We start from the raw sequence: 57671 nt of genomic DNA on the forward strand, positions 1-57671 counted from the left end.
GGTTCCACGGGAACCATTCGCTTGAAGTGTCAGCAAGGAAGAAGCTGAACTCGGCTCTGGTTGAGACGTATGAGAAGGACAACGGCCGCAAGGATACGATTGAATACCAGATGCTTAGCTGAGATAAGTTAATACCGGTCACACGCCGCTGGAGAAGTTCTCCAGCGGCTTTTATGTTAAATATAAGAAAGTTCAAGGCAGAGCCTTATCCTATGGCTATATAATCAGCGCGAGACGAGCTTAGTCCGCCTGAGGACTGGCATAAGTCGTTTGCGCTAGTACAGCCTCTTTACAACGCCATGGATCTTGGGCACAATAAGGACTAGCTTACAGCAGAGACGAAGACAAGTCTCGCTCATCATTGGAGGATTATGATTATGCGTCTAAGAGGTCGTAAGGGAATTAGAGAGAGTCTGGAGGCACAGCCGGAGCTTGTGGTGCTGGATGCTTCTGAGCATAAGGGGCGCTGGCATGAGTTCTTCGGCAATGACCGCCCCATCTACGTAGAGCTGGGAATGGGGAAGGGCCGCTTCATCAGCGAGATGAGCGCCCGCAATCCCGAGATTAACTTCATCGGCGTCGATATGTACGACGAGCTCATTCGCCGCGCCAGCGAGAAGGCCAGGCTGGCCTGGCAGGAGAGAGGGTTCGAGGAGCCGCAGAACCTAGCGCTCTTGCGCGCTAATATTGAAGGAATTGAGACGATGTTCGCCCCGGGCGAGCTTACCCGTATTCACCTCAACTTCAGTGACCCTTGGCCCAAAAGCAAACACGCCCGCCGCAGGCTCACCCATCCGCGATTCCTCGCGAAGTATATGGAGCTGCTGAACGAGCGTGGAGAAATTCACTTCAAGACGGATTCACAGTCCTTGTTCGAGTTCTCCCTGAACAGCTTCGCAGAGATGGAGCTCGTCATGCGCAATATCTCGCTGCATCTGCATAAGGACGGTCCGCGTGAGGATCTCGTGTTCACCGAATATGAGACGAAGTTCATGGAGAAGGGCCAGAACATCTATCGGCTGGAGGCGGTCATCGGCGCAGCTGCGCTTGCTGATCATCGAGCCAGCAAGAAGGAAGCGGCTGCTAAGGAAGAAGCGGAATCTGCCCTTCAGATCGACGAGGACAGCCAAGAGTAGTTCACGATAAGCGCGGTTAGCGAGCCGAGAACGGCTCCTGCCGCAACATCGGAAGGATAATGCAATCCAAGGTACATTCTGGACCAACCGACAGATACCCCCGCTATAACCGCGGCAGGAACAACCACTGCGTACCAGAGCCCATCCGTGAGCAAGATGGGGGTTAGCCAGGCGAAGATTGCTGTCGTGTGGCCAGACGGGAAGGAAGAGTCCTGGAGCGGCCGGAGGCAGGTATTCACCTCAGGGAACGCTTGATAAGGACGCAGCCGCTTGAACTTGCGCTTGACAATCGCCACAGGTATATGAGATATAGCTACAGCCGCAACACATTGCCAGCCCGTCGTATGCCAAGGCGCTGGCGCCAGCAGAGCAGCTAACAAGGCAGTTGCCAGCGTGAAGGTGGCACCGCCCATATGGGTAATGGTACTGAGCCATCTCCCAAGCCACTTGTGAGTTCTCCTATGAACTGGTCTCCGATTCGCCCAGAACAATACCTCGTTGTCTCTCGTTCTTAGCCAACCAATCATTCGATCCATCGTCATCCCCCATTTACGTAAGATGCCTGACCAGCGTGTTATGCTCTGCTAGTGTATCATTCGATTGTTCGGCATATGTAAAGGGATTGCTAAGCTTATATGAAAAATATAGGGAAGTATAAGCCTGAACCTTATACTACGCCTATATTTCACAGCGAATCTTTTCATGCTTCCTGAGGACAGCAGTGAGAAGTTTCGCTTTGCGATCTATTTATATGTAGTTGATTTACACCTAACATACATACAATAGACTATAAGCCATAATCCTATCCGGAGCGCGGGAGCAGCGTGAGGTGTATGAGATTCTGCCGCCGAGCTGCCGGAAGACGGAGGGGACAGCGATGAGATTGGCGCTATTTACCGACACGTATGGGCCGGATGTGAACGGAGTCGCCCGAACATTAGGACGCTGGACGGACTATCTTAAGCGTAGAGGCATTGAATGCATGGTATTCGCGCCTGACTCTGCTGCGCGAGACTCTGCGCCCGGAGGGTCAGCAACCGTCGAGCGGTTCGTCAGTCTGCCGTTCTTCCTGTATCCGGAATGCCGATTGGCACTTCCTAATCCGATTCATATTCGGCGTGCGCTTCATGCGTTCAAGCCGACCCTGGTCCATGTAGCAACTCCGTTCAATCTTGGGCTGTGCGGCATTCATTATGCCCGCAAGTATGAGCTTCCTCTCGTTGCTTCTTACCACACTCATTTTGACCGCTATTTGCCGTTTTACAATCTGCAATGGATGGTTAAGATGTTATGGAGATATATGGATTGGTTCCATCAGGATTGCCGGTCAATCTTCGTACCATCCAAGTCGACCTATCAGGATCTGATCCAGCGAGGCTGGGATGCCAGACGGCTTGCCGTATGGAGCCGGGGAATTGATCCCCAGGTCTTCCACCCTCAGGTGGATCGCAGCAAGCTGCTTGCAGAGCATGGGATCGAAGAGAATCCATTCATCGTACTATATGTCGGAAGATTGGCGCCGGAGAAGAATGTGGACGTTGCCTTAGAGGCTTACGCCTCATTCCAGCGCAACATATGTCCCGATTCCATTCTTGTGCTCGCAGGTGATGGACCGTCGGCGGATACCTTGAAGGAGCGCTGTGCGAAGGAAGGCATTCCAGCCCGGTTCCTCGGGTTCACAGGCACGGAGGCGCTGCAGCAGTGGTATGCTGCTGCTGACGTCTTCCTATTCCCTTCGCCAACGGAGACCTTCGGCAATGTCGTGCTTGAAGCGATGGCCTGCGGTACGCCTGTATTATGCGCAGATTCAGGAGGAGTGACGGATTCGGTCACTCATGGCGTTACTGGACTGCGCTGTGTTCCAGGCTCGGCGAGCTCCTTCGCTGACGGGCTGGAGCTGCTCTATCGCAATGAAGACCTCAGGGGCCAGTTGTCTGTTCGAGGCAGAGCTCATAGCGCCAGACAGTCTTGGGATGCCATCTTCGATGACTTGCTGGCGCGCTGCCATGAAGCAAGCCTGGGGCAGTCACATCCGATTCGTCCGATTAGCGGAGACAATTTCTGAGAATTTTTTTAGAAACATTTTCGCTGAATTTGACGTATGTAAGTGCGGTGGTTGTTTTTTTCTTTCTTTAGAACTAAAAAACCCGCATTTGGATGAAAATAAGGGTTAGCGTGTGCAAAAGCTGGAGAGTTGACTGTCTTACAAGAGGCAAGAGCTTTACAGGCGAGATTAGGCCGCAGAGAGCCTCATACCGCTTTTGACAAAGCTTAGCAATCAGTGGAAAATCATTATGGTCGCAGGGCGCTTACAGAAAAGCGTCGTCTATTACAGAGAAGAGTATATGATAAAAAGCCTGTCAGATGCATACACATGCAAGAGTCACTGAAGCAGGCACATTAAAAAGGGGTCTTAAGGGGGCAAAACTGAATATGCTAGGAATTGTATTTATTACACTGCAAATTATTCTGGCGCTAATTGGGGTCTACCAGTTCGGTCTATCGTTATTCGGACTGGCCAAGAACAAGAGCCGTAAGCAGCAAAAACCGGAGAAAACATTCGCCGTCCTTGTCGCAGCCCATAACGAAGAGAAAGTGGTTGGGGCATTAATCGAGAACTTAAAGAACATGGACTACCCTAAGGAACTGTATGAAATCTTCGTCATCTGTGACAACTGCACGGATGGTACGGCTGATATCGCAAGAAGCATGGGCGTTCATGCCAGCGTTCGTAACAATGCCCGCTTGCGCGGCAAGGGGTATGCGATTGAGTGGATGCTCAAGGAGCTGTGGGGCATGCCGCGCCAATTCGATGCCATCGTTATGTTCGATGCGGACAACCTGGTCAATACCGACTTCCTGCGTCTCATGAACGATGACCTGTGCGCAGGCCATCAAGTCATTCAGGGCTACCTCGATACGAAGAACCCGGATGACTCTTGGATTACAGCAGCCTACGGCGCAACCTACTGGTACTGCAACCGTCTATGGCAGCTGTCCCGTACGAATCTGAAGATGAGCAACTTCCTTGGAGGCACGGGGATGTGCTTCGACTCCGCGTTGCTGAAGGACATGGGGTGGGGGGCTACAAGCCTTGTCGAGGATCTTGAATTCTCGATGCGCTGCGTGCAGCGCAACGTCTATCCGATCTTGAACTATGATGCCAAGGTGTTCGATGAGAAGCCAGTCAGCTTCAAGGCATCAGCTAGACAGCGGCTGCGCTGGATGCAAGGTCACTTCAACGTGGCTCGCAACTACTTCTTCCCGCTAATCTGGGCCAGTGTCAAGGAGCGCAACTTCGTGAAGTTCGACTCCGCGATCTATTCCATATCCGTCTATAATACATTGCTCAGCTTCGTGCTGACGCTGGCATTCTGGATTGATACGATTATGCCTTCGGTGCATCTGTTCGATTCCGTATACAGCTATCTGCCTTGGTGGCTAGTGGCTGGTTATGTCACGCTGTCGGTCCTTCAATTCCCGCTTGCGCTTGCGCTCGAAGGGGTAAGGTCTTGGAAGATGTACGCTTATCTGCTCACCCTGCCGATCTTCATGATATCCTGGTGGCCGATTACGCTGTATGCCTTCTTCACGCAGAACAACAAGACCTGGAGCCATACCGAGCATAGCCGCGTAATTCGTCTGGAGGAAGTGCAGAGCAAGCAAGTATAATTCATTCCTATCCGGATAGAATGAGCAGCATGGGTTGACACCTGCAATTGTGTTGTGATATATTATCTCGGTAGCATTTTTCGAATAATTGATTTACGCACAAGCAGAAGCACCCGCTTCTCACCTTTTGGCAATGGCCGACTGGTACGCGTTAATTAGAACTGCGGTTTCAACTCCACACGGAATTGATACGCCACACACTAATGAACGTTTATGGAATGCGGGTTCCGATGGAGCCCGCATTTTTTATTATGCAGGATATAAACTTTGGAGGTGGCAGGTTATTAGCAGAGATCATCAGATTAACGACGAGATCAGGGCTAGAGAAGTTCGTCTTGTAGGTGCAGAAGGTGAGCAGATTGGAATCAAGCCTATTCGCGAAGCTATGCAGATGGCAATCGATCTTAGCTTGGATCTTGTGAACGTCGCTCCGACGGCTAAGCCGCCGGTATGCCGAATCATGGATTACGGCAAGTTCCGTTACGAGCAGCAGAAGAAGGAGAAGGAAGCACGCAAGAATCAGAAGATTGTTGATCTGAAGGAAGTGTGGTTCCGCGCCAACATCGAGGAGAATGACTACCAAGTGAAGTTCCGCAACGTAGTGAAGTTCCTCGGCGAAGGTGACAAGGTGAAGGCTTCCGTTCGATTCCGCGGCCGTGAGATTACTCATGCTGCAATCGGACAGAGAATTCTGGATCGTCTCCAGAAGGAAGTTGCCGATATCTGTACAGTCGAGCGCGCTCCGAAGCTTGAAGGACGCAGCATGATTATGATACTGGCTCCGAAGTCCACTACTTAGTACAACATCATTATAATTTTAAGGAGGATCATCCACATGCCTAAGATGAAAACACACAGCAGTCTTAAAGACCGCTTCAAGATTACAGGTACAGGTAAGGTTAAACGCTACAAAGCGTTCAGAAACCACCTGCTGTCCGGCAAATCCGGTCGTCAGAAGCGCGTGCTTGCTGGCCAGCCGCTTATGGCTTCCGGCGACGTGAAGCGTCTGCAACAAGGCCTTAACAACCTGAAATAGTCGTCAGTTCATCATAAAATTCAACCTAATGGAGGTTTCAACAAATGGCTAGAGTCAAAGGCGGATTTGTCCGTACTCGTCGTCGTAAAAGAATTCTAAAACTAGCAAGAGGTTACTTCGGTTCAAAGCATAGATTGTTCAAAACTGCAAAAGAGCAAGTGTTCAAATCACTTCTCTATGCATACCGTGACCGTCGCAAGCGCAAGCGCGACTTCCGCAGACTGTGGATCGTTCGTATTAACGCAGCAGCTCGTCTGAACGGCTTGTCTTACAACAAGTTCATGCATGGCCTGAAGCTTGCGGGCGTTGAAGTGAACCGCAAGATGCTTGCTGACATGGCAGTGAATGACCTGAGCGCATTCAACTCCCTTGCCGGCGTTGCCAAAGAAAAAATCAACGCGTAATAGCATTCTATTACCGTTATAATAGAGAACGGAGCAGATCGTCTGCTCCGTTCTTTTTATTTCAACGAGACTCTATGAAAGCGGACAAACATACAAGCCGCAACCCCTCCCTGTGAATACACTGTAGGACAACGGGAAAGGAGGGATTGTGCATGCGCAAGGTTACTACAGAGGAAGTTCGGAAGCTCCTCGGCAAATCCATCTATGCAGTTCGCAAAGACGGCTCCGTCGTAACAGGTAAGCTCGTCCGCATCAGTCAGAATAAGCTGGCAGTTGTGCCGTTGAAAAAAGACAAAGGCAAGCTTGTTCAGACGAAGGCGATTATACCTCTTGTTCTATTCGATCTGCTGGCCATTGGCTTGTTCGCAGGAGGTGGCTACGGCTACGGAGGCGGCTATGGCCCGGGCTATGGCGGAGGCTGCTGTGAGCCTAACTACGGCTGTCAGAATTATAATAACGGCGGCTACTACGGCGGGTATTACTAGAAGCTAGTTGGTGTGCAGCGGGGTTAACGGCTTATGCATCTCATAGCAGCGCAGCTCAGGATAGTAGCGAACGGTCTGATAACCTAGGCGAGCATATAGACGCATTGCCTTGCTGTTGATCTGATCGACGAACAATCTGGCTAAGCTGCATTGTTGAGACTGAGCGTAAGCTTCGCTGTGCGCTATCAGCTTCCTACCCCATTGGCGGTTACGATGATCGGGATGAACGACAAGCATATCGAACATGAGGATGGAGCCTATAATCTCGAAGTGGATGAACCCATAGGGAGTGCTGCTCTTGCTGCCAGCTGCTACATAAGTTACCCCTCTGCGAAGCCGCTTAGGAAGCTCACGGATCGTCTGTGCATCTCCATTATGAATGGTGTGGGATAGCGGGATGAGTTCTCTCTTAATTAATCGCATAATCTCATCATCATCCGTCCGCGGATTGCGCGATCTGATCATCGTGAGGTTCATTCCTTTCTAACTGGCTGAATAGATATGTCTCCTGTCGGCTAATCTATTTTATGTGGATGGTTCTACATTTGCGCCAAGGGAAGTAAGATTTACAGTAGCAGATTGCTGGAATGGTTCTTGACGGATGTCTGGCAAGGGCATATAATAAGTGAAAGTATTAACAATACGTTATCGGCAATGATGAGGACGAAGTGTTAAGGGCAATTACTGTTCAGAGAGCGTGCGGATTAGCTGCAACCGTCGCCAGAATCCCTTTTCTACGAGCTCACCTCGGAGCTGTTCCCTTGAAAAGCAACACAGGTTGCGCATTAGGGGGAATCGCAGGGCAAGCGTTACAGTGCCACAGGTTAAGAACGACGTTATGTGCACACGTTCTTACCTATGGAGGTTATGCACCGAGAGATGCATAACGAATTTGGGTGGTACCACGGAAGCTAAACCTTTCGTCCCTCGATGCTAGATCTAGCGTCAGGGATGGAAGGTTTTTTTTGTTGAATGAAGAGGGGTAGAGGGTTGTTCAGCTTGTGAGAGGAGGATGACTTATGGTCACGCAAAGTGCAACACTAAGGTCAAAAGAAGAAATCATAGAAAAAGCGAAGAAGCCAGAAATCATTACAGGTTCTGAGATTCTGCTCCGCAGCTTGGTGCTTGAGGGCGTCGATTGCGTCTTCGGCTATCCAGGCGGTGCTGTGTTATATATCTATGATGCGATGCACGGATACTCGGACTTCAACCACGTGCTTACCCGCCATGAGCAAGGTGCGATTCATGCAGCAGACGGTTATGCTCGCGCAAGCGGCAAGGTTGGGGTATGTATCGCTACGTCAGGTCCAGGGGCAACCAACCTCGTAACGGGCATTGCAACTGCGTATATGGATTCGGTGCCGATGGTAGTCATTACAGGCAACGTAGCGACAAGCTTCATCGGCACAGATGCCTTCCAGGAAGCGGACATTACTGGTATAACGATGCCGATCACGAAGCATAGCTACCTCGTTCGGAATGTTGAGGATCTGCCGCGCATTATTCATGAGGCCTTCCACATTGCGAATACAGGGCGCAAGGGTCCGGTCTTGATTGACATTCCGAAGGATGTATCCGCGAAGACAGCAATGTTCAAGCCTGTGACGGAAGTGAGCATTCGAGGCTATAACCCTACCGTTAATCCGAAGAAATCGCAAGTGGAGAAGATGATCAAGGCCATTGCAGAATCCAGCCGTCCGCTCATTCTAGCAGGCGGAGGCGTCGTATACTCCGGCGGACATGAGGAGCTCTATAAGTTCGTAACGAAGACCGATATTCCTGTCACAACGACGCTTCTAGGACTAGGCGCCTTCCCGAGCGGGAACGACCTGTGGCTCGGAATGCCAGGCATGCATGGTACCTACACTTCGAACAAAGCGCTTCAGAATGCTGACCTGATTATTAACATCGGAGCACGCTTCGATGACCGGGTAACGATGAAGCTGGACGGCTTCGCGCCATTTGCGAAGATTGTCCATATTGATATTGATCCAGCTGAGATCGGCAAGAACGTTCCAACGGAGATTCCTATTGTCGGTGACGTGAAGAGTGTTCTTGAGATTGCGAACGAGCTGGCGGTTCGGGCTGATGGTGCGGATGAATGGCGCGCCCAGCTGCAGACTTGGAAGATCGAGCAGCCTCTCCGGTACAACGACTCCGAGGTGGAGCTGAAGCCGCAATGGGTAGTAGAGCTGCTTCATGAGACGACGAACGGTGATGCAATCGTAACGACTGATGTAGGTCAGCACCAGATGTGGGCTGCCCAGTACTACAAGTTCAACAAGCCTCGCTCATGGGTGACTTCAGGCGGACTTGGCACGATGGGCTTCGGCTTCCCGTCAGCGATCGGCGCTCAGATGGCGAACCCGGATCGTACGGTCGTATCCATCAACGGCGACGGCGGCATGCAGATGTGCGCTCAGGAATTAGCGATCTGCGCGATTAACAACATTCCAGTCAAGGTTGCCATTATTAACAATCAGGTGCTGGGCATGGTTCGTCAATGGCAGGAGATTATCTACGATAATCGGTACAGCCATATCGATCTAGCCGGCAGTCCAGACTTCGTCAAGCTTGCAGATGCCTATGGCGTGAAGGGCTTCCGCGCGACGAACAAGGAAGAAGCAAGAGCAGCATGGGAAGCGGCACTCGCTCACCCTGGTCCTGCAGTCGTTGAATTCGTTGTTCGCAAGGGCGAGAATGTATACCCAATGGTCATAGCAGGCAGCACAATTGATGAGATGGTCATGGGGGATGCAGAATGAGAAAATACACTCTAGCGGTACTTGTGAATGATCAGCCGGGCGTTCTGCAACGTGTATCAGGACTGTTCGGACGCCGCGGCTTCAACATTGAGAGCATCACGGTTGGAACCTGCGAGGAGCCTGGCCTGTCTCGTATGGTTATCGTAACAAGCGGTGACGATCATACCCTTGAACAGATTACGAAGCAGCTATATAAGCTGATTGATGTCATCAAGGTTATCGATCTGAGCTCCAATCCGATGGTAGCCCGCGAGCTCGCGCTGATCAAGGTCAGCGCAGAGCCAGCGGCTCGGCCGGAGATTCTCGGCGTCGTTGAGACCTTCCGTGCAGCTGTAGTCGATATTGGGACAAGCTCACTGATGGTCCAAGTGGTTGGCGATTCAGAGAAGATCGATGCGATGGTTGAGCTGCTGAAGCCTTATGGCATTCGTGAGCTTTCCCGCACTGGAGTAACAGCGCTAGTACGCGGTAATGCTGTAAAGTAAATTGTACAATACAATAATAATCATTAAGTTCCTATCATAAGCTACCCCCGCATTGAGCGGGAGTTTAAGTGGAGAACCGCACTATCATCTAGAGCGACATCTCAGCTTAAACACCCGCTCAATAGGGTTAAATTCAAAGGAGGCAATACTATCATGGCAGTTACTATGTACTATGAAAAAGACGCAGACTTCGGTATTCTTCAAGGAAAAACAATCGCAGTAATCGGTTACGGCAGCCAAGGTCACGCGCAAGCGCAAAACCTTCGCGACAGCGGTCTGAAAGTAGTCATCGGTCTTCGCGCTGGTAAATCTGCAGACGTAGCCAAAAAAGACGGCTTCGAGGTATTGACCGTTGCTGAAGCTACAAAAGTAGCAGACGTCGTTCAAATCCTGTTGCCGGATGAGACGCAAGCAAGCGTCTATGCGGAAGAGATTGCTCCTAACCTGAAGAAGGGCGCAGCTCTGATGTTCTCACACGGCTTCAACATTCACTACGGACAGATCGTACCTAGCAAGGATACGGACGTTTTCCTGGTTGCTCCTAAGTCCCCAGGTCACATGGTTCGCCGTACGTACCAAGAAGGCTTCGGCGTTCCTGGTCTAATCGCAATCGAGCAGGATGCTACTGGCAATGCGAAGGCAATCGGCCTTGCTTATGCGAAGGGTATCGGCTGTACCCGTGCAGGCGTCATCGAGACTTCCTTCAAGGAAGAGACCGAGACGGATCTGTTCGGTGAGCAAGCTGTACTATGCGGCGGTGCTTCCGCACTAGTTAAGGCAGGCTTCGAGACTCTTGTTGAAGCAGGCTATGCTCCAGAGATGGCTTACTTCGAGTGCTTGCACGAGCTGAAGCTGATCGTTGACCTGATGTATGAAGGCGGACTTGCGACTATGCGTGATTCCATCTCCAACACAGCAGAATACGGCGATTATGTAACGGGTCCTCGTATCGTAACCGAAGAGACGAAGAAGGAGATGAAGCGTGTGCTTGAGGATATCCAATCCGGCCGCTTCGCTCGTGACTTCATCCTTGAGAACCAATCGAACCGTGCGATGCTGACAGCAACTCGCCGTAACGAGGCTGCACACCCAATCGAGCAGACAGGCAAGCAGCTGCGCGAATTGATGCACTGGATCAAGAAGTAATCTCTTAGAGCCAAGTATATAGAACTTATAATCAGCGTATAGTAGAACGATAAGATCCCGGTATACACGGCGATTCCTACCCTAGCACTCTATGGAGTCCAGTGGTTGACGATTGTCCGTGTGCGCCGGGATATTCTGTTCGTGGAGGTTAACAGTCATGCGCAAAATTTATATTTTTGATACTACGCTGCGGGACGGAGAGCAATCTCCCGGCGTCAACCTGAACACGAAGGAGAAGGTTGAGATCGGCCTTCAGCTGGAGAAGCTTGGCGTAGACCGAATTGAAGCTGGCTTCCCTGCAGCCTCCCCAGGTGACTTGGCAGCGGTTGATGCTGTTGCACGTGCCGTGAAGAATGCGACTATCATTGGTCTAGCAAGGTCCAGGGAGCAGGATATCGATGCGGTTCGCGAAGCGCTGAAGGGCGCTCAGGATCCATGCATTCACTTGTTCCTGGCTACGAGCCCCATTCATCGCAAGCATAAGCTGCGGATGGAGAAGGAGCAGGTATTGGAGGCGGCTGAACGCGCGATTCGCTATGCGAAGAAGTACTTCTCCAAGATTGAATTCTCGCCGGAGGACGCAGGCCGCACGGAGCTGGATTTCCTCTGTCAGGTGACTGATATGGCGATTCGCGCTGGCGCTACGGTCGTGAACATTCCGGATACGGTGGGGTATATGACCCCTCATGAATTCGGTAATATTTTCAAGACGCTTAAGGAGAATGTTCCTAATATTGAGACGATTCAACTAAGCGCACATTGTCATGATGATCTGGGGATGGCGACCGCTAATGCGCTGTCGGCGATCCTGAACGGTGCAGATCAAGTGGAAGGCACGATTAATGGAATCGGCGAGCGCGCTGGTAATACAGCGATCGAAGAGATTGCGCTGACGCTTGCGACTCGTCCGGATCTATTCGGCGCGCAGACGACGCTGAACCTGAAGGAGATTGCGAAGACGAGCCGTCTTGTCAGCAAGCTGACGGGTATGGTCGTGCCTGGTAACAAGGCGATCGTCGGTGCCAATGCCTTCGCTCATGAGTCTGGCATTCACCAAGACGGCATGCTGAAGGAGAAGACGACCTACGAGATCATCTCTCCGGATACGATTGGCCTGAAGGAATCGAAGCTGGTGCTGGGCAAGCACTCCGGTCGTCACGCGTTCCGCGAGAAGCTGATTGATCTGGGCTATGAGCTGGAGGATGAGGCGGTTAACATTGCCTTCGCTAAGTTCAAGGATCTCGCTGACAAGAAGAAGCATGTCATGGATGAAGATATCCGTGCGATGCTGGAAGAGAAGCTCATCGATACGCCTGAAGTGTTCACTCTGGAGACCATTCAGGTGAACTACGGGAATAAGTCCGTGCCAAGCGCTTCCGTTCGACTGCGTTCAGCCGAAGGGGCCATCCTGGAGGAAGTAGCGGTAGGGAACGGATCCGTTGATGCTCTGTATAATGCAATTGACAAGGTGACTGGAGAGAGCGTGGAGCTTGAGGATTATTCCATCAAGTCCGTCTCCCAGGGCAAGGATGCACTCGGCGAGGTGCATGTGGTGCTGAAGCAGGACGGCATCTCCGCGCAAGGCCGCGGCCTGAGCACCGACATTCTGGAAGCAAGCGCAAGAGGTTATATTGATGCTCTGAATCGACTAATCGAGAAGCGCAAGCAGCCGGGACGACGGGATAGTATGAGCTTGATTTAGTGTTGTTTTAGGACCACTGTGCTAGGGTAATCCTAGTTACAGTGGTTTTTTTTATTGTTGGCGTGTTGGGTGGACGCTGTTGAATATTGTGTGCTGGGTGACGAGTGTTGTGTGTTCAGAATTCCGTGTATTGACAGTGTTAACTGTATATAATATAATTACAGTAACAATAGAAGTTACAGTTAATTAGACGAGTTAAGTGAATCAATTGAATTAGACTATGGATAGGTGGTGTAGGAGAATGGCATTAGACATTAGCGATTGGGTACAGGCGAGAACACTGAATGGGGAATTGGTTCATGGTTACATTGAATCGGTTGATGCGCTGCAGCGAATTGCTACCATTCATGTGGTGCGCTCGGATAACGAGGACAGCGTCGGCAAGCTGATTGCGGTACGAGATCAGTGGCTGAAGAAGCTGCCGGATGCGCAGCTGGATGAGCAGTCACTTCGCGAGCTCATTAATCTGGCTCTGGCAACGGATGATGAACCGTGGTTCATGGAGCTGACTGAGCAGCTCGGACAGGTGCAGACCTCAGCTGGAATAACGGCTAGGCGCAGCAAGGCGCGTGCCTCATTCCCGAACCGCCTTGGCCTGTCGGGGCATATATAAGCAAGGCTTAGAGCTAAGATTTCACCTTACCCCTGCGAGCTATCTCGCAGGGGTATATATAATTAATTTAATTCATACTTGACAGGTAGGAAAAGAGTGAATAAAATGAAAGTTATCGAGTGGTTGTGTGGTTAAAAGTGAAACATTATTTCTTTTAATCATATTTTCCAAGAAATATTGTTACTTAACTCCCCACTCTCAAGCTGACCGGACAACTGGAAGCTCTCGTGCATTCAATATCACTATTGGAGGAATACATTGTGAGAAAAGTCATGTTCGTTCTGGTGTCCATTCTAATCCTAAGTCTATTAACAGCAGCTTGCTCCGCCGGTAATAAAGAAGCAAACAATCCCCCAGCAGCTACGAATGGTAATGCGAAGCAGGGTGCTTCGGAAGAAGCTAATAAGCCAAAAGAGAACATTACGCTGAACATCGCGGTGTGGGACGATAAGCTGAAGCAAACGCTAGACCAAGTCATTGAGATCTACAAAAAGGATCACAGCCATGTGGATGTTCAAGTGACTATAACCCCTAACAAGGACTACTTCACCAAAGTGCAGACAAGCCTGGTAGGAGGCAGTGGGCCAGATCTCTTCATGATGAACGGTCCTAACTTCAACAAGTTCGCTTCACTCGGTCTGCTTACGAACCTGGAAGAGAACATTGGCAAGGACAAGCTGGACTTATCCGTGTACCCGCAAGGGATTAACGAGCTGTATCAGATTGATAAGCAATCCTATGGTATCCCGTTCTTCCTAGGCTCTATCGGATTGTTCTATAACAAAGAGTTGTTCGATCAAGCTAACATTCCTTATCCTGACGCAACATGGAACTGGGATACGCTGAAGGAGAATGCAGCTAAGCTTACGAACAAGGAGAAGAAGGTATTCGGATATGTCGCCGTTAACTCCGATCAAGTCGGCTATTACCCGCTTGTCTATCAGGCAGGAGGACAGATCATCTCAGCTGACAAGAAGAGCTCGGGGTTAGCACTCCCTGAGACTAAGCAAGCGATTCAGTTCATGAAGGACCTGATGGATGAAGGGATATCCCCTTCCGCACAGCAGCAGCTGGAGACGGATCCCTTGCAGCTATTCGGCTCTGGCGGTGCAGCGATGTATCCCGGAGGGTCATTCGATGCATCTAATCTAACCAAGCTGCTAGGCGATAAGCTAGGCGTAGCCGCACTGCCTCAAGGCAAGCAGCAAGGCTTCTACGTACACGGCTCAAGCTGGGTTATTAATAAGGCTTCCAAGCATCAGCAGGAAGCATGGGAACTGCTTCGCTTGTTAACTGGCAAGGAAGGGCAAGAGCTTCTGGCTAAGAACGCAGTCAACTTCCCGGCTTATACGGATTATGTCAAGGTATGGGCCGAGTCAATCCCATCGCTGGACATGAGCCCGTTCATTACATCTCTGGACCATACTGCACCTTATCCGGTATCGATCAACACAGCAGAGTGGGCTAAGGTTCTGAAGGAGGCCGTAACGGAAGCGCTGCTAGGCAGCAAGCCTGTAGGTGAAGCTCTAGATCAAGCTGCTGAGCAGATGAATCAGATTCTGAGCAAGGAATAACATCTAGTAAGAAGCTACAAGAATAAGGAGAGGGCATGAGCAGGCTCATGTCCTCCCTCTCAGCAGGTGATAACGAATATGGGAAGACGATCTTGGAAGCCGGAACTGCGCAAGCGTACTTCAGAGCGACTGTGGGCATATGTATTCATCGCCCCTGCACTGTTCATCTTGGCTGCTTTTCATCTTGTGCCTGCCTTAACTTCTGTATATTTTGCCTTTACAGAATGGAATGGCCTTACTGCACCTAAGTTTATTGGGCTGGACAATTATCGCGAGCTTGCAGAGGATAAGGAATTCATTCAATCCATCCGTAATACGCTGTACTTTGCAAGTCTAGCTATCCCCATCTCGATCACGCTTGCTGCCATGCTGGCCATTGCTCTCAATCGTAAGATTCAGGGGCTTGCTGTCTACCGAACGATGTATTTCATCCCGGTCGTTACGATGACAACAGCAATAGGAATGATATGGAAGTGGCTGCTGCACTCCGAATATGGCCCAGTCAATCAAGTATTAGGATGGCTTGGCCTGCCGGAGCCCGGTTGGCTTAGCGATCCTTCCTATGCGATGCTCTCGATTATTATCGTGTCGGTATGGTCTACAATCGGCTATTATGCCATTATTCTGCTCGCTGGTCTTCAAGGAATCTCTCCGACCTATTATGAGGCAGCAGATATGGATGGAGCTTCGAAGTCATATCAGCTCTTTCGCATTACGCTGCCGTTACTGACCCCTAGCTTGTTTTTTGTCGTTATGATTGCGCTCATCCACGCGCTTCAGATGTTCGAGCTTGTATTCGTCATGACTGGAGGCAGTGCATCAGAGCTCAATCCGGTGCTGCTGGGGTCTACTAGAACGGTTGTATTCCAGGTGTATGAAGAAGGATTCACCATGTTCCATATGGGATATGCTTCCGCACAAGCGGTCGTGCTGTTCCTCGCCATTCTTCTCTTAACTCTCGTTCAGTTCAAGCTGCAGAACAAGTGGGTTCATTATCAATAACAGAGGAGGCTATGAATGAAGCTGCACAGACTCATCCTTCACTTGTTCTTCCTTCTAGGTGCTCTGGTCATGGTATTCCCTTTCCTCTGGATGCTGGACACCTCTGTGAAAACCTTCGCGGAATCGATGCAGACTCCGCCTAAGCTGCTGCCTGAGCAATGGCAGTGGGGCAATTATGCAGACGTATTCGAGCAGACGAACTATATTCGCTATTACTTGAACACGCTCTTCGTTACGCTAGTCAAGACAGGGGGTCAGCTGCTCCTCTGCTCCTTGGCCGCATTTGCCTTCGCGACGATGACCTTTCCAGGCAAGCGATCGCTGTTCATCTTGATTCTATCCAAGATGATGATTCCGCAGCAGATTATTCTTATTCCAACCTTCGTGCTCATGAAGCATCTAGGCTGGCTGGATACGTATTATGCGCTAATCGTTCCAGGACTTGCCAGCGCATTCGGAATATTTCTACTGCGTCAATTCTTTCTCTCCTTGCCTAAGGAGCTCGGTGAAGCGGCTCAGATTGATGGAAGCTCCTACTTTAGAATCTATTGGGAGATGTACTTGCCGTTGTCCAGACCGGGCTTAACTGCCCTGGCTATTTTTGTCATTCTAGCCTCGTGGAATGACTTCATGTGGCCGCTGATCTTCACTAGCTCGGACGGAATGAGGGTGCTCTCTCTTGCTGTGGCCAGCTTCGTTGGCGAGTTCAGTACGGAATATCCGCTTATGATGGCTGCTGCTTGTATGGCCATTGCTCCGTTGATCCTTTTATTTACCCTGTTTCAGCGGTATTTCGTAGCAGGTATTGCCTTAAGCGGGATGAAGAGTTAGGTCCATGCATGTCATTCCGATGAATAGGAGGGTGATTGAATGTTAAAAGGGATTCTAGTCAGTATGGAAGGCGCCTATGACTCGCTGTCTCATATGGAGCAGCGTGTGGCCCGTTACATTCTCGACCATCCCCAAGATGTGATGGAGATGTCGGTGCAGACGCTCGCCGAGCTGTCTGGAGTAAGCCAGGCAACGATTGTCCGGCTGTCACAATCACTTCGATGTAAAGGCTTCAAGGAACTGAAGCTGCGCATTGCAGCAGATCTGGCTTCGCCATCTGACAGCAGTGATGAGTATCAGCTATTCCGCGTCGGCAGTACGACGGAGGAATTGATTGAATCCGTCACTCATAACAACACGAAGTCGATTCGAGATTCGCTATCGGTCTTGTCGTCTGAGATGGTCGATCAGGCGATTGCCCGGCTAAGCAGCGCAAGGAAGATAGGTGTCTTCGGCATTGGTGCCTCTGCTGTCGTAGCAGAGGACTTCAAGATTAAGGTGATGCGGATTAACAAATGGTGCGAAGCAGGTTATAACCGGGACATGCAGGCGATCATCGCTTCGAACCTTACCTCTCAGGATGTTGTCCTTGCCATCTCCTATACCGGACATAATCCTGATGTATGGCATGGCATACGCATAGCCAAGGAGAGTGGGGCAGCCGTCATCTCCCTAACTCAATTCGGGAGCAGCCCGATTGCTGATCTAGCTGATATCCAGCTGTTCACCAGCAATCTGGAGCAGCATTACCGGATAGGAGCCATGGCTTCTCGAATCGCCCAGCTTAATGTGGTGGATATGCTGTACGTTGGGATGGTAACCCAAGATTACGAAGCCAGTATTCACTCTCTGGAGAAGACGAAGCAGGCGGTTCGTCCATCTAAGTCGTAAGACTGGCTAGAGAGGTGGATTCCCAAGCTGAGGAAGACGGCTGGCTTGTCAGCAGTGCTTCTGCAAGATTATGGAATGAAGGTGAGGGAGGAATTCGCATGAGCGACAGCCTCAGCAGATTAACGACCGAAGAGAGCAGCAGCCATCACATGGAGCTGGATCTCATGTCGGTAAGAGAGATTATTGAAGCGATGAATGAGGAGGATCAGACCGTAGCCTTGTCTGTCCGGAAGGAGCTTCCGCGAATTGAGGAAGCGATTGAAGCTGTCGTCCGTTGCTTACAGAGTGGTGGAAGGCTAGTGTATGCAGGGGCAGGGAGCAGCGGGCGGATGGGTCTGCTTGATGCTGCAGAATGTCCGCCTACCTTCGGAGTTGAGCCTGCTCTTGTTACCGCGCTGCTCGCGGGGGGGCAAGAGGCCATGCTGCGGGCCGTAGAGGATGCAGAGGATGATGCGGATGCCGGGAAGCGTGCGGTCCACGATACCTTGACGAATAAGGATGTACTGGTTGGAATTGCGGCAAGCGGCAGAACCCCATATGTGCTGGGGGCGATTGAAGCGGCAAGCCAGCTCGGAGCGGTTACTGTAGGATTAGCGTGTAATAAGGATACGCCTCTGGGCAGAGCGGCCGATTACCCGATTGAGATCGCATTAGGTCCAGAAGTATTGGCAGGCTCTACACGGCTGAAGGGCGGTACTGCTCAGAAGATGACCCTCAATATGATCTCTACGGCTGCGATGATTCGATTAGGCAAGGTATATGGCAATCTGATGGTGAATGTACAGGCAACGAACGACAAGCTCCGTCATCGTGTCGTCCGAATCATTAGAGAAGCAACGGGTGCCGATGAAGAGACAGCAGAGCGCTGCAGCAGACAAGCGAATGGGGATGCTGGACTCGCTATTCTAATGATTCAGCATCAAGCTACAATGGAGGAAGCCAGCCAGGCTCTTCAGGAGACGAACCGCCATTTCCGACAGGCGGGTGTACGGCTGGCGAACAGACTTCGCCAATTATAGTTCGAGATAGGTCGACCAGCGAATGGAGACTCTGTGCACCTGCAGAGCCTCTATTTTTTTTTTATACCTATGAAGGGTGTGAGACAGATGTTGAGACAAGGTATAGCAAGGTTCATATGGATGGGGCTGGGTATGTTGCTTCTGCTTCAGACGGGACAGGCTGCACTGCCGAGAGCTTACGCAGCGGACGAGTATGATGGGCTCAGATCTAAGTGGTTGATTAGCTTGGCAGGGGAAGGGAACGATCCGTTAGATGAGGATGCGGCCCTCCAGATTGCTTCCATTACGAACACAGCCCAGAGCAATTGGTCTAGCCTCATCACAGCATCCGGCCGAACCTCCTTGTGGAATGATCTAAGTGACTGGACCGTATCTAGTACCATAACGAATTCCTATAAACGCATTAGGAGCATGGCGATTGCCTATGCCACAGAGGGCTCAGCGTTATACGGGGATGCTGCATTAGGAACGGCTATTGTGAGCAGCCTGGACTGGATGCAGGCGAATAAATACAACGCAAGTATAGCCCAGTACAACAACTGGTGGGACTGGCAGATCGGAGCTCCACAAGCGTTAACGGATATCATGGTGCTCATGTATGCGCAGCTTAGCTCCGCTCAGCGGTCTGCTTATATCCAGACTATCGATGCGTATGTTCCGAATCCGACAGTTCGCTTGAACAGCAGCCTTCATGAGACAGGGGCCAACCGGTCTGACAAGGCCCAGGTCGTAATTGTTCGCGGCATACTGGGCAAGAGCAGCGCCAAGATTGCTCAGGGCAGAGATGCGCTTAGTGCCATATTCTTATATGTGAACAGCGGGGATGGGTTCTATCGAGACGGGTCCTTCGTGCAGCATACGAACATCGCTTATACAGGAAGCTATGGACGAGTGCTGCTTGCAGGCTTGTCCAAGCTGCTGTACGTGCTTGAGAACTCTACATGGTCGCTCACCGATCCCAATGTCTCGAATGTCTATGCCTGGGTAAGGAATTCCTTCCAGCCCCTGCTCTACCGAGGGGCCATCATGGATATGGTCAGGGGAAGGGCGGTAGCGCGCAAGGAGCAGCAGGATCATGAGATGGGACGTGATATTACGCTCTCGATCCTAAGACTATCGTTATCGGCGCCAGCAGGTGAGAAGGAATATCTCCAGCGTCTGGTTCGGGGAGTCACTCAGCAGGATACGTCCTTCTCTAATTATTATGCCGGCCTGCCTCTGTTCGAGATGATGGAGCTGAAGCGGCTGGAGGGCAATCCGGACATCGTCCCGCTCGCCCCAGGCTCAAGTAACCATGTGTTCAATAAGATGGCTAGAGCGGTGCATATCAGACCTGACTTCGCCTTCGGCGTTAGCATGTTCTCCAGCAGAATAGGACGCTATGAGGCTGGCAATGGTGAGAATCTAAGAGGCTGGCATACCGGAGAAGGAATGACATATCTGTATGACGCCGATCTCACTCACTATTCGGATCGTTATTGGCTGACTGTGGATCCTTATCGTCTGCCGGGTACCACGGTAGATCCGCTAGTGCTGACTAATGGCCAGGGCAGTGGAAGCACCTCCACTTATAACTTCGTAGGTGGGGTGTCTGATGGATTAAATGGAGTGGCAGGGATGAGATTCACGGGCCTAGCGTCTGGATTAACTGGCAGGAAATCTTGGTTCATGCTGGGAGATCAGATCGCAGCTCTTGGGAGCAGTATTACGAGTACCTCCGGCAGGCCAATCGAGACTATCGTGGAGGGTCGTAAGCTGGCTGGCGGTGCGGGGAGTCAGCCGCTAACGGTCGGGGGTATCCTGCAGCCCATGCAATCAGGCTGGTCGGCAGCACTAAGCGATACGGCATGGGCCCATTTGGAGACGGAGGCGTCGGGTATTGGTGTTGGGTATTATTTTCCAGGAGGAGCAGATCTAACGGCAGGCAGAGAGACCAGAACCGGAGCATGGTCGGATATTAACACTGGAGGAGGGACGGAGCCGATATCGGCAAGCTATGTAAGTCTTGCTATCCCTCATGGGGTTAATCCATCCAATGCTTCATACTCCTATATTCTGCTTCCACATCGAACAGCAGGCGAGGTCGCGGCTTACGCAGGAGCGCCAGGTATTGTAATACTAGAGAACAGCGTGGATGCACAAGGAGTTCATGATGCTTCACAGCACCTGGTCGCGGTCAACTTCTGGAACAACCTCTCGAAGACGATCTCTGTGAATGGTGCCAGTTATCTATCTAGCAACAAGCAAGCTTCCGTGCTGGTGAAGGAGTCGAATGATGAGCTGTCTCTCACTCTATCCGATCCTACCCAAGCGAACACAGGCTCGATCCAATTGGAGCTTCATCAGAGCGCAACCGATGTAATCTCAGCAGACAGCAGAATAACGGTTACCCAGCTAACCCCCACAGTTAAGCTGACGGTGCAAGTAAGCGGGGCTCAGGGGGAGTCCTTGAAGGTGAAGCTGAGCAAGTGAGCCTGATAACGGGAACAGAATGGCAGGATGTTGTACTATAAGCACAGCCTATAGAGATCATAGATTCTATATCTTGGTCAAGAGGGAGGAATTGTGGTTAAATGATAACAGACTGAGAATGTACATGAGGAGTGTTGAAGATATGTCAGAGGTTAAGAAAATTGCGGTCATCGCAGGGGACGGAATTGGACCGGAAGTTGTTGGCGAAGCCATTAAAGTGATGCAGAAAACCGAGGAGCTGTTCGGCCTTCAATTCGAATTCGAGCATGGCTTGTTCGGTGGAATTGCCATTGATGAGAAGGGAACTCCTCTGCCACAGGAGACGCTTGAGATCTGTCAGCGTGCAGACGCGGTGCTTCTAGGAGCTGTAGGCGGACCGAAGTGGGACAACAACTCGAAGGAGCTTCGCCCAGAGACAGGCTTGCTCGGAATCCGCAAGGCGCTTGGACTATTCTCGAATATCCGTCCAGCTACTGTATTCGACTGCTTGAAGGAAGCTTCCACGCTTAAGCCTGAAGTGCTTGAAGGTACGGACCTTATCGTTGTGCGTGAGCTGACCGGCGGCATCTACTTCGGTGAGAAGTTCCGCCGTGAAGGGGCAGGCGGAGAAGAAGCGGTAGACACTTGCGTATACAATGTGCAAGAGATCGAGCGTATCGTTCGCCAAGCGTTCGAGATCGCCGGCACACGCAGCAAGCGTCTGGCATCCGTAGATAAGGCTAACGTGCTGGAGACTTCGCGTCTATGGCGCGAGACGGTGAACCGGATTGCTGCCGATTACCCGGATATCGAGCTGGAGCACGTGCTCGTAGACAACTGCGCGATGCAGCTGCTTCGCCGTCCATCAAGCTTCGACGTTATCGTAACCGAGAATATGTTCGGTGATATTCTAAGTGACGAAGCTGCGATGCTAACAGGCTCCATCGGCATGCTGTCCTCCGCTTCACTTGGCGAAGGCAGCTTCGGCCTCTACGAGCCGGTGCATGGCTCCGCTCCTGACATTGCTGGACAAGGCATCTCGAACCCGATCGCAACGATTCTATCCGTTGCGCTGATGTACCGTCTGACCTTCGGCTATCACGAAGCGGCTGCAGCGATTGAGCTTGCTGTGAAGGAAGTGCTCGACGCTGGACACCGTACCGGTGATATTGCGGTAGACAAGAGCTCGGCGATCGGAACAACAGCTATGGGTGATCTGATCGTAGCTGCCCTTCGCAAGTAGGCTGAAAACAGCCCCAAAACTTCCTTATTTATAATAATTATAAATAAATACTGATTATAATATTGACTTTATTATCGCCCAATGATACGATTTATTTCGAGGTCACAAGGTGACAATATTACTAATCAACGCTAATGCGTCAAGGAGGTTTTTTGGAATGGCAGAACGTTTAGTTGGCCGTCCGGCGCCTGATTTTACTATGGAGACCGCTACAGGCAACGGCCAAGATTTTGCAACCGCATCGCTATCCGATTACAAAGGCAAGTGGCTTGTGCTCTTCTTCTATCCACTAGACTTCACATTCGTATGCCCGACTGAGATTACTGCACTGAGCCTTGCTGCAGATCAGTTCAAAGGCTTGAACACTGAGATTCTAGGCGTGAGCGTGGACAGCAAGCACAGTCATAAGGCTTGGATCAACACACCAGTTAATGATAATGGCCTTGGCCAGTTGAACTTCCCGCTTGCTGCTGATATCACGAAGCAAGTTGCTCGTGACTACGGCGTTCTAATCGAAGAAGAAGGTATCGCGCTTCGCGGTCTGTTCATCATCGATCCAGAGGGCGAACTGAAGTATCAAGTCGTTAACCACAATGATGTAGGCCGCAGCGTGGATGAGACGCTTCGCGTACTTCAAGCTCTTCAGTCCGGCGGACTATGCCCAATGAACTGGAAGCCAGGCCAAGCTAACTTGGTTGTTTAATGCTTATAAGATGTAACTTGAAGCTGGATGTGGGACTCTCCCATATCCAGCTTTTTGGCGTGTAAGGGGGAAGCCTGTCATAGCTTTTCCTGTGAAAAAGCAGGAATTTCGCATCTCGGAAGCGAATACAGTATAATTACAATCTGACTTGCTGCTGGGCACTTGTTATGCGTTCCTTAGGGATGCAAAAGAAGGGAGTCGACCGTTTATGAGTTTTTGTTGCGGTGCTAGTATGATTGGAACCAAGGGGACGCTGAAGCATTTTCGAACCCATATTCATAATGTACCGATTCTATTCTGCCCTGTCTGTCATCGTGTAGAGATTCATTACTTGATTGAGAACGAATATGAGATATTGGCTGATTACGCCCATGGAGACGGAGCGGCTGAGGTTGACTTCTCTGAATATGTAGACCAGGAGGGCAAGTCCCTTACTGAGAATTGTGTAAATCATGAGAACGAGGATCCTATGGACGTCGTGCATAGCCAGATTGATATGGCCCTTGATCTACTTAGCTTTGCCAAGCAGCTAGAGGATACAGAGTGGGAAGCGGAGCTGAAGAAGCGGCTCGGCATTCTGAATGGCAGACGGAACAAGCTTCGGCAGCGCCGCACATCCGTTTAGTCTATGTGAAGAACCTACAAGCCTCCGTTTGGAGGCTTTTTGATGTTATTGGGGGCAGTGAGGCTGGTCAGGAGTGCGTCGTTCGCGCGGGGGCTGGGCAGCCGGCCAGTAGCGAGGCGAGATTTAGGTGCATGATTGCACTTAAATGGCTCGCCGTGTGGTCGCGCGGAGCGGAATAGGTGCATTTTTGCACCTAAATGGCTCACCGTGCGGTCGAGCGGAGCGGAATAGGTGCATTTTTGCACCTAAATGGCCCGCCTGCCAGTCGAGCGGAGCGGAATAGGTGCATTTTTGCACCTAAATGGCTCGCCGGCCGGTCGTGAGGAGCGGAATAGGTGCATGTTTGCACCTAAATGGCTCGCCGGCCGGTCGCGCGGAGCGGAATAGGTGCATGTTTGCACCTAAATGGCTCACCGTGCGGTCGCGCGGAGCGGAATAGGTGCATGTTTGCACCTAAATGGCTCGCCGGCCTTAGGCGGGGCAGGTGACAAGAGCTTGGAAATTGTTAGCCGGGGGCGCTTATACCCCCAGAAGACCTAGTTGAATCACGAATCATATGAATGTGAGGTGGAGCGGTTGTTACTGATGATGTTCAAACGGTTCTTACGGAAATCCGCTTCCGTCAGGCCCGAGGAGAACAAGAGGGAACATACACCTGAAGAGATCGTCCTTCGCATTCGTGAAGGGGACGAGCTTGTTAGGGAGGAGTTTATAGCGGATTATAAGCCCTACATTCTCAAAGTGACGAGCCGATTCTGCAAAAGATATATAGAAGCAGGCAGGGATGATGAGTTCAGTATTGCGCTCTCTGCCTTCAATGAAGCGATTAATGGATTCTCAGCCGGGGCGGGGAGGTCATTCCTTGGGTTCGCGGAGACGGTCATTCGGCGCAGGCTTATTGACTATATTCGCAAGGAGCAGCGCCATCAGTCCAGAGTGCCCTACAGCTCTTACGAGATGGAGGATGAAGACGGCCAGCTATATAATCCCTTGGATACGAAGCTTGCCATTCAACAGTATGAGATTAGCCAGGAGGCAGACTCTCGCAGGATGGAGATTAGCGAGTATAGCAAGGAGCTTAGCCGGTACGATATCTCATTCCAAGAGCTGCCGACCCTCTCACCCAAGCACGCCGACTCGAGGAAGTTAGTCTTCTCTATCTCTGAGACACTTGCCCGGGATTCTGTCCTATACGAAGGATTCCTGCGAACAGGCAAGCTGCCTGTGAACGAGTTGACACTGAAGTGCGGAGTGTCACGCAAGACGGTTGAGCGCAATCGCAAATACATAATCTCCTTATTATTAATAATGAGCGGATCTTATCCGTATCTGAGGTCCTATCTGCATGGCTATGTGAAGCCGCAGCAGCAAGATCTAGCTACACAGGAGGTGAGAGCATGAATCGCGGATTAGTTATGGAAGTCAGCAGACACCACATGATCGTTATGACGCCGGATGGTCAGTTCGTGAGAGTGAAGCGTCAAGGCCAAGCTGTCGTCGGTGCAGAGGTCGTATTCTCTGCAGCCTCTGAGCGAAGAGGAACGGTTAGATGGTATAGCTATGCTGCTGCCGTCCTTGTGCTGCTCTGCATTCCCATCCTGCTGCTCGTTCAGAGAGATGCCCATGCCATTGCGGCCTATATGAGCCTTGATATTAACCCGTCGATTGAGATGGGGATGGATAGGCAAGGCCAGGTTAGAGAGCTTCGGGCGCTCAATAGCGACGGAGAGCAGTTAATTCAAGGGCTCCGGTATAAGAGCTTGCCCGTTGAGCAAGTTGCTGCTGCCATCCTGGAGAAGGCGGAGAGCGCGCACTACTTGGACGAAGCAGATCATGACGTCGTCCTGACCAGTATTCTGGAGAGGACAGAAGCCGGGGCGCAATATGAAGAAGAGTTAGTAGGCAGAGTGAGGCTAGCGGTCGAGGCTGTAATCCATCGGAATGATGCTCAACTATCCACACTTGCTGTGCCGGCCGAATTGCGAGAGGAAGCGGATGAACTCGGAATATCTTCTGGCAAAATGGCTGTCTATCTCATCGCGATGCAGCAAGGCTACAAGGTTAGCTTAAGCGAGCTTCAGAAGCAGTCCATCGACGCTGTGACACAAGCTCTTGGAGGAGCAGATAAGGTAATCACACAGTCTGAGGCTCTTAGCAAGGAAGAGCTGAAGCGTCTCGTGCAGGTAGAGAAAGCAGCGAGAAAAGCAGAGAAAGCGGCTATCAAGGACAATCGTGAGGACGACAAGGACAAGGACAATGATCAAGAGCAATCGTCTACACCCTCACCAACCCCTTCGACCAAGCCAGATAAAGACGCACCTGACAAAAATAAACCGCAGAAGCCGGTACCTAAACCGTCTGCAGGTGAAGTGAAAAACCCAACTAAGCCGAATAAGCCAGCCAAGCCGAGCAAGGAAGGCTCCAAGCCGGCAGGCGGTGCTGCTGCACCGCCTCCTGCTGCTCCAGGTAAGCCGGACAAGAACCAAGGCAAGGGAGAGCATGGCGGGAAGCACGAATCTAACCAGGACGACAATCACGATAATCATAACAACAACAACGAAGATGACAACGACGATTCGGATCGGCGAGATGATGATACGAGCAAGCATGACGACGAAGATGACAACCATGATGACAACGACGATGATGATAAGGATAAGGACAAGGATAGGAAGTCGTCCGACAAGGACAAGACTCGAGACAAGGAAGACTAGTGTAAGTCATAATGGCTGCTGGGCAAAATTGATTTACTGTACATACTGGACGGGTCAATAGCGGATTGCTAATGCCCGTCCATTTTTATACAACGGGACCAGGATTCGACAAGATCTCTGATTGACACAGAATGGAGAATGTATCTATGATGAGTATAAATATACGGTCAGCGATTCATCTGTGCCAGAGAGGAGTATAGGATGCAGGCCATTCGAAAGCGCTACTTTCCTGCGCTTGCCGAATATATCCGCAATGGTAACGAAGCATCACTTTACCAAGCGACCGAACTCGGGAAGCTGCTTAATGGCATTAACCCTGAAGAAATCATCGCCATACATGAAGAATGCATGCAGAAAATCGTAGCAAATGTCGAGTCTGATGAAGCTGTGAAGCTGTATAACCGATCCTTTATCTTCCTGATAGAATTAATGGTAGCCTATCGGTTCAGGCTGCTGCCTGATAAATCTACCGAGCAGAAGTTCACGGAAATGAGAGAGATGCTGTTCCACTCCAATCGTTCCTTCGAGATGGTGAAGAACAAGTACGAGAATGTGCTTCAGCATATGGACAGCGGTATTGCCCTGTTCGATAGTGACGGAATTCTGTCCTTCATTAATCTCCAGATGGCCAAGCTGCTCGACATCCCCCGCAAGACCTTGATTGGCTGTAATATTCGTGAGATCTTGCTTCATCGCAGAATCAACCTAACAACGAAGCGCATCATCCTTAGAGTGTACAAGGAGACCATCCTCAGAAGGAATCTCTACTATGAGCTGCAGCATCCTGACGGCAATCATCTGCTCGTTACCGTCACCTACGGCGATCAGCTCGATGGTGACTTCCTGATTAGCGTGAAGGACGTATCGGAGTACAAGCAGATTGAGCAGACCGCCTTCCAGAATGACAAGCTGGCGATGCTAGGCAAGATTGCAGCAGCAATTGCTCACGAGATTCGTAACCCGCTGACATCCATTAGAGGCTTCATTCAACTACTACGACCGCATCTGCTTCAGCTCGGCAAGGAAGAATATGCCAAGATTATATTGACGGAGATTGACCGAGCGAATGATATTATCTATGAATTCCTGAACTCGTCGAAGCCTTCGGCTCCAATGAAGCAATCCATCTCGATCGTAAGCCTCCTTAGAGAAGTTGTGATGCTGACCGAGAGTGAGTCGCTCATGCGCAATTGTCAGGTTCAGCTGGAGTCGTATGAGGATGAACTCATGGTATCCATTGATGTGAAGCAGGTGAAGCAGGTCATTCTGAACCTGGTGAAGAACTCCTTGGACGCTATCGAAGAGCTGAATGGTGAACGGACGGGTCTGATTAGTGTAATTGCGCGCAGGGATGAACAGTATGTAGAAGTGACGATTCGAGATAATGGCAGAGGAATGGACAAGACGACAATGAGCCGCCTCTTCGATCCGTTCTTCACGACGAAGGAAGCGGGAACGGGACTAGGCTTGTCCGTGTCCTATCGAATCATTCGGAATCATGGCGGATCGATTCGGGTCGACAGCCAGGTTGATCAAGGGACGGAGTTCAATGTGTATTTGCCATTAGTGGAATGAAGGATTAGAATCGGGGGAGCTTCCCCGATTTTTTTTGTTTTGATGCGAGAATGTGGTATTGTCAATAGTTGAAGTTAGAATTGCTGTGAAGGAGAGAATGAAGTGATGTTGGGATTGAAGAGAGGATTATGGGCAGGGATTGTGATGGCCCTGTGCTTGATGCTGGCGGCTTGCGGCGGCGGAACTAACAAGGATGAAGCAGGAACGAAGACGGAGACTGGTGCGAACAATGGCAATGCGGATAACAAGGAAGAGATGCTGATCGGTGTCATTCCTGCGCAAGGCAGCAACCAGATGAAGCTTGGAGCGGACAAGCTGGCCGAGATTCTAACGGAGGAGCTCGGCCGGCCGGTGAAGGCGGAAGTGTATCCCGATTACAATGGCGTGGTAGAAGCGATGGGGGCAGGCAAGGTACAGATGGCTTACCTTGGACCGCTTACGTACGTGGAAGCGCATGAACGCTATGACGTTAAGGCTATTGTTACACAGCTGATAGACGGCAAGCCGTTCTATTATTCCTATATGATTGCGCCTATTGACTCTCCCTATGAGAAGCTGGAGGATGTCATTAAGGACTCCAAGTCAATCAGGTTCGCCTTCGGCGATATTAGCTCAACCTCAGGCAGCCTTATTCCCGGAATTGCACTGAAGAAGGCAGGCGTGTTCAAGAGCCAGGAGGACAATTCCTTCAAGAGCGTCACCTATACCGGCGATCATACCGCTACTGCGCTGGCCATTCAGAACAAGCAGCAGGATGTAGGCGCGATTGATAGTGCATTCTACAACAACCTCGTGAAGCAGGGCAAGATTGATGGGACGAAGATTAAGACCATCTGGCAGTCAGAGGACTTGTTCCAATATCCGTGGGCTGTCATCAAGTCGGTAAGTGACGAGGACACGGCTGTTATTCAGGAAGCTATGCTGAAGATTACAGATTCGGATATTCTCAGCGCGTTCGGCGGAGCGAGCGGGTTCACGAAGGCAAGCAATGAAGATTACGCTGCGATTCGGACAGCCGCCATTGAAGACGGACGATTGAAGCCGAAGCAGTAAGCGCGGAGAGGACAAGATGAGGACAAGATTATTCTATACGGCTGCAGTTGTTGTCCTCTTGGTCTGGTCTGGCGCGGGTGTACAGTTCGATTGGTCAGCGCTGCGAGATCTTGGCAATTCGGTGCAGTTCCTGACGAATCACTGGTTCCCGATGGATCTAACAGACTGGCGAATCGCGATTCGAGCGATGGGGGATACGCTGGAGATGGCGGTATTCAGCACCTTAATTGCTGTGCTGCTTGCTATTCCTCTTAGCTTCCTCGCGGCTAGGAGCTGGTCGCCGGCCAGGTGGATCTATGACGGGACGAGGTTCCTGTTCAACCTGATTCGATCCATACCGGAGCTTGTACTGGCGCTCATCTTCATCCCGACACTCGGCCTCGGTCCGATGCCGGCGGTGATGGCCCTTATTATTCATAATATCGGAGTGTTCGGCAAGCTGATCTCGGAGCTGATCGAGGAGGCAGAGGAAGGGCCCCAGGAGGCGGTGCGGGCGCTCGGAGGATCTCGCATCTTAATTGCCTTGTATGGCATTCTGCCTCAGATTACACCGCTGCTGCTGTCCCAGTACTTCTATCGACTAGAGGCTGCAATTCGAACCTGTCTAATTCTAGGTATAGTAGGAGCAGGAGGAATCGGCCAGATGCTCTACAATGACTTCAAGCAGTTCATGTATCAGAAGGTGACCTTCGAGGTGCTGCTCATCATGATCCTAGTCACGGCAGTCGACTATCTAGGCGCTCTCGTGCGGAAGAGGGTGAAGTAGATGCTGCAGATTACAGGACTGACGAAGACTTATCCAGGGGAGAAGCTGCCAGCCCTCCAGGATATTAACTTGCAGATCGGACAAGGCGAGTTCGTTGCGATGCTCGGTCCGAGCGGAGCGGGCAAGTCTACGCTCATTCGATGCATGAACCGCCTCATTGAACCGGACGAAGGACGTATTGTACTGAATGGACAATCACTAAGAGAGCTTCGCTCCTCTGAGATGAGAGAGGTGAGGAGCCGAATCGGGATGGTGTTCCAGCACTTCCATCTGCTCCCCCGTCTCTCTGTCCTAACGAATGTATTGGCAGGCCGGCTTGCCGTCATGCCGGCTTGGCGAAGCTTGCTTGGCTTGTATTCCTCCGCTGACAAGGCCAGGGCTATGGCTGCTCTGGCTGAGGTGGACTTAAGCGCCCTCGCCAGCCGTCGGGTGGAGGACATTAGCGGCGGGCAGAAGCAGCGCGTCGCCATTGCCCGTGTGTTCATGCAGCAGCCAGAGCTGCTGCTGGGGGATGAACCCGTCTCAAGTCTGGATACGGTCACTTCCGAGCGGGTAATGACCTACATCAGCAAGCTGCACCGGGAGAGCGGGATGACAGTCGTGCTCAATCTCCATCAGGTGGATGTTGCGCGTCGTTACGCAGCACGAATTATAGGGATTACGTCGGGGCGAATTACGTTCGACGGGACGCCGGAGCAATTGACAGACGAGGCGCTCAGCCGCATCTATCCTGCGATGACAGGAACAACAGGAAGGGAAGGATGAACGATGTCTAATCTACAAGGTGAACCGATTAAGCTGACAAGTCTATCAAGCAAGGGAGGCTGCGGTTGCAAAATCGGCCCTGCCGACCTGGCCGGGGTGCTTCGCAACCTGCCGCCAGCTCTGCCCAATCCGAATCTGCTCGTCGGCATAGACACGAGTGATGATGCAGGGGTGTACAAGTTGACGGATGATCTGGCGATCGTTCAGACTGTTGATTTTTTCACCCCGATTGTGGATGATCCGTATTCCTTCGGCCAAGTAGCCGCTGCGAACGCGATTAGCGATATCTATGCCATGGGCGGCAAGCCGCTGACGGTGCTCAACATTGTCGCCTTCCCGATCCATACGCTGGACAAGCAAGTGCTGACCGATATTCTGCGAGGAGCAGCGGATAAGGTGGCGGAAGCCGGTGCTACGCTCGTGGGCGGGCATTCCATTGATGACAAGGAGCCGAAGTTCGGCCTTGCGGTGACGGGTCTTGTGCATCCGGACAAGGTGCGTACGAATGCTGGGGCCAAGGCTGGTGACAAGCTTATCCTGACGAAGCCGATCGGCGTCGGCATCCTGACGACGTCGATTAAGAAGGACAAGCTCTCGGCTGAAGAGGTCGGCGCCGTTACCAAGGTGATGGCCACGCTGAACAAGACAGCGGCGGAGATTATGGAGCCGTACAACGTGCATGCCTGCACGGACGTGACCGGCTTCGGTCTGCTCGGCCATGCTTCCGAGATGGCGAAGGGGAGCGGCGTTGGCATCCGAATATCGAAGTCGCAGGTGCCAGTGCTTCCACGGGTTAGAGAGCTGGCGGAAGAGGGCTTCGTACCAGGCGGGACGAAGAACAACTACGCCCATCTGGAAGGCTCGATGACGTTCGATCAGGAGCTGGACCAGCTTGATCAGTGGATTCTGTGCGATGCGGTTACTTCCGGCGGACTGCTCATCGCGGTGGCTGGGGATCAGGGGGATGCTCTGCTGGGCGAGCTTCGCGCAGCTGGAGTAGATGCGCATATGATAGGTGAGGTGACGGCCGAAGGCGCGGGTCATATTGAGGTGACTCTGTAGTCCTTAAGGCTCTAAGGCTGGTGGAAAGGATAGTAGACATCCATGACATTCAATGATATTACGGTGGAAGAACTGCTGGAGCTGCAGCGCCGAGGAGAGATCGAGCTCATTGACGTTCGATCCGAAGCAGAGTATGAGGACGCAACAATACCGGGCAGTGTCAATATTCCCATCTTCAATAATGAAGAACGTGCCCTAATCGGTACGATCTACAAGCAGGAGAGTGTTGAGGCTGCCAAGGATAGAGGCCTCGAGGTCGTATCGGCGAAGCTCCCTGCCTTCATGCGTGCTATCGGCCAGACAGAGAAGTCGCGCAAGGCCGTATTCTGCTGGCGGGGCGGGATGCGCAGCAAGACGACCGCGACACTTGCTTCGCTGCTGGACTATCGCATGTTCCGCCTCGTTGGCGGGTATCGGGCCTACCGCAAGTGGGTCGTCGAGCGGCTCGAAGGCTATGATAAGCTGCAGCCGTGCTATGTCATTAACGGCTACACAGGTACAGGGAAGACGGAGCTGCTGAATCGCCTCGAAGCGCTTGGCTATCCCGTCCTGAATCTGGAGCGAATGGCGGCTCATCGCGGCTCTATCTTCGGACATGTCGGCCTCACTCCGCGCAATCAGAAGTCCTTCGAGTCTGAGCTCCTCCATGCGCTTGTTCGTCTGGAGAGAGCTCCCTATCTCATTATCGAGGCAGAGAGCAAGCGAGTAGGCAAGGCAGTTCTGCCGGAATTCCTAGTTGCAGCTAAGGAGCAAGGCAGGACCATTAATCTTGAGATGCCCATTGAGGAGAGAGTTGCCAATATACTCGCGGATTATCGGCCGGAGGAGCATAAGGAGCCATGTATGGATGCCTTCAAGCGTATCGAGAAGCGCATTCATACGCCTGTCGCAGCTGAGATTAAGCAAGCTCTGCAGCAGGATCGCTTCGACGTTGCCGTGCGCTTGCTGCTGCTGAATTACTATGATGAACGTTACCAGCATGCATCGGACCAATACGGCAGCGAGCCAATTACAGTTAAGGCTGCTGGAGTGGAGGAAGCGCTGGAGCAGCTCTTGGCGCTGCTGCCTCCGCCACCTGCTGCGAGTCAGCAAGCATAGTGTGAGGGGATGCCACTCGGGTGAGGAGCCTTGAGCGGCATCCCTTTTTTATAATGATTAAGATTTCGTTGACATTTTTCCAAGGGGCGTGGTATCTTATGGTCACTTAGTTATTATAAGACTTATAATTAGTATGAGATTATACTAGTGTGGGATGGAGGAGCAGACGAATGACCAACCAGAAATACTGGGTCGTCGGGAATACCCATGTGGACTTGGCCTGGAAGAAGAATAGAGATGAGATGATTGAGGTGTTCGACACCTTAATCGTTCGCGTACTGGACGTATTGGATTCGCATCCCACATTCACTTATACGATTGAACAAGCGGCGCATTACAGGCTGCTGGAGAAGCGTCGGCCCGACTTGTTCGCCAGGGTGAAGGCCTACGTGCAAGAGGGGCGGCTGGAGATGGTCGGCGGAATGGCCTCAACGCTGGAGACGAACTTCCCGAATGGCGAATGCTTCGTGCGTAATCAGTTAATTGGACTTCGCTGGGTGGAGGAGCATCTGGGCGTACAAGTTCGCACCCCGTGGCTCATTGATACGTTCGGCATTAACGCGCAAGTTCCTCAGCTTCTTCGCGGGTTCGGCTTCGACCGGCTCATGGCGAACCGCTTCGGCGGCAAGCTGAATGAGGATGTATTCATAGCCGAAGGGATAGACGGTACGAAGCTGCTCATAGTAGGAATGGACGTGTATTCCCCCTATGTGAAGCATGGTCATCTCTACTGGAAGTTCGTGAAGGACTGGGCCGAGGTGGATCGTCTGTTCGAGAGGGCGGCCAATCATGAAGAAGAAGGGCCGATCTTAATTACAGCCTACACCGAGAATGAAGTGCTGCCTTCGCTTCGCCCTGACGTCCATATTGCCAGAGGCAATGCTGAGGGCCGTGAAGGAACTTGGCAGTATTCGACCTACAGTGCATTCTTCGATGTGCTGCAGGGACTGGATAAGAAGTGGCCTGTCCATCAAGGGGACTTGAACCCGGAATTCACGGGTACATTCTCTCAGCGGATCGCAATTCGGCTGCGGAACCGTCAAGTAGAGACGAAGCTGCTGGAGGCGGAGAAGTGGGCAACACTTACGGGGCTAGAGGATTGGCAAGCGAAGCTGGATGAGGCTTGGTGGGAGCTGGCCTACATTCAGTTCCATGATGTGTTCACAGGCTCACATCCGACGGAGGTGTACGTGGGCCTGATGGAGAGTCTGGACGAAGTCGGACAGTTAGCCGAAGAGGTGCTGGAGCGGGCACTGACTGTGTCTGAGTCTCGTAGGACTCCGCTGCAGGGGAGCAGCGGTGTTCAAGTGTTCAACAGTCTGCCTTGGGAACGGAGTGACCTCGTCGTCCTACCACTCGATGAGCAGTTAAGTGGTGTGAAGCAGGTCATGCAAGCTGACCGCGCTCTTCCCTTCGACGTGAAGGATGGGCAGCTGAGGTTCCAAGCCACGGTGCCATCTGTCGGCTCTAGTGTAATCACCATTGAGCACGCACTCGCACAGAGCTCCGCTGAGGGTGGGGAGGCTGCTGTAAGCGAAGAGACTGGTGTGAGTGGGGAGGGTGCTGTCAATGGAGTAGCTGGTCTCTGCGGGCAGTCTGCTGACCGCGGCTTCATTGAGAATGAGTATATGCGGTTGGAGTGCGATACGATTACCCTCATCAAGCGGCTTGTATGGAAGGAGACTGGAGCCGTCTTGATTGAAGATGCCCATGATCTGCTTGCTGTACAGAGGGATCATGGAAGCTTCCAGATCGAAGAGCTGCACGGCGAGCCGATTCCTGCCTCCGTCTGCCGCGTTCAGCTGCTGCGCTGCGAGGAGACTGCCCTAGGCAGCCGAGTTGTACTGAGGGGGAGCTATCCCGCTGTAGCGGATATCGGCGGGGAAGGGTTCCTGCGCTGGGAGGCTGAGCTCGAGCTTCGGAAGGGCCGGCCGGCATTAGATGTATCGTTCAGGGTGAATTGGCAAGGAGAAGGAAGCAGACTGCGCTTCAATCTGCCGACGAAGCTGGCTACTCAGGAGGGGATCTACGAGATTCCGTTCGGAACGGTACGCCGCAAGCCGTATCGAGTTCGCGGGACCGCTCATGGAGAATGGCCTGCCCACCGCTTCGTCACGATCGAGGATGGCCAGCATGGGATAGCTGTCATTAACACCGGCGCTGCTGGCGTGGAAGTTAGCAGCGGAGCCTTGTCGACGACACTGCTGCGTGCGCCGAAGTCGGAATATGCGGGGATGATTATTGATCACACCTCCTCACAGCATGGAGTGCATCACTTCCCATTCGTTATCGTCCCATACTCCGGATCATGGGTTCAATCTAGCGTCGTTCAACTGGCACAGGAGACGAATGAGCGTCTGACCAGTAAGGTGTATAATGAGCAGCTGCCGAAGCAGGGGGAAGCTGCCTCGTGGCTGAGGCTGTCGCCGGGCCATGTGGTTCTCTCCGCTGTCAAGCGGCCGGAGTCTGGCGCAGATGAGCTGCTTATCCGCTTGTACGAGACGGCTGGTCTGCCGGCAGAGGCAGAGCTATGGGTGCTTGGAGCTGTGGAAGCAACAAGATCAAGTGTGAGGGAAGACGATACGGATGAGCGAATTAGCTGTTCGGAAGGAACGATGAAGCTCTCCCTGCAGCCGTTCGAGATTACCACTGTGCGTATAACGAGAATAAGAGATTAGGAGGGTTAACACATCGTGAGAAGCTTCCATCAAGATCTGTTAGAGCAGCCAGAAGTACTTAAGATGATAGCCGCCTATTATGGTTCCGATGAGGGCAGGAGTCTGCTTCAAGCATGCGCTGGTATCGCTAAGGAATCTAAGCGCATCATCTTCACTGGGATGGGCAGCTCCTATGCAGCCTCTCGACTGGCGGGCAGTTACCTCGCAACACTAGGAGTCGCAGTATCCTATCAGGAAGCATCGGAGCTGCTGCACTATGGGATGAACACTCTGGGGGACGAATCTCTGCTTGTCTTAATCTCGCAATCGGGTGAGAGCATTGAGATTAGACAGATTCTGCAGCAGCTGCCCCCGTCTGTATGCGTCATCAGCATCACGAATGATTCCTCCAGTACGCTGTCGCGAGGCTCCAAGCTAGTGCTGCCGCTATTCGCAGGTGAGGAATCGACTACCTCGAGTAAGACGTATACCGCCACGCTTGCGGTTACCTTACTGCTCTGCGGCTCCATAGCCGGACTGGATCCAAGGAATGGGACAGCATTCGTTGCTGCAGCCTCACGTAGATTAAGAGAGCTGGAGTCTGAGCTGCAGCATGCTCCATGGAGTCAGATTGCGGAATGGCTCCAGGAAGCTAATGCCGTCTATCTCATTGGGAGAGGACCAGGCGTGACGACTGCCTTCCAGGGCGCTCTGACCTTCAAGGAGCTTGTGAAGTTCCCCGCCGAGTATATGGAAGCTGCGCAGTTCCGACATGGTCCGCTGGAGACGGTGAATGAACGGACTGTTGTGTTCGTCTTCGCATCTCCTGGAAGGACAAGTGAGCTCCTGTATGCCTTCGCGGAAGAGCTGCGGCAGTGCGGCGCGAAGGTCATCGTCATCGAGCAAGGGGGCATTCGCTTAGAGGGCAATGCCTCCTATGTGCAGCAGCCGACTCCCTCGATGGCAGAGCCTGTATTAGATGAATGCTTCGCCACGCTGGTTGACATCTACCCTGTACAGCTCGCTGCGAGCGGACTGGCGGAGCGCCTGGGCATTAGCGGACAATTCAGGTGGATTACGAAGGTAACGAAGAAGGAATAGAGCGATGTACCCGTCTGCCAAGGAGGTCAATCATGCTGATTAATGAACGAGAGAGAGCAGCCGTCTGCATCGTTGGTAATGCCAATATAGATGTGCTGATGAAGTCAATTGATGAGGTGCCCGCGTGGGGTACGGAGAAGATGGTGGATTCCTATGAGGAGAGACTGGGCGGCTGCGCGGCGAATTCCGCTGTCGTGCTCGCCTCCTTAGGACAGGAAGTCCATATTGTGGCTACAGTAGGCGAGGATCGCCATGGAGACGAATTACGAAGCACCCTGGAAGAGGCGGGTGTCAACGTTCAGGGACTGAAGACCGGCCGGCAGAGGACTGGAATGTCTCTCTCGCTCAATCGGCGGGATGGGGAACGGCTCTTCGTCACCTATCCCGGCACGATGTTCGAGACGAGCACGGATGAGATTGTCGCTTACCTGACCGAGGAAGCTAGCTCGTGTAAGCTTCTGTTATTAACCGGGTACTTCCTGCTGAGGCCAGATCTTGATGCGGAACGTATCCTCACCCATGCAACGAAGCTTGGCATGCTTACCTTGTTCGATACGGGCTGGCCGCTGGAGGATTGGGATGAGGGGACAAGAGAGCGGATTACGAAGCTGCTTCCTCATGTCGATTATTTCTTGCCTAATGAGATGGAGGCTTGTGCTATTGCCAGCGAGCCGAATGATGCCCTCGCCGCGGAGCAGCTATCGGTCCTATGCAGGAGAGGGGTTATCGTCAAGCGAGGCAGAGGCGGCAGTACCTATCAGGATAAGCAGAGGAAGCTGGAAGCCCAAGGATACCGTGTAGGGGTTAGAGATACGGTAGGAGCGGGTGACTCCTATAATGCCGGGTTCATCTATGGATTATCGCAGGGATGGGAGCTCGCCAGATGTCTGGAGCTGGGCAATGCGGTTGCCGCTGCGGTTATCTCACGGGAATCCGGATTCCATGTGAAGTGGGCCCATATTCATGAGCTGCTGGAAGGATCCTCGAAGCTTGGACAGTGTTCGGCCAATTTGCTATAGTTCTTATTATAAGAAGAATAAGAAGCCGAATAGCTAGAGGCAAGAGGTGATTCAGATGGGCAAGGGAACTACAGAGCTGTCCTCCGACAAGAGAGAAGTGAAGAACACGAAGGAGCTCAGAGCGTTCAACAAGATGAGCATTATTGATTACCTTCGCGGGAGAGAGATGACGTCCAAGGCCGAGGTTGCGAAGGCGCTTAATCTAAGCTTCGCAACGGTATCGAACTTGTGCAATGAACTAATAGAAGAGCGAATATTCAAGGCGGGTCAGCGCAGCACGCAATCCGGCGGACGGCCATCCGAGCAGCTTACGCTTGAGGTGAGAGCGAGAGTCAGCTTCTGTATCGACCTGACGTACAAGGAAGTAGTGCGGCTGCTCCTGGTCGATCTGCACAATAATCCGATCCGTGAACAGCATATCTCCTATTCGGAGAGCTCCTCTATGCAAGAGCTCGTAACAGCATGCTCCGCAGGCTTCCATGCCATGTGTTCAGAGGCAGATGTCCGCCATGAACAGCTGCTTGGAGCAGCGGTCATTATACCAGGGCTGTTCGACAAGCAGACAGGAGGAGTAGTCAATAGTACTCTAGCTGTGCTGGACAACTATAATCTTGGCACGGTACTAAGCCAGATGATCGACTCCCCTGTCTACATCGAGAATGATGCCAATCTTGCCGCACTTGCGGTATCCATGCAGGGCGAGAGCCAGCGGTATGATAACGTCTTGTTCCTCTACATCGGGGAAGGCTTGGGCCTTGGCATCTTGTCTCACGGAGGGTCCATCTTCCATGGGGTGAGGGGGTTCGCGGGAGAGATCGCCCATCTGCCGCTCGGACATCCCGAGTACGAATGCTACTGCGGCAACACGGGGTGCGTCGAAGGTATTCTATCCAATACAGGAATCGAGCGCGAGCTACAGAGTGGGGGGAACTCGGCTGAGCAGGTAGGTCATACGCTGGGCAAGGTTATCTCCATGCTAGTGAATCTGCTGGATCCGCAGGCGGTGTTCATCGGTGGAGACCGCGAGGACATTCTCCGTCAAGCGTTGCCATATGCACAGCAAGAGTCTGCGAGACGAGTGCTGCTGCAGCGTTACCGGGACATTCCAATCACCTTAAGCTCGGGAGTGCACAACCTGTTCTACCAAGGGGCTTCGGAGCTGTTAATTCGGAAGTGGCTGATGAGATAATTAGGGATATGTACACGTGAGAAAAAACAGCGGCAATTCGAGAACGGGATATTACTGTCCTGTCTCGAATTGCCGCTGTTCTATTGAGGATTATCGCTTAAGACGCCAGCACCTTGCGGAATTCGGCGGTCAGTAGGGGCACGACCTCGAACAGGTCGCCGACGATGCCGTAATCGGCCACCTTGAAGATAGGCGCTTCGGCGTCCTTGTTAATCGCGATAATAATGCGCGACTGGCTCATGCCGGCGAGATGCTGAATCGCACCGCTGATGCCGCAGGCGATATAGATCTCCGGCGTGACGACCTTGCCGGTCTGGCCAATCTGCAGCGCATAATCGCAATAGCCTGCGTCGCAGGCGCCGCGGGAAGCGCCAACGGCTCCGCGGAGCACATCGGCCAGCTCCTCCAGCGGCTTGAAGCCGTCCACGCTCTTGACACCGCGTCCGCCCGACACGACGATCTTCGCTTCCGCCAGATCCACCTTGCCGGACATGTTGCGGACAACATCCTTCACGATGGTGCGGAGGGATGGGGCGGGCGCGTAGTCCACTGCTACGATTCCAGCCGTCGCTCCGTCCGAGGAAGGGGCAGCCGCTGGAATGTTGTTCGGGCGGACGGTCACGACGAATGGACCCTCCGTGGTGAACCCCTTCCTCTCGAACGCCTTACCCGCATAGAGCGGGCGAGTGAACACCGCATCAGAGCCTTCTCCTTCAATAGCAATGACGTCGGAGATCTGTCCGGCCGCCAGCTTCGCCGCAATGGCTGGAGCAAGATCGCGTCCGATGGCCGTGTGTCCGGTGAACACCGCATGGGGCTTAAGCGACGCTAACACAGGCGCTATAGCTGCCATATACGTCTCAGGATTATAGACAGCCAGGCTATCATGCTCAATGGTGTGAACCTCGGCAAGGGGATATGCAGCCAGCTCCTGAGCCAGCGTTGCAAGTCCGCTGCCAAGCAGCACGGCGGCAATTCGGTCACCCTCCTGAGCCGTCAGACGACCCGCCTGAAGCGCTTCCAGTGTAACTTGTCTAAGCTTCCCATCTCTATGCTCGGCAATAATCAGATAAGTTCTGCTCATCTAAGACAACCTCCTCTGGGGCTCTATTATATGACCTTCGATTCCGTCCGCAGCAGTTCGACCAGCTTAGCCGCCTGAGCAGGGAGGTCGCCCTGCAGAATCTGTCCAGCACTCCGGGCAGGCGGCAGGAACAGCTCGGTCTGCTTCGTCCTAGGGGCAAGCGCTCTGTCAGCAAGCTCTAGGTCACCCAGCGAGAGCTGGAGGAAAGGCTTCTTCTTCGCCTTCATAATGCCTGGCAAGGAAGGGTAGCGGGGTTCGTTCAGTCCTTGCTGAGCGGTGAATAGAGCAGGGAGCGTCACTTCCAGCAGCTCCGTGTCTCCTTCCGCATCACGGGTAACCAAGGCTTGCCCGCCGCTAATCTCAAGCTTCGTAATGGAGGAGACGTGGGGGATGCCCAGCAGACCGGCTAACCGGACAGCGACCTGTCCAGCTCCATTGTCTACCGAGAAGTTGCCTCCAAGCACAAGATCGTAGTCACCCTTGGATACCTGTGCGGCGAGCACCTCCGATACGACATACTCATCTGCAGCAATCCGCTCATCGGAGATCAGCACCGCTTCATCCGCTCCCATAGCGAGCGCTGTTCGAAGCGCTTCGCTCGTCCGCGCCGGTCCGACAGCAAGGACAATGACACTGCCGCCATGCTGCTCCTTCAGCCTAATGGCTTCCTCTACCGCATATTCATCATACGGATTAATGACGAACTTCACGCCATCCTCCGCGACCTTGCCGTTCTCCAGCACAATCTTCTCCTCGGTATCGAAGGTCTGCTTCAACAGTACTGCAATCTTCATGCTCATTACCCCTCTCCCATCATTGAGTACGAGTGACATAGATTACCTTCATCGGCTAAGCGGCAGAGCAGAGCAGCTAAGGCCTAAGCGCTCGGAAGAAGAAGTCTGCCGTGTTGTCAATCTGAGCAGCCAGCGAATACTTGCGGCCCGAGATGAGCCAGGAGGTGACGACCTCATCCATGGCGCCGAACAGCAGCAGACGGGTCAGCTTCACATCCAGGTTCGCGCGGAAGGATCCTTCCTCCATCCCCTTCACGAGAACGGCCTCTATTAATTGAATATATGGCTTAACCGCTTGTCCTATTGCCTTCCTGAGATCCAGCGAGCTCTGGCGCAGCTCAATCTGGGTTACATACGCCAGATCAGGATTCTGTTCCAGCTCCGTGTAATGAATCTCACAGATTCTGCGGAGCGCCTCCGGGGCGGTTGCCGACTGCTCCACACTCTCCTGGAACTTCCCTACCAGCTCCCCGAGCCGGTCGCGGAACAGAGAGACGAGAATATCTTCCTTGTTCTTAAAATACAAATAAATCGTCCCGTCAGCGACTCCTGCCTCCTTAGCAATCTTGGATACCTGCGAGCCGTGATAGCCGGTTTCGGCGAACACTTTGACCGCGGCGCTAAGGATCAGGTCAAACTTATTCATTTTTTTACTTGTCATAATTCCACCCCGGTGATAAAATTCTAATTGTGAATGAATACTCATTCATTTTTCTACTCCAATCTTATGCAATCTGGATGCCGTTGTCAACGTACCCGATCATAAGATTTTTTTGCATCTCTACTGTAAGTGCTTACAAGTCAGAATAATCAGAAAGGGTGGGGGTTATGCTCGGGACTTGGCTATTGTACGGCGCATTCGTGCTTGTTATCGGCTATGCCCTGTGGTTGTTCTATCAGGCGGTGTATCACCGGTATCTGTACATGAAGTTAGGCAGGCCCGCTGAGAAGCCGCTGGATATTCGGCAGCGCTTGTCGGAGCTCGCCGCGCAAGGCCTAGGACACAGCAAGCTGCTGAAGGATCGGCGCAGCGGCATCATGCATCTCATCATCTTCTACGGCTTCATCATGCTGCAGTTCGGAGCGCTGGATCTCATCTATACCGGCTTGTCAGGGGGGGAGCCGCTGCCGATTCCCGGATATCCCGTGTTCGGCCTGTCCCAAGAGATGACGGTCCTCCTGGTCCTGCTGGCTACCGGATATGCCGCTTACCGCAGATATGGGGAGAAGCTGAAGCGGCTGAAGAGAGGGTGGAAGCCGAGTCTCGTCGTCTTCTTCATCTCCCTGCTCATGCTGTCCGTCCTATTCTCTCTTGGCTTCCACCGCGTCTGGATGGGGCATGAAGCATCTAGCTATGCGCCAATCTCATCCCTGGTGGCTACTGTGTTCGAAGGGCTGTCCCCTGGTACGGCGAAGGGGCTGTTCTACGCCGCCTGGTGGGCGCATCTCCTCATTCTGCTATCGTTCCTCGTATATATACCGCAGTCGAAGCATTATCACATCATGACAGCTCCCATCAACATCTTCCTGAAGCGGAAGGAGCCTGTCGGCCGGCTGAGCAAGCTGGATCTGGAGGACGAGGATGCGGAATCGTTCGGCGTGGGCAAGATTGAAGACTTCACGCAGAAGCAGATGCTCGACTTCTACGCTTGCGTCGAATGCGGCCGCTGCACGAACGTATGCCCCGCCTCCAATACGGGCAAGGTACTCTCTCCGATGCATCTGATCGTGAAGCTTCGCGACCACCTGACGGAGAAGGGGGCGGCTCTGACGTCGAAGTCGCCGTGGGCGCCGGCCTTCGCCATCCCGGAAGGATATCCGCATCGCCTCTCAGCAGGACTTGAGATAGAGCCTCATGTACCGGATGCGGGGAGTGTGACGGGTATTGCTGCTACGATGAACTGGCACAAGGGAAGCTGGCAGCCCGCAGAGGGCAAGCCCGAAGAGCTGTCGCTGATCGGAGATGTGATGTCGGAGGAGGAGATCTGGGCGTGCACGACCTGCCGCAACTGCGAGGACCAATGTCCGGTCGGCAATGAGCATGTCGATAAGATTATCGACCTTAGGCGCCATCTCGTTCTCATGGAAGGCAGCGTGCCAGCTGAAGGGCAGCGAGCTATGCAGAATATAGAGCGGCAGGGCAATCCGTGGGGGATCTCCCGGAATGACCGCAGCAAGTGGGTGGAAGAGATAGGCGGCATTCCCGTCCCTACGGTGAAGGACAATCCGGCCTTCGACATTCTCTACTTCGTAGGCTCCATGGGCTCCTATGACAATCGTACCCGCAAGGTATCGCGGGCGCTGGTTCGCCTCATGAACGAGGCGGGCGTGAACTTCGCCATTCTCGGCAACGAGGAGAAGAACTCGGGCGATACGCCGCGGCGGATGGGGAATGAGATGCTTTTCCAACAGCTGTGTATGGACAATATTGCAGCAATGCAGAAGTATGGCGTGAAGAAGATTGTGACGGCTTGCCCGCATACGTTCAATACGCTGAAGAATGAGTATCCGGAATTCGGGCTGGAGGGGGTGGAGGTGCTTCATCATACACAGCTGCTCGATACTCTCCTGCAGGAAGGACGGCTGACGCCGAAGCATGCCGTGAACGAGCGAATTACGTACCATGACTCCTGCTATCTGGGCCGCTACAACGAGGTGTATGAGCAGCCTCGCAATATTCTGCGCGCGATCGAAGGGGTGGAGCTGCTCGAGATGGAGCGTTCCCGGGAGAACGGGATGTGCTGCGGCGCCGGCGGCGGCATGATGTGGATGGAGGAGACGACCGGCAAGCGCGTGGGCGTCGCCCGCACCGAGCAGGCTCTGCTGACGAAGCCGACGATCATCTCCAGCGCCTGCCCGTTCTGCCTGACGATGCTGGAGGATGGGACGAAGGAGAAGGAAGTGGAGGAGAGCGTGAAGGCCCGCGATATCGCGGAGGTGCTGGAGCAGGCGGTGTTCGGCAAGGAGACCGTGAAGCAGCCTATTGCGACGTAGCCAAGAATGAGATGAAGCAGCGCAAGGAGATAAGCAATAGCAGTCTATTATGGATTAGGAGGGTAACACATGACCGTAACTATTCATAGAGCAGCCGTCATCGGCTCAGGCGTGATGGGAGCCAGCATCGCCGCACATCTGGCGAACAGCGGCATTCCGAGCCTGCTGCTGGATATCGTACCAACGAAGCTGACGCCGGTGGAGGAGGCGAAGGGACTGACGCTTGCGGACCGTTCGGTGCGCAACCGGCTCGCGACAGACGGAATTGCGAAGCTGGCGAAGATTAAGCCTTCCCCGCTATACGATGAGGCCTTCGTCTCCCGAATTACACCGGGGAATGTAGAGGATGACCTGAAGCGAATCGCCGAGGTCGACTGGGTCATCGAGGTGGTGACGGAGAAGCTGGCCGTGAAGCAGGAGCTCCTTGCCCGCATCGAAGCCGTATGGAAGCCGGGCATGATCGTGACGACGAATACGTCCGGCATCTCCATTAACGCCATGGTGGAAGGCCGCGGGGCGGACTTCAAGAGACACTTCCTCGGCACCCACTTCTTCAATCCTCCTCGCTATATGAAGCTGCTGGAGCTGGTGCCGGGGAAGTCGACCTCCCCTGACCTGGTCCGCGATATGGCTGCATTCGCGGAGCGAAGACTGGGCAAGGGCGTCGTCATCGCCAAGGACACCCCGAACTTCGTGGCGAACCGGATCGGTACGTACGGTCTGCTCGTGACGCTGCAGACGATGCTTGAGAAGGGATACACGGTGGAGGAAGTGGATGCGGTCACCGGACCTGCGCTGGGCAGGCCGAAGAGCGCCACCTTCCGCACCTTGGACCTCGTCGGTCTGGACACCTTCGTCCATGTGGCAGGCAACGTCTACGACAAGGCGGATGACGAGGCCGAGAAGGCGGTCTTCGAAGTGCCGGAGGTGCTTAAGGAGATGGTGCACCGGGGATGGATCGGGGAGAAGAGCGGCCAAGGCTTCTACAAGAAGGTGAAGGGGGAGGGCGGCGGAAGCGAGATTCTGTCCTTGAACTTCGCCACGCTGGACTATGCCAAGAGCAGCAAGGTCACCTCCGCTTCCATCGAAGCCGCCAAGAGTGCGAAGGGGGCGAGGGAGAAGACGAAGGCGCTGCTCGGCGCGAAGGATAAGTATTCCGAGCTAGCGTGGGACATCGTGAAGAAGGTGCTCCTCTACTCGGCCGATAAGGCGGGAGAGATCGCTGATTCGATCGAGGATATCGACAAGGCGATGCGCTGGGGCTTCAACTGGGAGCTCGGCCCGTTCGAGACTTGGGATGCGATTGGCCTTGTGAAGTCGGTACAGCGAATGGAAGCCGAGGGGGATACGGTTCCCGCCTGGGTCAAGGATTGGATTGCGGCGGGACATACGTCCTTCTACAAGAAGGAAGGCGGCTCCACTAGCTACAGCTACCGCGGGGAATACCGAGCAGTAGAGCAGAAGCCGGAGCTGATCTCGCTGCGCAGTCTGAAGGAGCAGAACAAGGTCATCCGCGGGAACAGCGGGGCAAGCCTCATTGATGTAGGGGACGGGGTAGCGTGCCTGGAGTTCCACTCTCCGAACAATGCCATCGGAGCCGACATTCTGAACATGATTCAGGGGAGCGTCGAGGAAGTCAGGAACAACTACAGCGCCCTCATCATTGCCAATGAAGGCAGGAACTTCTGCGTCGGAGCGAACATTATGCTCCTGCTCATGGAAGCACAGGATGAAGAGTGGGATGAAGTGAACGCTATTATCCGGTTATTCCAAGATACGATGATGAAGCTGAAGCACTTCGAGAAGCCGGTGGTCGCCGCTCCGCATCGGATGACGCTCGGCGGCGGAGTAGAAGTATGTATGCCTGCGGATGAGGTGAATGCGAGCAGTGAGACTTATTACGGTCTAGTCGAAGTAGGAGTAGGACTTATCCCTGCTGGCGGGGGCTGCAAGGAGTTCGCCCTGCGCGTCTCGAACGCGAACCCGAATCCGGAGACGGACCTGCAGCCGCTCTTGAATCAGATCTTCCTGACCATCGGGACAGCGAAGGTGTCAACCAGTGCGCATGATGCACGCAAGCTGGGCTATCTCAGGGAGTCCGACCGCGTCATTATGAATCAGGATCATCTCGTCTATGAAGCGAAGAAGTCTGCCCTGCGGCTCTTGGATGCGGGCTATGAACCCCCTGCCGCACAGAAGATCCGTGTCGTTGGAGCGGAGGGGAAGGCGGTCATGAAGCTGGGAGCGCTTGCCATGAAGCAGGGCGGTTACATCAGCGATCATGATCTGCTTATTGCCGGCAAGCTTGCCCATGTCCTCGCCGGCGGTGATGTGCCAGCCGGAACGATGGTTACGGAGCAATATATGCTGGACCTGGAGCGTGAAGCGTTCCTCAGCCTGTGCGGAGAGCTGAAGACGCAGCAGCGGATGCAGCATATGCTTGCCAAGGGGAAGGCGCTTCGCAACTAAATCGGAAGGGAAGGGTGATTCAAGATGAGAGAAGCCGTAATCGTAGCTGCGGTTCGGACGCCGGTAGGCCGGGCGAAGAAGGGCAGCTTCATCCATACACGCGCCGAGGATCTGGGGAAGGCTGTGCTGCAAGCCATCATGGACCGGGTCCCGGCTGTGAAGAAGGAAGATATTGAAGATATTATGATTGGCTGTGCCATGCCCGAGGGCGAGCAGGGGCTTAACTTCGCCCGTATCATGTCGCTGTATGCTGGGTTCCCGTCCACGGTTCCCGCGCTGACGGTCAACCGGTTCTGCTCCTCCGGCCTGCAGTCCATTGCCTTCGCTGCAGAGCGAATCATCGCGGGCGGAGCGGATATCATCATCGCCGGGGGTGTGGAGAGCATGAGCCATGTGCCGATGACCGGCTTCAAGCTGTCCCCCCATCCGGTCATTGCCGAAGAGATGCCGGATGTATATATCGGCATGGGCCAGACCGCGGAGAATGTTGCGGACCGCTTCGGCATCTCCCGTGCCGAGCAGGACCGGTTCGCGGCGTCGAGTCATCGCAAGGCTGCTGCTGCGGTGCAGAGGGATATGTTCAAGGAGGAGATTGTGCCTGTTGCTACTTCGCTAATCGGCGTGGATGAGCAGGGGAAGCGCTGGGAGAAGGCCGTGGTGCTGAGGCAGGATGAAGGGGTCCGTGCGGACACGACGGAGGAAGGGCTGGCGAAGCTGCGTCCCGCCTTCAAGGAAGGCGGCTCCGTCACGGCGGGCAATGCCTCGCAGATGAGCGATGGAGCGGCGGCCGTGCTCGTCATGAGCAGGGAGAAGGCCGAGGAGCTTGGGCTGAAGCCGCTCGCGGCCTTCAAGTCCTTCGCGCTGGCCGGGGTTGACCCGGACATTATGGGCGTCGGACCGGTTGAAGCGATACCGCGTGCTGTCGAGAGGGCAGGAATTCATCTTGATGACATTAGCCTATTCGAGATTAACGAAGCGTTCGCTTCGCAGTGCTTGCACATTATTCGTGCGCTGGACATCGACGAGAGCAAGGTGAATGTGAACGGCGGCGCTATTGCTCTAGGTCATCCGCTAGGCTGTACAGGTACGAAGCTGTCGACTACGCTCATTCACGAGCTCCGCCGCCGCGGCGGGGGCTATGGCATCGTATCCATGTGCATCGGCGGTGGCATGGGCGCTGCAGGTGTGTTCGAGGTGTATGCGGATTAGATCATCACAGGAGCGGTTCAGGCTGCTTCAGCTGAGAAGAGCAGGTTGATCAGAATGAGAATTCATCATCCTATTCAAGGAGTGATTCAGATGGCGGAACAGACGGCTGATAACAAGATTGTAGGCGGAAGCTTCATAATCGAGGATCTCGATTACAAGAACATAACGACGCCAGACGATCTGACCGAAGAGCAGCGTATGATTGCGGATACGACGGCTGACTTCGTAGAGGGCACGGTGCTTCCCGTCGATGAAGAGCTGGAGAAGCTCGATTATGAGCTGACGGTGAAGCTGATGAGGGAGGCCGGTGAGCTTGGCCTGCTAGGAGCAGATGTGCCCGAAGCGTATGATGGGCTGGGGCTGGATAAGGTGAGCTCCACGCTCATTAGCGAGCGGCTGGCGAAGGCGGCATCGTTCGCCCTCTCCATTGGAGCGCATGTCGGGATCGGCACGCTGCCGATCGTCTACTTCGGTACGCAGGAGCAGAAGCGGAAGTATCTTCCGGATCTGGCTGTCGGAGCGAAGATCGCGGCGTATTGCTTGACGGAGCCTTCCTCCGGCTCCGATGCGCTGGGCGCGAAGACGACGGCTAGGCTGACAGAGGACGGCTCTCATTACGTATTGAACGGGACGAAGCAGTTCATCACGAATGCTGGGTTTGCGGATATTTTCATCGTGTATGCGAAGGTGGATGGGGAGCACTTCAGCACGTTCATCGTCGAGCGGACGATGGAGGGGGTTAGTGTAGGCCCGGAGGAGAAGAAGATGGGCATTAAGGGCTCGTCTACGAGGCCGCTCATTCTGGAGGATGTGCACGTGCCGGCGGACCAGCTGCTGTGGGAGGTAGGCAAGGGGCATCTCATCGCGTTCAACATTCTGAACATCGGCCGATACAAGCTGGCCGTCGGCTGTCTAGGCGCCTCCAAGGAAGCAATCGAGCTTAGCGCGAAGTATGCGAACGAGAGAACTCAGTTCGGCAAGCCGATATCTTCCTTCCCCCTTGTTGGACGGAAGCTCGCCGAGATGAACATTCAGACCTACGTGCTCGAGAGCATGGTCTATCGGACGGCGGGGCTGATGGACGCTGGGCTGAGCGGCATTCAGCATGACAGTCCGGATGCGGGCGTACAGTCGGCCAAGGCGATTGCGGAGTATGCGCTGGAATGCTCCATTAACAAGGTGTTCGGCTCTGAGGTGCTGGACTTCGTGGCGGATGAAGGCGTCCAGATTCATGGCGGCTACGGCTTCATTCAGGAGTATAAGATCGAGAGAATCTATCGTGATTCGCGAATTAATCGTATCTTCGAGGGGACGAATGAGATTAACCGTCTGCTCATACCCGGCACGCTGGTCAAGCGGGCGATGAAGGGCGAGCTGCCTCTGCTGCAGAAGGCGCAGGCGCTTCAGGCAGAGCTGCTGCAGCTGGTACCTGGACAGAGCAGGGAGGGACTGCTCGAGGAGGAGACGCATCTGCTGTCGATGGCGAAGAAGATCTTCCTCATGGCAGGAGGCTCCGCCGTGCAGAAGTACAATGTGAAGCTGGAGCGAGAGCAGGAGATTGTATCCAGCCTTGCGGATATTATGATTGCAGTCTATGCGATGGAGAGCGCGCTGCTTCGTACGAAGAAGGGGCTGGATAGGCGGGGAGAAGAGAAGTCTGCGATCGCGATGACGAGAGTGTTCATTCATGAAGCATTCGAGAAGGTTGAATCGCTGGCGAGAGAGGCGCTGTCCGCCATGGAAGAGGGAGATACTCTTCGTACCCAGCTGTCTGTGCTGAAGAAGCTGACGCGTCGCTCCGCTGTGAACACGGTTCAGCTCAAGAGAGAGATTGCAGCCAGAGTCATTCAGACGGAAGGATATGTGCACGGATAATCGGTTCGTTCCGAAGTGAGGTGAGAGGTCATGACGCACGAGCATCAGCCGTGGTACCTTCATTACCCAGATCAAGTACCGAAGTCTTATCCCTACCCTAGGCAAAATCTAGCGAAATTCCTCACGGATTCCGCTGAACGATACCCCCACCATTCGGCGCTTCACTTCCTGGGCAAGGAGATGACGTTCGAACAGCTGCTGGAGCATGTCTGCCGGTTCGCCGGCGGACTGCGCAAGCTGGGTGTACAGAAGGGTGATAGGGTAGCGATTATGCTGCCCAATTGCCCGCAGTTAATGATAGCCTATTATGCTTCACTAATGGTCGGAGCCGTCGTCGTCATGACGAACCCGCTCTATGTGCAGCGCGAGCTCCTTCATCAGCTGAAGGACTCGGGAGCCAAGGTAATCGTCACCTTGGATCTGTTGTACAAGCGTGCCTCCGAGGCAGTGTCTGGAGGAGAGACGGCGGTGGAGTATACCGTCATTACTTCCGTGAAGGAATATCTGCCGCTGCTGAAGAGCTGGCTCTATCCCCTTAAGGCGAAGCGGGATGGGCAGCAGCGGAAGGTGGCTTATGGGGATAGCGTGCTCGGCTTCTCTGCGCTGCTGAAGTCTTCTCCTGGGAGGACGGCTATGGCGGCTATTGATCCAGAGGAGGACTTGGCGCTGCTGCAATATACCGGGGGAACGACCGGAGTTGCCAAGGGGGTTATGCTGACGCATGCGAATGTCATCGCGAATACGGTGCAGAATTCGCTCTGGGCCTACCAGTCCGTGGAGGGGGGAGAGCGATATTTGGCCGCTTTGCCTTTTTTTCACGTGTTCGGGATGACGGTGCTGATGAATCAGTCGGTGATGCTGGCGGGACAGCTCCTCTTAATCCCTAAGTTCGATGGGACGGCGATCCTTGAGACGATTCAGCGGCTGAAGCCCACGATCTTCCCCGGTGCTCCGACGATGTACGTTGCGCTGCTGAACCATCCTGATGTGGAGAAGTATGATCTGTCCTCCATTAAGTTCTGTGTGAGCGGGGCGGCGTCGCTGCCGGGTGAGGTGCAGGAGAAGTTCGAGCGGCTGACGGGAGGGCGGCTCATTGAGGGCTATGGCTTGACTGAAGCTTCACCGGTCACTCATGCGAACAACATATGGGAGGGTCGCAAGAGCGGGTCGATCGGTCTGCCCTTCCCGGACACGATCGCGCGAATCGTACACCCGCAGACGGGGGAGGAGCTGCCTGCTGGTTCAATGGGCGAATTGGAGGTGAGCGGGCCGCAAGTGATGAAGGGTTACTGGAACAATCCGGAGGAGACGGGCCGTGTGCTGCGGGACGGCTGGCTGCGGACGGGTGATATGGCGCGTATGGACGAGGACGGGTACTTCTACATCATGGATCGGATTAAGGATATGATTATCGCCAGCGGCTATAACATCTATCCTCGGGAGATCGAAGAGGTGCTGTATGAGCATCCGGCCGTGTTGGAGGCGCTAGTCATGGGCGTCCCCGATCCTTACCGAGGCGAGACGGTGAAGGCTTATGTGGTGCGGAGGGAAGGGGCGTCGCTGACTGAGCAGGAGCTGCACAAGTGGTGCAGGGAGAGGCTGGCCGCCTACAAGGTGCCGCATCTGTATCAGTTCCGCGACAGCTTGCCGAAGTCGCTGGCGGGGAAGATTCTGCGGCGCAAGCTGATGGAGGAAGAGGCGGAGGGGCAGAGCGAGAGCGGTTAGGTGGGGGGCGCTAGGCGCTATGGAGTTAGCGGGAGCGCCTAATGGTGCTCGGAACGCAGATTAGAGGTGAAAAATACCTCTATATGGCTCGTCTGGAGCTCGGAACGCAGAATAGAGGTAAAAAATACCTCTAAATGACTCGACTGGAGCTCGGAACGCAGAATAGAGGTAAAAAATACCTCTAAATGGCTCAACCGGAGCTCGGAACGCATAATAGAGGTAAAAAATACCTCTAAATGGTTCAACCGGAGCTCAGAGTGCAGAATAGAGGTAAAAAATACCTCTAAATGGTTCAACCGGAGCTCAGAGTGCAGAATAGAGGTAAAAAATACCTCTAAATGGTTCAACCGGAGCTCAGAGTGCTGTCGGGACGTGATGTTCAGTCGGGGCGAGGGCTGCAGCATTAGGCGCTTGCTTGCGCTAAAATCAGGCAGCTTACAGGGTCGGAGAACTGAATCCGTGCATTAGCGAGCGGATTGAATGGAAAGGTGTGACGATTAGATGATGGATAGGACTAGAGAGGAACAATATCTGCTTGAGATAGGAGAGAAAGCTAAGCATACATTCTGGGGGTACCTAGGGGCGGAGCTCGTTCAAGCTGACGACAAGGTAGTTGTTGCTTCGTTGGACATTCAGGACAAGCACCTGAATCTCATCGGAATTATGCATGGCGGTGTGCATGCTACTCTCCTGGATTCAGCAATGGGACTGCTTGCTATGATTGCGAAGCCAGGGTACGATGTGCTCACTTCGACACTTACTATCCACTTCACTTCACCCGCCAAGCGCGGGAAGGTAACAGCCTCCGCGGAGATCATTCATCAATCCGGCCGAATGATTACCATGCAGGGGTCATTAACCGACGAGGAGGGAGTGCTCTGTTCCTTGGCCACAGCCTCTTTCCGCATTATTGAGAGGGTAAGAGATAGTTAGCTACTGCTCTGTCAACTGACTCAGCATGAAAAAGTGGAGGCAGCCCCAACAACTAAAGCGCTGCTTAACGGTATAACTCAGTACTCGCAAGTCTAGCAAGTCTCGCATAGTCTTCACTCCATTCACTCCCCTTGACTCCCTCAACTGTATCATTTATGATAACAGTAATGCGTTTCATTACAGTTGTTACGGATCGTACAGTACTTATAAAGATACAGTGGAGTGTGAGGATACATGAAGACGCAATATCAACCTTTATTCGAGAGCTATACATTCAAGAACGGATTACAGCTTGGCAATCGTATCGTAATGGCGCCGATGACTAACTTTGCCGCCAATGAGGACGGCACGGTGTCCGAGCCGGAGATTGCGTTCTATACACGCCGCTGCAACGGGGTCGGGATGGTCATTACCGCCTGCACGTACGTCTCGCCAAGCGGCAAAGGGTTCCCTGGGGAATTTGCTGCCGATACAGACGAGATGATTCCAAGCCTCACGAAGCTTGCTTCAAGCATTAAGGAGCAGGGCTCGAAGGCGATTTTGCAGATGTTCCACGGGGGGCGGGCTTGTCCTCCTGAACTGGTACCTGGGGGCGATGTGGTCAGTGCAAGCGATGTGCCATCCGGCGCCCAGGGACAGATTACTCCGAGACCTCTCACCGATGCGGAGATCCAAGACATTATTCGCGACTTCGGCGAGACGACACGCCGGGCGATTGAGGCCGGCTTCGACGGTGTAGAGATTCATGGAGCGAATGGTTATCTAATCCAGCAATTCTACTCTCCTCATACGAATAGACGGGAGGATCAGTGGGGAGGCTCGAGAGACAATCGGCTTGCCTTCCCGCTTGCGGTTGTTGACTCCGTCACACAGGCGGCTGCAAGGTATGCGAAGGAACCGTTCCTTGTTGGCTACCGCTTCTCTCCAGAAGAAGAAGAGACACCGGGACTGACAATGGAAGATACGTTCGCGCTTGTAGATGCTCTGGCGGGCAAGCCTCTAGATTATCTGCATATCTCGCTTAATGACTTCGAATCCAAGCCAAGACGCGGGGCGGATGAGAGCAAGACTAGACTTCAATGGGTGCAAGAGCATCTTCAAGATCGCCTTCCACTCATTGGTGTAGGTGCGATTCATACCCCGGATGAAGCAGTTGCTGCGATGCATGAAGGACGAGTGCCGTTAGTTGCGCTCGGCCGTCAGCTTATCATGGAGCCAGACTGGGTAGTGAAGGTGAAGGAAGGCCGTGAGCAACAGATTAGAACCACGATAGCTCGAGATGATCAAGCCAAGCTTAGTGTCCCAGACTATCTGTGGCAAGCCATTGTTCACACTCCAGGCTGGTTCCCTATTGGAGATTAATTAGACTTGATATGAGAATCGGCAGGAGCATGGAGCTCTTGCCGGTTTTTTTTTCTCAACAGCTGGTTCAAGTCGTGTATTATAGGGTAATCCTTCGGTGTATAGTATGCATACCTCTATTCTGCTATCTATAATCATGCTGAGTGTAAGCTGATGCATTATAAAAAATGCTATAGTAAGATGGTTATATCGAGATCTCTACATGCAATAAAATAATCAGAAAGTAATAACGTATTATGGCAACAGTGTGCCCCAATAATTCAAAAGAGGAACGAGGAAAAGCAGCATGAAGGTAAAGACGAAGTTAATGATTGGTTCTACTGTAATGATTACCCTGCTGCTCGTGCTGGCAGGAGCGGGCATTAATAATATAACCGTATTATCTGCCAAGTTCGATGAAGTCTATACCGTTCGCTACCAGAAGCTGCAGCATTCTTACATCATTCGCGGTGAGGTGAATGAGTCTGCGAAGTATATAGCGAATGTATTGCTTACGCCTAATCAAGCGAATCTGGACAAAGCGCTGGCGATGTTGGATTCTGCCGCGGAGAAAGTCTCAGTCGCATTAACCGGACTTGAGAAGAAGAGCTCCTCGGACACGGAAAGGCAGCTGCTCGATGAAGTCATTGAAGCTGGAACAGCCTACAAAGCTTCAGCAGATCAAGTGCTCTCTCTCGTGAAGGAAGGTCGGACGAACGAAGCGATTGTGCTAAGGCGCAACGAGATGGTCGGGCTACAGAACGAATTGATTGCTCAGGCCAATAAGCTGGCGATCTACCACAGCCGCGGCGTAGACCAAGCGTTCCAGAGTGCGATTGCCAGCAATGAGCAGACGCTGATGATTATGAGCATTGCAACGGTCATCGGTCTCGTGCTGGGGCTGGCTACTCTGCTATGGAATATGAGGAGTCTGAATTACGGCTTGCGCAATCTCCTTACCCTAATCCGAGGCTTCGCAAGCGGCACGGTTGATCCGTCAGCTCGACTGAAGACGATGACTAAGGATGAGTTCGGAGAAGTCGCGAAGTTGTTCAACAAGCTTGCGGACGATCTGGAAGAGAAGAGCGAACGGGAGAAGCTGTACAATGATCAGATTCAGGGGGATAACTGGATTAGCACGAATCTGGCAGAAGTCATTATGAATATTCAGAGCGAGCTTAATCTGGCTAAGGTAAGCCAGACCTTCATTAGACAAGTGACCCCTCTGGCTGGCGCACAGTTCGGAGCCATCTATATTCGCGACAATTATGGTCTTGGAGAGACTCTGCAGCTGCAAGGAGCTTATGCGTTCGATGAGGATGGACAGCTTCGCCGCAAGTTCATTCTAGGGCAAGGTCTAGTCGGGCAAGCAGCGCAAGACGGCAAGGTCATTGAACTGGATCAGGTTCCTGAGGATTACATTCGAATCGGATCTGGTCTAGGCAACACGGTACCTCATCATGTAATCCTATATCCTATTCAACATCAGGACTACTGTCTGGGCGTCATCGAGCTCGCTTCGATGCAGCCGTTCTCCACCTTGGAGAAGCGTCTCCTCTCTGAACTGACAGCGAATATGGGGACGATCATTACGAATCTGTTCAGTCGTATTCGCGTAGATGAGCTGCTGAGGGAATCTCAGGCACAGAGCGAGGAGCTTCAAGCTCAATCGGAGGAACTGCTCACCCAGCAGGAGGAGCTAAGACGCTCTAACGAGACTCTGGAGGAGCATGCGAATAAGCTTAGGGCTTCGGAGGAGCTGCTCCAGACGCAGCAGGAGGAGCTGGAGCAGAGTCACGAGGAGCTTCTGCGCAAGACGCAGATGCTGGAGCTGCAGATGAAGCAGACCGAGCAGAAGAATGAGCAGATTGAGAAGACCAGGGACCTACTTGAGAAGCAGACTGTCCAGCTCGCGCTGTCATCCAAGTACAAGTCCGAGTTCCTGACGAACATGTCGCATGAGCTTCGTACGCCTCTCAACTCTCTGCTGATCTTATCTCAGATGCTCATGGACAACAAGGAAGGCAATCTGACGAGCAAGCAGGTGGAATTCGCAGGAACGATCTACTCCTCAGGAAGCGATCTGCTGCGGTTAATTGATGAGATACTCGATCTATCCAAGATTAGCGCTGGCAAGATGGATGTCGTCATCGAGCATGTGCCGCTAGTCGAGCTGGACCAATACTTCCGCAGAAGCTTCATGCCAATCGCGATGCAGCGGGGAGTAGCCTTCGAGACAATAATGGCGGAAGGCTTGCCTGAGGAAATCTACACGGATAGTCACCGTGCGAAGCAGATCCTAAAAAACCTGCTGTCCAATGCCTTCAAGTTCACCCAGCAAGGATCGGTTACGTTGCAGATCCGGCCAGCAGCGGGCGACGAACTGGATGAACTCCATATTGATGAAGAGAATACTGGATTCGTTGCATTCGATGTGATAGATACGGGAATAGGAATACCTGAGAAGAAGCAGCAGATCATCTTCGAGGCGTTCCAGCAGGTCGACGGCACAACGAGCCGAGTATACGGCGGCACGGGGCTTGGCCTTGCGATTAGCCGCGAATTGGCCGCTCTGCTAGGCGGTTCGATTAGACTCTCTAGCGAAGAGGGGGAGGGCAGCACCTTCACGCTCTACCTGCCAGAGTTCCATGTAGTGGGTGAGCAGCAACCCCATGAGCTTCATGACAGCATACTATCCGCTGGGCCATCCCTTAATGAAGGAATAGAACTGTCTGCGAAGTCTTCATCAGCCTGGGCGAAAAACAATGCTCAACTATCGGAGCCAGCAATCGCCCATATCGCGGTAGAGGATGATACAGAGAGCATCACTCCGGAAGACAAGGTCGTCCTTATTATTGAGGATGATATCAATTATGCTAAGGTACTGCTCGATATCGCCAGATCACGTGGATTCAAGGGAATCGTAGCGCTTCAAGGGGACAAGGGGCTAAGCGATGCGATGACTCGCAAGCCTGATGCGATTCTGCTCGATATTCAGCTTCCCGTCATGGATGGCTGGACGATCTTGAATAAGCTGAAGCAGCATGCAGATACTCGCCACATACCGGTTCATGTCATCTCGGTTGTGGACGACATTCAGCAGGGGCTGTCGATGGGGGCGATTGCCTATCTGCAGAAGCCGACCTCGAAGGATAGTCTCGACGCCGTCTTCTCCCAGATTGAGCACTTCCTCGAGCATAACGTGAAGCGGCTGCTCGTCGTAGAAGACGATGCTATTCAGCGGAACAGCATCGTTGAGCTCATCGGTCATGACGATATTATGATTACCGCTGTCTCGACGGGAAGAGAAGCACTGGAGCAGCTTACCTCGATGCACTATGACTGCATGGTGCTGGATCTAGGGCTGCCGGATATATCCGGCTTCGAGCTGCTGGATCAGATTCGTCAGGAAGAGAGCCTTCACGATCTCCCGGTAATTGTGTACACCGGACGTGATCTCGATAAGAAGGAAGAGCTTCGACTGAAGAAGTATGCTGGAACGATTATCATTAAGGATGTGAAGTCCCCGGAGCGTCTGCTTGATGAGACCACCCTGTTCCTGCACCGTGTAGAGGCTAATCTGCCGGAGGAGAAGCGAAGTATGCTTCGCAAGCTGCATAGTAATGAAGCGATCTTCGAGGGGAAGAACATTCTGATCGTCGATGACGATATACGCAATGTATTCGCCTTGTCCAGCGTGCTGGAGAGCTATAACATGAACATTAGCTTCGCGGAGAATGGTCATGAAGCGCTGGAGCAGATCGAGAGGAATCCGGAGGTTGATCTGATTCTAATGGATATTATGATGCCGGAGATGGATGGGTATGAAGCCATGAGACAGATCAGGCTTATGCCGCAGTATGAGAAGCTTCCGATTATTGCCGTGACAGCTAAGGCCATGAAGGATGATCGAGACAAGTGTATGGAAGCTGGGGCTTCAGACTACATCTCTAAGCCCGTGAATAACGAACAGCTATTGTCACTCATGAGGGTGTGGTTGTATCAGTAGCGGGGAGATGGACAGAGACGAACGCGAGCAGCTCGAGATTGAACTGCTGCTCGAAGCAGTCTATCGCTTGTGCGGACAGGATTATCGGAATTATGCTTACGCGTCAGTCAGGAGAAGAATATGGCATCGCGTGCATGCGGAGCATCTCACTACGATATCGGGACTGCTTGAGAGGGTCATTCATGACCGGGCATGTATGGAGCGTCTGCTATCAGACATGACGATTCACGTCACAGAGATGTTCCGCGACCCCGGGATGTTCCGAGCGTTCCGTGAGGAGGTCGTGCCTCTACTTAGAACGTATCCGTTCATCCGAATCTGGCACGCGGGATGCTCCACAGGAGAGGAAGTCTATTCCATGGCCATTCTGCTGCAGGAGGAAGGGCTCTATCACAAGACTCGAATCTATGCCACGGACACGAATGCCGAAGTGCTGGACATTGCGAAGCAAGGGGT

48 protein-coding genes and 1 other annotated feature (2 of these 49 running past the window's edge) are annotated in these 57671 nt (G+C 53.1%); of the genes, 43 read left to right on the forward strand and 5 right to left on the reverse strand.

The features are described 5' to 3' along the window. Together ACFO9Q_RS08715 and trmB are read left to right on the forward strand one after the other, a co-directional pair. Positions 1-122, forward strand: partial view of a hypothetical protein gene (locus tag ACFO9Q_RS08715; protein ID WP_379180845.1) — the 3' portion only. 88 nt of this gene lie to the left of the window's left edge; only the last 122 of its 210 coding nucleotides appear in the window; the start codon falls outside the window, past its left edge; the stop codon is at positions 120-122. A gap of 255 nt (positions 123-377) precedes the next feature. After that, the gene (gene trmB, locus ACFO9Q_RS08720; RefSeq protein WP_379180847.1) at positions 378-1136 is read left to right on the forward strand and encodes a tRNA (guanosine(46)-N7)-methyltransferase TrmB; all 759 of its coding nucleotides are present in this window, start codon (positions 378-380) and stop codon (positions 1134-1136) included. Here the strand turns inward: trmB and ACFO9Q_RS08725 are convergent. Next, positions 1109-1672: a phosphatase PAP2 family protein gene (locus ACFO9Q_RS08725; RefSeq protein ID WP_379180849.1), complete on the reverse strand. Its 564-nt coding sequence runs from the start codon at positions 1670-1672 to the stop codon at positions 1109-1111. The two genes, trmB and ACFO9Q_RS08725, sit on opposite strands and share 28 nt — an antisense overlap. A gap of 341 nt (positions 1673-2013) precedes the next feature. Between ACFO9Q_RS08725 and ACFO9Q_RS08730 the strand changes: the two genes are divergently transcribed. The 6 genes from ACFO9Q_RS08730 (at position 2014) to ACFO9Q_RS08755 (ending at position 6733) form a co-directional block, all read left to right on the forward strand. Further along, on the forward strand, positions 2014-3201 hold the full coding sequence (locus ACFO9Q_RS08730) for a glycosyltransferase family 4 protein (RefSeq protein ID WP_379181285.1): 1188 nt from the start codon (positions 2014-2016) through the stop codon (positions 3199-3201). A 368-nt stretch (positions 3202-3569) separates the two neighbouring features. Then, positions 3570-4808 (forward strand): glycosyltransferase family 2 protein, encoded by a 1239-nt coding sequence (locus tag ACFO9Q_RS08735; protein WP_379180851.1) that lies wholly within the window; start codon positions 3570-3572, stop codon positions 4806-4808. Positions 4809-4903: 95 nt separating this feature from the next. After that, positions 4904-5063, forward strand: a sequence feature (ribosomal protein L20 leader region). 28 nt (positions 5064-5091) lie between these two features. Beyond that, positions 5092-5607: a translation initiation factor IF-3 gene (infC, locus tag ACFO9Q_RS08740; RefSeq protein WP_379181287.1), complete on the forward strand. Its 516-nt coding sequence runs from the start codon at positions 5092-5094 to the stop codon at positions 5605-5607. A 36-nt stretch (positions 5608-5643) separates the two neighbouring features. Beyond that, entirely contained in the window at positions 5644-5844 is a 201-nt protein-coding gene (gene rpmI, locus ACFO9Q_RS08745) for a 50S ribosomal protein L35 (protein WP_379180853.1), read from the forward strand. Positions 5845-5888: 44 nt separating this feature from the next. Next, a complete protein-coding gene (rplT, locus tag ACFO9Q_RS08750) occupies positions 5889-6248 on the forward strand; it encodes a 50S ribosomal protein L20 (RefSeq protein WP_379180855.1) in 360 nt (119 codons plus the stop codon). Between the two features lie 152 nt (positions 6249-6400). Beyond that, the gene (locus tag ACFO9Q_RS08755; protein WP_379180857.1) at positions 6401-6733 is read left to right on the forward strand and encodes a hypothetical protein; all 333 of its coding nucleotides are present in this window, start codon (positions 6401-6403) and stop codon (positions 6731-6733) included. 3 nt (positions 6734-6736) lie between these two features. On the opposite strand, the gene ACFO9Q_RS08760 is transcribed toward ACFO9Q_RS08755, so the two are convergent. After that, positions 6737-7198: a GNAT family N-acetyltransferase gene (locus ACFO9Q_RS08760; RefSeq protein WP_379180859.1), complete on the reverse strand. Its 462-nt coding sequence runs from the start codon at positions 7196-7198 to the stop codon at positions 6737-6739. A gap of 554 nt (positions 7199-7752) precedes the next feature. Here ACFO9Q_RS08760 and ilvB point away from each other — a divergent pair. The 26 genes from ilvB (at position 7753) to ACFO9Q_RS08890 (ending at position 38782) form a co-directional block, all read left to right on the forward strand. Beyond that, positions 7753-9498 carry a biosynthetic-type acetolactate synthase large subunit gene (gene ilvB / locus ACFO9Q_RS08765; RefSeq protein ID WP_379180861.1) on the forward strand — a complete coding sequence of 582 codons (1746 nt, stop codon included), beginning with the start codon at positions 7753-7755 and terminating at the stop codon, positions 9496-9498. Beyond that, positions 9495-9983: an acetolactate synthase small subunit gene (gene ilvN, locus ACFO9Q_RS08770; protein WP_379180864.1), complete on the forward strand. Its 489-nt coding sequence runs from the start codon at positions 9495-9497 to the stop codon at positions 9981-9983. The genes ilvB and ilvN overlap by 4 nt, the downstream gene beginning before the upstream one ends. 153 nt (positions 9984-10136) lie before the next feature. Continuing rightward, the gene (gene ilvC / locus ACFO9Q_RS08775; protein WP_379180866.1) at positions 10137-11129 is read left to right on the forward strand and encodes a ketol-acid reductoisomerase; all 993 of its coding nucleotides are present in this window, start codon (positions 10137-10139) and stop codon (positions 11127-11129) included. Positions 11130-11286: 157 nt separating this feature from the next. Then, complete coding sequence (locus tag ACFO9Q_RS08780; RefSeq protein WP_379180868.1) at positions 11287-12831, forward strand: 2-isopropylmalate synthase; 1545 nt, start codon at positions 11287-11289, stop codon at positions 12829-12831. Positions 12832-13072: 241 nt separating this feature from the next. Beyond that, positions 13073-13444 (forward strand): IDEAL domain-containing protein, encoded by a 372-nt coding sequence (locus ACFO9Q_RS08785; protein ID WP_379180870.1) that lies wholly within the window; start codon positions 13073-13075, stop codon positions 13442-13444. 260 nt (positions 13445-13704) lie between these two features. Then, positions 13705-15018, forward strand: a complete 1314-nt coding sequence (locus ACFO9Q_RS08790; protein WP_379180872.1) for an ABC transporter substrate-binding protein — start codon at positions 13705-13707, stop codon at positions 15016-15018. Between the two features lie 78 nt (positions 15019-15096). Then, positions 15097-16020, forward strand: coding sequence for a carbohydrate ABC transporter permease (locus ACFO9Q_RS08795; RefSeq protein WP_379180874.1), 924 nt, complete (start codon positions 15097-15099; stop codon positions 16018-16020). Between the two features lie 15 nt (positions 16021-16035). Further along, positions 16036-16851, forward strand: coding sequence for a carbohydrate ABC transporter permease (locus ACFO9Q_RS08800; protein ID WP_379180876.1), 816 nt, complete (start codon positions 16036-16038; stop codon positions 16849-16851). A gap of 39 nt (positions 16852-16890) precedes the next feature. After that, entirely contained in the window at positions 16891-17742 is an 852-nt protein-coding gene (locus ACFO9Q_RS08805; RefSeq protein WP_379180878.1) for a MurR/RpiR family transcriptional regulator, read from the forward strand. Positions 17743-17840: 98 nt separating this feature from the next. Next, entirely contained in the window at positions 17841-18761 is a 921-nt protein-coding gene (gene murQ / locus ACFO9Q_RS08810) for an N-acetylmuramic acid 6-phosphate etherase (protein ID WP_379180880.1), read from the forward strand. An 87-nt stretch (positions 18762-18848) separates the two neighbouring features. After that, the gene (locus tag ACFO9Q_RS08815; RefSeq protein WP_379180882.1) at positions 18849-21233 is read left to right on the forward strand and encodes a polysaccharide lyase 8 family protein; all 2385 of its coding nucleotides are present in this window, start codon (positions 18849-18851) and stop codon (positions 21231-21233) included. A gap of 142 nt (positions 21234-21375) precedes the next feature. Further along, complete coding sequence (gene leuB / locus ACFO9Q_RS08820) at positions 21376-22455, forward strand: 3-isopropylmalate dehydrogenase (protein WP_379180884.1); 1080 nt, start codon at positions 21376-21378, stop codon at positions 22453-22455. Positions 22456-22612: 157 nt separating this feature from the next. After that, positions 22613-23158 carry a peroxiredoxin gene (locus ACFO9Q_RS08825; protein ID WP_379180886.1) on the forward strand — a complete coding sequence of 182 codons (546 nt, stop codon included), beginning with the start codon at positions 22613-22615 and terminating at the stop codon, positions 23156-23158. Positions 23159-23366: 208 nt separating this feature from the next. Then, on the forward strand, positions 23367-23783 hold the full coding sequence (locus ACFO9Q_RS08830; RefSeq protein WP_379180888.1) for a hypothetical protein: 417 nt from the start codon (positions 23367-23369) through the stop codon (positions 23781-23783). A 585-nt stretch (positions 23784-24368) separates the two neighbouring features. Then, positions 24369-25184 (forward strand): RNA polymerase sigma factor SigI, encoded by an 816-nt coding sequence (sigI, locus tag ACFO9Q_RS08835; RefSeq protein WP_379180890.1) that lies wholly within the window; start codon positions 24369-24371, stop codon positions 25182-25184. Continuing rightward, positions 25181-26497 (forward strand): anti-sigma factor domain-containing protein, encoded by a 1317-nt coding sequence (locus ACFO9Q_RS08840; RefSeq protein ID WP_379180892.1) that lies wholly within the window; start codon positions 25181-25183, stop codon positions 26495-26497. The genes sigI and ACFO9Q_RS08840 overlap by 4 nt, the downstream gene beginning before the upstream one ends. Positions 26498-26698: 201 nt before the next feature. Beyond that, positions 26699-28072, forward strand: a complete 1374-nt coding sequence (locus ACFO9Q_RS08845) for an ATP-binding protein (protein ID WP_379180894.1) — start codon at positions 26699-26701, stop codon at positions 28070-28072. A gap of 105 nt (positions 28073-28177) precedes the next feature. Further along, positions 28178-29125 carry a phosphate/phosphite/phosphonate ABC transporter substrate-binding protein gene (gene phnD / locus ACFO9Q_RS08850; RefSeq protein WP_379180896.1) on the forward strand — a complete coding sequence of 316 codons (948 nt, stop codon included), beginning with the start codon at positions 28178-28180 and terminating at the stop codon, positions 29123-29125. A 16-nt stretch (positions 29126-29141) separates the two neighbouring features. After that, entirely contained in the window at positions 29142-29891 is a 750-nt protein-coding gene (gene phnE / locus ACFO9Q_RS08855) for a phosphonate ABC transporter, permease protein PhnE (protein WP_379180899.1), read from the forward strand. Continuing rightward, the gene (phnC, locus tag ACFO9Q_RS08860) at positions 29892-30656 is read left to right on the forward strand and encodes a phosphonate ABC transporter ATP-binding protein (protein ID WP_379180901.1); all 765 of its coding nucleotides are present in this window, start codon (positions 29892-29894) and stop codon (positions 30654-30656) included. A 3-nt stretch (positions 30657-30659) separates the two neighbouring features. Next, positions 30660-31718, forward strand: a complete 1059-nt coding sequence (gene selD / locus ACFO9Q_RS08865) for a selenide, water dikinase SelD (protein WP_379180903.1) — start codon at positions 30660-30662, stop codon at positions 31716-31718. Positions 31719-31760: 42 nt separating this feature from the next. Continuing rightward, positions 31761-32816, forward strand: a complete 1056-nt coding sequence (mnmH, locus tag ACFO9Q_RS08870) for a tRNA 2-selenouridine(34) synthase MnmH (RefSeq protein WP_379180905.1) — start codon at positions 31761-31763, stop codon at positions 32814-32816. Between the two features lie 170 nt (positions 32817-32986). Continuing rightward, positions 32987-35494, forward strand: coding sequence for a glycoside hydrolase family 38 C-terminal domain-containing protein (locus ACFO9Q_RS08875; protein WP_379180907.1), 2508 nt, complete (start codon positions 32987-32989; stop codon positions 35492-35494). Between the two features lie 15 nt (positions 35495-35509). Beyond that, the gene (locus tag ACFO9Q_RS08880; RefSeq protein ID WP_379180909.1) at positions 35510-36574 is read left to right on the forward strand and encodes an SIS domain-containing protein; all 1065 of its coding nucleotides are present in this window, start codon (positions 35510-35512) and stop codon (positions 36572-36574) included. A 32-nt stretch (positions 36575-36606) separates the two neighbouring features. Next, positions 36607-37593 (forward strand): carbohydrate kinase family protein, encoded by a 987-nt coding sequence (locus ACFO9Q_RS08885; RefSeq protein ID WP_379180911.1) that lies wholly within the window; start codon positions 36607-36609, stop codon positions 37591-37593. A 55-nt stretch (positions 37594-37648) separates the two neighbouring features. Then, a complete protein-coding gene (locus ACFO9Q_RS08890) occupies positions 37649-38782 on the forward strand; it encodes an ROK family protein (RefSeq protein ID WP_379180913.1) in 1134 nt (377 codons plus the stop codon). 97 nt (positions 38783-38879) lie between these two features. Here the strand turns inward: ACFO9Q_RS08890 and ACFO9Q_RS08895 are convergent, their stop codons facing one another. From ACFO9Q_RS08895 to ACFO9Q_RS08905, 3 genes are all read right to left on the reverse strand, one after another. Further along, positions 38880-39866 (reverse strand): electron transfer flavoprotein subunit alpha/FixB family protein, encoded by a 987-nt coding sequence (locus ACFO9Q_RS08895; RefSeq protein ID WP_379180915.1) that lies wholly within the window; start codon positions 39864-39866, stop codon positions 38880-38882. Between the two features lie 26 nt (positions 39867-39892). After that, positions 39893-40660 (reverse strand): electron transfer flavoprotein subunit beta/FixA family protein, encoded by a 768-nt coding sequence (locus tag ACFO9Q_RS08900; RefSeq protein ID WP_379180917.1) that lies wholly within the window; start codon positions 40658-40660, stop codon positions 39893-39895. A gap of 76 nt (positions 40661-40736) precedes the next feature. Continuing rightward, complete coding sequence (locus ACFO9Q_RS08905; protein WP_379180920.1) at positions 40737-41321, reverse strand: TetR/AcrR family transcriptional regulator; 585 nt, start codon at positions 41319-41321, stop codon at positions 40737-40739. Positions 41322-41488: 167 nt separating this feature from the next. On the opposite strand from ACFO9Q_RS08905, the gene ACFO9Q_RS08910 reads away from it, so the two are divergent. The 9 genes from ACFO9Q_RS08910 to ACFO9Q_RS08950 form a co-directional block, all read left to right on the forward strand. Continuing rightward, the gene (locus ACFO9Q_RS08910; RefSeq protein WP_379180922.1) at positions 41489-43654 is read left to right on the forward strand and encodes a heterodisulfide reductase-related iron-sulfur binding cluster; all 2166 of its coding nucleotides are present in this window, start codon (positions 41489-41491) and stop codon (positions 43652-43654) included. Positions 43655-43723: 69 nt separating this feature from the next. Continuing rightward, on the forward strand, positions 43724-46123 hold the full coding sequence (locus ACFO9Q_RS08915; RefSeq protein WP_379180924.1) for a 3-hydroxyacyl-CoA dehydrogenase/enoyl-CoA hydratase family protein: 2400 nt from the start codon (positions 43724-43726) through the stop codon (positions 46121-46123). Between the two features lie 24 nt (positions 46124-46147). After that, positions 46148-47332, forward strand: coding sequence for an acetyl-CoA C-acyltransferase (locus ACFO9Q_RS08920; protein ID WP_379180926.1), 1185 nt, complete (start codon positions 46148-46150; stop codon positions 47330-47332). A 54-nt stretch (positions 47333-47386) separates the two neighbouring features. Continuing rightward, positions 47387-49207: an acyl-CoA dehydrogenase family protein gene (locus ACFO9Q_RS08925; protein WP_379180928.1), complete on the forward strand. Its 1821-nt coding sequence runs from the start codon at positions 47387-47389 to the stop codon at positions 49205-49207. A gap of 30 nt (positions 49208-49237) precedes the next feature. After that, positions 49238-50932: a long-chain-fatty-acid--CoA ligase gene (locus tag ACFO9Q_RS08930; RefSeq protein WP_379180930.1), complete on the forward strand. Its 1695-nt coding sequence runs from the start codon at positions 49238-49240 to the stop codon at positions 50930-50932. Between the two features lie 501 nt (positions 50933-51433). Further along, on the forward strand, positions 51434-51865 hold the full coding sequence (locus tag ACFO9Q_RS08935) for a PaaI family thioesterase (protein ID WP_379180932.1): 432 nt from the start codon (positions 51434-51436) through the stop codon (positions 51863-51865). A gap of 234 nt (positions 51866-52099) precedes the next feature. Continuing rightward, positions 52100-53227 carry an NADH-dependent flavin oxidoreductase gene (locus ACFO9Q_RS08940; RefSeq protein WP_379180934.1) on the forward strand — a complete coding sequence of 376 codons (1128 nt, stop codon included), beginning with the start codon at positions 52100-52102 and terminating at the stop codon, positions 53225-53227. Between the two features lie 286 nt (positions 53228-53513). Then, positions 53514-57215, forward strand: a complete 3702-nt coding sequence (locus ACFO9Q_RS08945; protein ID WP_379180936.1) for a response regulator — start codon at positions 53514-53516, stop codon at positions 57213-57215. A gap of 7 nt (positions 57216-57222) precedes the next feature. Beyond that, on the forward strand, positions 57223-57671 hold the 5' portion of the coding sequence (locus ACFO9Q_RS08950; RefSeq protein WP_379180938.1) for a CheR family methyltransferase. Its footprint extends 376 nt past the window's final position; 449 of the gene's 825 nt are visible here — the first part of the coding sequence; it begins with the start codon at positions 57223-57225; its stop codon lies off the right edge, out of view.

The sequence above is a fragment of the Paenibacillus sp. GCM10023252 genome, assembly GCF_042653305.1.
GTDB lineage: Bacteria > Bacillota > Bacilli > Paenibacillales > Paenibacillaceae > Pristimantibacillus.

Bases quoted from the DNA above. Each gene is read 5' to 3' on its own strand.
- ACFO9Q_RS08940 (WP_379180934.1), top strand. From the start codon at position 52,100: ATGAAGACGCAATATCAACCTTTATTCGAGAGCTATACATTCAAGAAC.
- ACFO9Q_RS08760 (WP_379180859.1), bottom strand. From the start codon at position 7,198: ATGATCAGATCGCGCAATCCGCGGACGGATGATGATGAGATTATGCGA.
- phnE (WP_379180899.1), top strand. From the start codon at position 29,142: ATGAGGACAAGATTATTCTATACGGCTGCAGTTGTTGTCCTCTTGGTC.
- ACFO9Q_RS08730 (WP_379181285.1), top strand. From the start codon at position 2,014: ATGAGATTGGCGCTATTTACCGACACGTATGGGCCGGATGTGAACGGA.
- ACFO9Q_RS08725 (WP_379180849.1), bottom strand. From the start codon at position 1,672: ATGGATCGAATGATTGGTTGGCTAAGAACGAGAGACAACGAGGTATTG.
- ACFO9Q_RS08920 (WP_379180926.1), top strand. From the start codon at position 46,148: ATGAGAGAAGCCGTAATCGTAGCTGCGGTTCGGACGCCGGTAGGCCGG.
- ACFO9Q_RS08875 (WP_379180907.1), top strand. From the start codon at position 32,987: ATGACCAACCAGAAATACTGGGTCGTCGGGAATACCCATGTGGACTTG.
- ACFO9Q_RS08915 (WP_379180924.1), top strand. From the start codon at position 43,724: ATGACCGTAACTATTCATAGAGCAGCCGTCATCGGCTCAGGCGTGATG.
- rpmI (WP_379180853.1), top strand. From the start codon at position 5,644: ATGCCTAAGATGAAAACACACAGCAGTCTTAAAGACCGCTTCAAGATT.
- ACFO9Q_RS08925 (WP_379180928.1), top strand. From the start codon at position 47,387: ATGAGAATTCATCATCCTATTCAAGGAGTGATTCAGATGGCGGAACAG.
- ilvN (WP_379180864.1), top strand. From the start codon at position 9,495: ATGAGAAAATACACTCTAGCGGTACTTGTGAATGATCAGCCGGGCGTT.
- ACFO9Q_RS08830 (WP_379180888.1), top strand. From the start codon at position 23,367: ATGAGTTTTTGTTGCGGTGCTAGTATGATTGGAACCAAGGGGACGCTG.
- ilvB (WP_379180861.1), top strand. From the start codon at position 7,753: ATGGTCACGCAAAGTGCAACACTAAGGTCAAAAGAAGAAATCATAGAA.
- ACFO9Q_RS08905 (WP_379180920.1), bottom strand. From the start codon at position 41,321: ATGACAAGTAAAAAAATGAATAAGTTTGACCTGATCCTTAGCGCCGCG.
- sigI (WP_379180890.1), top strand. From the start codon at position 24,369: ATGATGTTCAAACGGTTCTTACGGAAATCCGCTTCCGTCAGGCCCGAG.
- ilvC (WP_379180866.1), top strand. From the start codon at position 10,137: ATGGCAGTTACTATGTACTATGAAAAAGACGCAGACTTCGGTATTCTT.
- ACFO9Q_RS08900 (WP_379180917.1), bottom strand. From the start codon at position 40,660: ATGAAGATTGCAGTACTGTTGAAGCAGACCTTCGATACCGAGGAGAAG.
- ACFO9Q_RS08785 (WP_379180870.1), top strand. From the start codon at position 13,073: ATGGCATTAGACATTAGCGATTGGGTACAGGCGAGAACACTGAATGGG.
- ACFO9Q_RS08800 (WP_379180876.1), top strand. From the start codon at position 16,036: ATGAAGCTGCACAGACTCATCCTTCACTTGTTCTTCCTTCTAGGTGCT.
- phnC (WP_379180901.1), top strand. From the start codon at position 29,892: ATGCTGCAGATTACAGGACTGACGAAGACTTATCCAGGGGAGAAGCTG.
- ACFO9Q_RS08795 (WP_379180874.1), top strand. From the start codon at position 15,097: ATGGGAAGACGATCTTGGAAGCCGGAACTGCGCAAGCGTACTTCAGAG.
- ACFO9Q_RS08885 (WP_379180911.1), top strand. From the start codon at position 36,607: ATGCTGATTAATGAACGAGAGAGAGCAGCCGTCTGCATCGTTGGTAAT.
- rplT (WP_379180855.1), top strand. From the start codon at position 5,889: ATGGCTAGAGTCAAAGGCGGATTTGTCCGTACTCGTCGTCGTAAAAGA.
- ACFO9Q_RS08930 (WP_379180930.1), top strand. From the start codon at position 49,238: ATGACGCACGAGCATCAGCCGTGGTACCTTCATTACCCAGATCAAGTA.
- trmB (WP_379180847.1), top strand. From the start codon at position 378: ATGCGTCTAAGAGGTCGTAAGGGAATTAGAGAGAGTCTGGAGGCACAG.
- ACFO9Q_RS08945 (WP_379180936.1), top strand. From the start codon at position 53,514: ATGAAGGTAAAGACGAAGTTAATGATTGGTTCTACTGTAATGATTACC.
- leuB (WP_379180884.1), top strand. From the start codon at position 21,376: ATGTCAGAGGTTAAGAAAATTGCGGTCATCGCAGGGGACGGAATTGGA.
- ACFO9Q_RS08910 (WP_379180922.1), top strand. From the start codon at position 41,489: ATGCTCGGGACTTGGCTATTGTACGGCGCATTCGTGCTTGTTATCGGC.
- selD (WP_379180903.1), top strand. From the start codon at position 30,660: ATGTCTAATCTACAAGGTGAACCGATTAAGCTGACAAGTCTATCAAGC.
- ACFO9Q_RS08845 (WP_379180894.1), top strand. From the start codon at position 26,699: ATGCAGGCCATTCGAAAGCGCTACTTTCCTGCGCTTGCCGAATATATC.
- ACFO9Q_RS08780 (WP_379180868.1), top strand. From the start codon at position 11,287: ATGCGCAAAATTTATATTTTTGATACTACGCTGCGGGACGGAGAGCAA.
- ACFO9Q_RS08895 (WP_379180915.1), bottom strand. From the start codon at position 39,866: ATGAGCAGAACTTATCTGATTATTGCCGAGCATAGAGATGGGAAGCTT.
- ACFO9Q_RS08735 (WP_379180851.1), top strand. From the start codon at position 3,570: ATGCTAGGAATTGTATTTATTACACTGCAAATTATTCTGGCGCTAATT.
- ACFO9Q_RS08935 (WP_379180932.1), top strand. From the start codon at position 51,434: ATGATGGATAGGACTAGAGAGGAACAATATCTGCTTGAGATAGGAGAG.
- ACFO9Q_RS08805 (WP_379180878.1), top strand. From the start codon at position 16,891: ATGTTAAAAGGGATTCTAGTCAGTATGGAAGGCGCCTATGACTCGCTG.
- phnD (WP_379180896.1), top strand. From the start codon at position 28,178: ATGTTGGGATTGAAGAGAGGATTATGGGCAGGGATTGTGATGGCCCTG.
- ACFO9Q_RS08825 (WP_379180886.1), top strand. From the start codon at position 22,613: ATGGCAGAACGTTTAGTTGGCCGTCCGGCGCCTGATTTTACTATGGAG.
- ACFO9Q_RS08890 (WP_379180913.1), top strand. From the start codon at position 37,649: ATGGGCAAGGGAACTACAGAGCTGTCCTCCGACAAGAGAGAAGTGAAG.
- ACFO9Q_RS08755 (WP_379180857.1), top strand. From the start codon at position 6,401: ATGCGCAAGGTTACTACAGAGGAAGTTCGGAAGCTCCTCGGCAAATCC.
- murQ (WP_379180880.1), top strand. From the start codon at position 17,841: ATGAGCGACAGCCTCAGCAGATTAACGACCGAAGAGAGCAGCAGCCAT.
- mnmH (WP_379180905.1), top strand. From the start codon at position 31,761: ATGACATTCAATGATATTACGGTGGAAGAACTGCTGGAGCTGCAGCGC.
- ACFO9Q_RS08815 (WP_379180882.1), top strand. From the start codon at position 18,849: ATGTTGAGACAAGGTATAGCAAGGTTCATATGGATGGGGCTGGGTATG.
- ACFO9Q_RS08840 (WP_379180892.1), top strand. From the start codon at position 25,181: ATGAATCGCGGATTAGTTATGGAAGTCAGCAGACACCACATGATCGTT.